Annotated in this window: 43 protein-coding genes (2 of these 43 cut by a window edge); 28 read left to right on the forward strand and 15 right to left on the reverse strand. The window is 53.2% G+C overall.

The genetic code is table 11. The features are described from left to right. Positions 1-660, forward strand: partial view of an alpha/beta hydrolase gene (locus LX66_RS12185; protein WP_145713636.1) — the 3' portion only. The gene continues 189 nt to the left of window position 1, outside the view; 660 of the gene's 849 nt are visible here — the last part of the coding sequence; its start codon lies beyond the left edge, outside the window; its stop codon occupies positions 658-660. 155 nt (positions 661-815) lie between these two features. On the opposite strand, the gene LX66_RS12190 is transcribed toward LX66_RS12185, so the two are convergent. From LX66_RS12190 to LX66_RS12220, 7 genes are all read right to left on the reverse strand, one after another. Continuing rightward, the gene (locus LX66_RS12190) at positions 816-2,432 is read right to left on the reverse strand and encodes a RagB/SusD family nutrient uptake outer membrane protein (RefSeq protein ID WP_145713639.1); all 1,617 of its coding nucleotides are present in this window, start codon (positions 2,430-2,432) and stop codon (positions 816-818) included. 25 nt (positions 2,433-2,457) lie between these two features. Beyond that, entirely contained in the window at positions 2,458-5,562 is a 3,105-nt protein-coding gene (locus LX66_RS12195) for a SusC/RagA family TonB-linked outer membrane protein (protein WP_145713642.1), read from the reverse strand. Between the two features lie 188 nt (positions 5,563-5,750). After that, positions 5,751-7,334 (reverse strand): SusD/RagB family nutrient-binding outer membrane lipoprotein, encoded by a 1,584-nt coding sequence (locus LX66_RS12200; RefSeq protein ID WP_145713644.1) that lies wholly within the window; start codon positions 7,332-7,334, stop codon positions 5,751-5,753. A gap of 51 nt (positions 7,335-7,385) precedes the next feature. Further along, entirely contained in the window at positions 7,386-10,895 is a 3,510-nt protein-coding gene (locus LX66_RS12205) for a SusC/RagA family TonB-linked outer membrane protein (protein WP_145713647.1), read from the reverse strand. 26 nt (positions 10,896-10,921) lie between these two features. Then, the gene (locus LX66_RS12210; protein WP_145713650.1) at positions 10,922-11,938 is read right to left on the reverse strand and encodes a FecR family protein; all 1,017 of its coding nucleotides are present in this window, start codon (positions 11,936-11,938) and stop codon (positions 10,922-10,924) included. A 49-nt stretch (positions 11,939-11,987) separates the two neighbouring features. After that, a complete protein-coding gene (locus LX66_RS12215) occupies positions 11,988-12,539 on the reverse strand; it encodes an RNA polymerase sigma factor (protein ID WP_158642617.1) in 552 nt (183 codons plus the stop codon). 107 nt (positions 12,540-12,646) lie between these two features. Beyond that, on the reverse strand, positions 12,647-13,522 hold the full coding sequence (locus tag LX66_RS12220; protein ID WP_145713655.1) for an AraC family transcriptional regulator: 876 nt from the start codon (positions 13,520-13,522) through the stop codon (positions 12,647-12,649). A 614-nt stretch (positions 13,523-14,136) separates the two neighbouring features. On the opposite strand from LX66_RS12220, the gene LX66_RS12225 reads away from it, so the two are divergent. The 5 genes from LX66_RS12225 to LX66_RS12245 all read left to right on the forward strand — a co-directional run bounded on the left by LX66_RS12225 (position 14,137) and on the right by LX66_RS12245 (position 24,575). Next, a complete protein-coding gene (locus LX66_RS12225; protein WP_145713658.1) occupies positions 14,137-15,174 on the forward strand; it encodes a LacI family DNA-binding transcriptional regulator in 1,038 nt (345 codons plus the stop codon). Between the two features lie 655 nt (positions 15,175-15,829). Then, the gene (locus tag LX66_RS12230) at positions 15,830-19,132 is read left to right on the forward strand and encodes a SusC/RagA family TonB-linked outer membrane protein (RefSeq protein ID WP_145713662.1); all 3,303 of its coding nucleotides are present in this window, start codon (positions 15,830-15,832) and stop codon (positions 19,130-19,132) included. 25 nt (positions 19,133-19,157) lie between these two features. Beyond that, positions 19,158-20,738 (forward strand): SusD/RagB family nutrient-binding outer membrane lipoprotein, encoded by a 1,581-nt coding sequence (locus LX66_RS12235; protein ID WP_145713666.1) that lies wholly within the window; start codon positions 19,158-19,160, stop codon positions 20,736-20,738. A gap of 108 nt (positions 20,739-20,846) precedes the next feature. Continuing rightward, positions 20,847-23,069 carry a GH92 family glycosyl hydrolase gene (locus tag LX66_RS12240; RefSeq protein ID WP_145713669.1) on the forward strand — a complete coding sequence of 741 codons (2,223 nt, stop codon included), beginning with the start codon at positions 20,847-20,849 and terminating at the stop codon, positions 23,067-23,069. A gap of 99 nt (positions 23,070-23,168) precedes the next feature. Further along, positions 23,169-24,575, forward strand: a complete 1,407-nt coding sequence (locus LX66_RS12245) for a sialate O-acetylesterase (RefSeq protein WP_145713672.1) — start codon at positions 23,169-23,171, stop codon at positions 24,573-24,575. A 62-nt stretch (positions 24,576-24,637) separates the two neighbouring features. On the opposite strand, the gene LX66_RS12250 is transcribed toward LX66_RS12245, so the two are convergent. From LX66_RS12250 to mutS, 3 genes are all read right to left on the reverse strand, one after another. After that, positions 24,638-25,036: a hypothetical protein gene (locus tag LX66_RS12250; RefSeq protein WP_145713675.1), complete on the reverse strand. Its 399-nt coding sequence runs from the start codon at positions 25,034-25,036 to the stop codon at positions 24,638-24,640. A gap of 192 nt (positions 25,037-25,228) precedes the next feature. Then, positions 25,229-25,582, reverse strand: a complete 354-nt coding sequence (locus tag LX66_RS12255) for a hypothetical protein (protein WP_145713678.1) — start codon at positions 25,580-25,582, stop codon at positions 25,229-25,231. A gap of 121 nt (positions 25,583-25,703) precedes the next feature. Beyond that, positions 25,704-28,313, reverse strand: a complete 2,610-nt coding sequence (gene mutS / locus LX66_RS12260; RefSeq protein ID WP_145713679.1) for a DNA mismatch repair protein MutS — start codon at positions 28,311-28,313, stop codon at positions 25,704-25,706. A 189-nt stretch (positions 28,314-28,502) separates the two neighbouring features. Between mutS and LX66_RS12265 the strand changes: the two genes are divergently transcribed. The 9 genes from LX66_RS12265 to LX66_RS12305 all read left to right on the forward strand — a co-directional run bounded on the left by LX66_RS12265 (position 28,503) and on the right by LX66_RS12305 (position 34,615). Further along, positions 28,503-29,036, forward strand: a complete 534-nt coding sequence (locus LX66_RS12265) for an RNA methyltransferase (protein ID WP_145713682.1) — start codon at positions 28,503-28,505, stop codon at positions 29,034-29,036. Next, on the forward strand, positions 29,033-29,899 hold the full coding sequence (locus LX66_RS12270; RefSeq protein ID WP_145713685.1) for a UbiA-like polyprenyltransferase: 867 nt from the start codon (positions 29,033-29,035) through the stop codon (positions 29,897-29,899). Before LX66_RS12265 ends, LX66_RS12270 begins: the two co-directional genes overlap by 4 nt. A 5-nt stretch (positions 29,900-29,904) precedes the next feature. Then, complete coding sequence (ruvX, locus tag LX66_RS12275; protein WP_145713687.1) at positions 29,905-30,315, forward strand: Holliday junction resolvase RuvX; 411 nt, start codon at positions 29,905-29,907, stop codon at positions 30,313-30,315. Positions 30,316-30,518: 203 nt separating this feature from the next. Then, on the forward strand, positions 30,519-31,097 hold the full coding sequence (gene def, locus LX66_RS12280; RefSeq protein WP_145713690.1) for a peptide deformylase: 579 nt from the start codon (positions 30,519-30,521) through the stop codon (positions 31,095-31,097). A gap of 69 nt (positions 31,098-31,166) precedes the next feature. Then, positions 31,167-31,724 (forward strand): RNA polymerase sigma factor, encoded by a 558-nt coding sequence (locus LX66_RS12285; protein ID WP_244620384.1) that lies wholly within the window; start codon positions 31,167-31,169, stop codon positions 31,722-31,724. An 11-nt stretch (positions 31,725-31,735) separates the two neighbouring features. Beyond that, positions 31,736-32,584: an anti-sigma factor gene (locus tag LX66_RS12290; RefSeq protein WP_145713693.1), complete on the forward strand. Its 849-nt coding sequence runs from the start codon at positions 31,736-31,738 to the stop codon at positions 32,582-32,584. Positions 32,585-32,823: 239 nt separating this feature from the next. Beyond that, complete coding sequence (locus LX66_RS12295) at positions 32,824-33,375, forward strand: RNA polymerase sigma factor (protein ID WP_145713696.1); 552 nt, start codon at positions 32,824-32,826, stop codon at positions 33,373-33,375. Positions 33,376-33,379: 4 nt separating this feature from the next. After that, the gene (locus LX66_RS12300) at positions 33,380-33,625 is read left to right on the forward strand and encodes a hypothetical protein (protein WP_145713698.1); all 246 of its coding nucleotides are present in this window, start codon (positions 33,380-33,382) and stop codon (positions 33,623-33,625) included. A 54-nt stretch (positions 33,626-33,679) separates the two neighbouring features. Continuing rightward, positions 33,680-34,615, forward strand: a complete 936-nt coding sequence (locus tag LX66_RS12305) for a hypothetical protein (protein WP_145713701.1) — start codon at positions 33,680-33,682, stop codon at positions 34,613-34,615. Here the strand turns inward: LX66_RS12305 and LX66_RS12310 are convergent. Further along, positions 34,612-36,183 carry a T9SS type B sorting domain-containing protein gene (locus tag LX66_RS12310; protein ID WP_158642618.1) on the reverse strand — a complete coding sequence of 524 codons (1,572 nt, stop codon included), beginning with the start codon at positions 36,181-36,183 and terminating at the stop codon, positions 34,612-34,614. The genes LX66_RS12305 and LX66_RS12310 overlap by 4 nt on opposite strands. A gap of 495 nt (positions 36,184-36,678) precedes the next feature. Between LX66_RS12310 and LX66_RS12315 the strand changes: the two genes are divergently transcribed. After that, positions 36,679-38,007 (forward strand): M48 family metalloprotease, encoded by a 1,329-nt coding sequence (locus tag LX66_RS12315; RefSeq protein WP_158642619.1) that lies wholly within the window; start codon positions 36,679-36,681, stop codon positions 38,005-38,007. Between the two features lie 29 nt (positions 38,008-38,036). Then, positions 38,037-39,599: a DUF6770 family protein gene (locus tag LX66_RS12320; RefSeq protein ID WP_145713710.1), complete on the forward strand. Its 1,563-nt coding sequence runs from the start codon at positions 38,037-38,039 to the stop codon at positions 39,597-39,599. A 116-nt stretch (positions 39,600-39,715) separates the two neighbouring features. On the opposite strand, the gene LX66_RS12325 is transcribed toward LX66_RS12320, so the two are convergent. Further along, complete coding sequence (locus tag LX66_RS12325) at positions 39,716-40,780, reverse strand: RluA family pseudouridine synthase (RefSeq protein WP_145713713.1); 1,065 nt, start codon at positions 40,778-40,780, stop codon at positions 39,716-39,718. A gap of 207 nt (positions 40,781-40,987) precedes the next feature. Here LX66_RS12325 and lipB point away from each other — a divergent pair, with 207 nt between their 5' ends. Further along, positions 40,988-41,725: a lipoyl(octanoyl) transferase LipB gene (gene lipB / locus LX66_RS12330; RefSeq protein ID WP_145713716.1), complete on the forward strand. Its 738-nt coding sequence runs from the start codon at positions 40,988-40,990 to the stop codon at positions 41,723-41,725. A gap of 42 nt (positions 41,726-41,767) precedes the next feature. On the opposite strand, the gene LX66_RS12335 is transcribed toward lipB, so the two are convergent. The 3 genes from LX66_RS12335 to LX66_RS12345 form a co-directional block, all read right to left on the reverse strand. Beyond that, the gene (locus LX66_RS12335; RefSeq protein WP_145713719.1) at positions 41,768-42,478 is read right to left on the reverse strand and encodes a hypothetical protein; all 711 of its coding nucleotides are present in this window, start codon (positions 42,476-42,478) and stop codon (positions 41,768-41,770) included. 126 nt (positions 42,479-42,604) lie between these two features. Continuing rightward, a complete protein-coding gene (locus LX66_RS12340) occupies positions 42,605-43,543 on the reverse strand; it encodes a 1-aminocyclopropane-1-carboxylate deaminase/D-cysteine desulfhydrase (protein ID WP_145713722.1) in 939 nt (312 codons plus the stop codon). Next, on the reverse strand, positions 43,527-45,788 hold the full coding sequence (locus LX66_RS12345) for a family 20 glycosylhydrolase (protein ID WP_145713725.1): 2,262 nt from the start codon (positions 45,786-45,788) through the stop codon (positions 43,527-43,529). Before LX66_RS12345 ends, LX66_RS12340 begins: the two co-directional genes overlap by 17 nt. Positions 45,789-46,121: 333 nt before the next feature. On the opposite strand from LX66_RS12345, the gene LX66_RS12350 reads away from it, so the two are divergent. From LX66_RS12350 to LX66_RS12395, 10 genes are all read left to right on the forward strand, one after another. Then, positions 46,122-47,024, forward strand: a complete 903-nt coding sequence (locus LX66_RS12350; RefSeq protein WP_145713728.1) for a sugar phosphate nucleotidyltransferase — start codon at positions 46,122-46,124, stop codon at positions 47,022-47,024. Then, on the forward strand, positions 47,015-48,106 hold the full coding sequence (locus LX66_RS12355; RefSeq protein WP_145713730.1) for a phosphotransferase enzyme family protein: 1,092 nt from the start codon (positions 47,015-47,017) through the stop codon (positions 48,104-48,106). The genes LX66_RS12350 and LX66_RS12355 overlap by 10 nt, the downstream gene beginning before the upstream one ends. A 407-nt stretch (positions 48,107-48,513) precedes the next feature. Beyond that, positions 48,514-49,410 (forward strand): branched-chain amino acid transaminase, encoded by an 897-nt coding sequence (locus LX66_RS12360; protein WP_145713732.1) that lies wholly within the window; start codon positions 48,514-48,516, stop codon positions 49,408-49,410. Positions 49,411-49,752: 342 nt separating this feature from the next. Then, complete coding sequence (gene ilvD, locus LX66_RS12365; RefSeq protein WP_145713735.1) at positions 49,753-51,432, forward strand: dihydroxy-acid dehydratase; 1,680 nt, start codon at positions 49,753-49,755, stop codon at positions 51,430-51,432. Then, positions 51,398-53,158, forward strand: coding sequence for a biosynthetic-type acetolactate synthase large subunit (gene ilvB, locus LX66_RS12370; protein WP_317130571.1), 1,761 nt, complete (start codon positions 51,398-51,400; stop codon positions 53,156-53,158). Before ilvD ends, ilvB begins: the two co-directional genes overlap by 35 nt. A 48-nt stretch (positions 53,159-53,206) precedes the next feature. Beyond that, complete coding sequence (ilvN, locus tag LX66_RS12375) at positions 53,207-53,755, forward strand: acetolactate synthase small subunit (protein ID WP_145713738.1); 549 nt, start codon at positions 53,207-53,209, stop codon at positions 53,753-53,755. Between the two features lie 49 nt (positions 53,756-53,804). Further along, entirely contained in the window at positions 53,805-54,848 is a 1,044-nt protein-coding gene (ilvC, locus tag LX66_RS12380) for a ketol-acid reductoisomerase (protein ID WP_145713740.1), read from the forward strand. Between the two features lie 144 nt (positions 54,849-54,992). Continuing rightward, on the forward strand, positions 54,993-56,249 hold the full coding sequence (gene ilvA / locus LX66_RS12385; RefSeq protein WP_145713743.1) for a threonine ammonia-lyase IlvA: 1,257 nt from the start codon (positions 54,993-54,995) through the stop codon (positions 56,247-56,249). A gap of 206 nt (positions 56,250-56,455) precedes the next feature. Further along, positions 56,456-57,400, forward strand: a complete 945-nt coding sequence (locus tag LX66_RS12390; protein ID WP_145713746.1) for an NADP-dependent oxidoreductase — start codon at positions 56,456-56,458, stop codon at positions 57,398-57,400. Positions 57,401-57,554: 154 nt separating this feature from the next. Continuing rightward, a protein-coding gene (locus LX66_RS12395; protein WP_145713748.1) for an NAD(P)/FAD-dependent oxidoreductase crosses the window boundary here: on the forward strand, positions 57,555-57,671 show its 5' portion. Its footprint extends 1,023 nt past the window's final position; 117 of the gene's 1,140 nt are visible here — the first part of the coding sequence; it begins with the start codon at positions 57,555-57,557; its stop codon lies off the right edge, out of view.

Here is a 57,671-nt window from a genome sequence, read left to right on the forward strand (position 1 = left end):
GGCTACAGCGGCAATTATGCAGACTGGACCCGGAAAGTACCCGGCCTGGCCGGCCTCGCGGATACCTATCAATGCCTGGTGGTATGCCCTGACGGTGGTTTCAGCAGTTGGTATTTTGACAGCCCGGTAGACAGCAGCATGAAATTTGAAACCTATGTGGGAACCGAGATACCTGCTTATATTGACAGCCACTACCGCACCCGCGCGGAAAGAAAATACCGGGCCATTACAGGCCTGAGCATGGGCGGGCATGGCGCGATGTTCCTGGCTATGCGCCACCAGCAAACATTCGGCGCTGCGGGCAGCATGAGCGGTGGCGTGGATATCCGCCCCTTCCCGAAGAACTGGGACCTGGCGCAACGCTTAGGTGAGCCGGCTTCCCATTATGATAACTGGAATGATTATACGGCTATTAACCAGGCCTACCGCCTGAAAAACGGCGTCCTGTCTTTGATCATTGACTGCGGGGTAAAGGACTTTTTTATTGACGTAAACCGCCACCTGCATCAGCAGTTGCTGCAGCAGGGAATAGAGCATGACTATATTGAACGGCCCGGGGAGCATAACTGGGATTACTGGTCCAATGCTGTGCAGTACCAGCTATTGTTTTTTCACCGGTACTTCGAAAGTAGGAAGGAGGAAGTAAGAGGTAAGAAGTAAGTTGTGGCGTTGCCTAATTGTCATCCATCCAACATCTTACTTCCTACTTCTTACTTCTTACCTCTTACTTCCTTCTTCCTGTTAAAAAAGTGCCGCCGGTGGGAACACCAGCGGCTTTTTCAAACGTGTGAAATGTAGATAGAGAGTATAGTGGCTTATGGCTTATCCCACCACAGTCTCGTACCTCCGTTATCAGGCCCGCCTAATAACTGAATAGCTTTTTGTACTTCCGCCTGGTTGGCCGTGTACTCTGCCTGCGGGAAGTTGATCCTTCTGATCTGTACGGAAGTGCTGATCTCGCCGTTGCTCAGGTTGTTCACCACGGGGAACAGCTTCGGATAGCCGGTGCGGCGGAACTCGGACCAGGCTTCCTGTCCTTCCGGGAATATAGCGATCCACTTTTGTGTAATGATGCGTTCCAGCTTTACGTCAAAGGAGGCGGCATCGTCCCAGCGGATCGTAATGGATGAAAGCGCCGGGGAGTTGTTGCCGGCATTTTTTGGATCTGTATAATCTGCCGGCGTGCTGGTAGCGTCATTGATATATTCTGTAGCCCTGTCTGCCACGCCCCATTGGGACAGGGAGGTGCTGATGCCTTTTTCATACAGCTCCTGTGCTGTACCGCCCGGGTTGCTCCAGTTGCGGAGCGCGGCTTCCGCCCGCAGGAAGAATACTTCCGCTGCCGTCATTAGCTGCAGGGGCGTAGCGTCTGCAAAGGTTTTGGTGTTCTTGTAGGCCAGGGTGGAAAAACCGCTGTAGCCCGGTTTGGCGGTAACATTGCTGCCTATACGGATGCCTTTATACTGGCCGGGATAATCAGATGCAGGGTCAAAGAACTTGCCGGTGCGCGGGTCGTCGTAGCCCACCAGGTAAGATTCCATGGAAGCGTTCATGCTGATATCGCTCCAGCCATCCTTATTGGTAATGGTGTACAGGGGATGCTTGATGCCGTAGCCGGATACCATTACATTGTCCGTATTCAATTCCAGCAGCCCGCCTTCATCTGCCAGCGCTTTTTCACCTTCCGCTTTCGCGGTCACCGGGTCTGCTTCCACGATGCGCATCGCCAGGCGCAGGCGCAGCGAGTTGGCAAACTTCACCCATTGCCGGTAGTCGCCGCCGTAGATCATGTCGAACTTGGCGAAAGGCGTAGCGCCGGGCTTTTCCGTCATGTAGGTCTTCAGGTTGGTAACGGCGGTGTCCAGCTCTTTGAAGAAGCGTTTGTAGATGCTCTCCTGGTCGTCATAGCCAACGGTGGTGCCGCCCTGCCCGTACTGGCTGTACGGAATGGGACCGTAAATATCCGTTACCCGGTGCATGGCTTCCACTTTCAGGATGAGGGCCACGCCCCAGAAATCCGGCGCTACCGTTTGCGCTCCCCTTCTCTTCACTTCAAAAATGGGAGCCATGACGCGGTTATAGGCCAGGCTGAAGGGGAAACCGTTCCAGCCGTCCACCAATGCATAGGTAAAGTTGTTGACGTTTCCCTGGAAAGGATTGGGCGACATCATATAACCGGAATACACATCGCCGATCAGGTTTTGCTGCAACTGGTATTCCCATACCGTATTGTTATAGTTATAGTAGATAGCGGATTGTATCTGCGGGTAAAAGCCGCCTATGAAGTTGAAGTCCGGCTTTAGCTGGTCTTCTGTAAGCCCGGTAGGATCGGTGTTGTAATCCTCGAAATTCTTGGTGCAGGCGCCTGCTCCCAGCAGTGTAGCCAGGGCCGCTACCGCCAGTGCTTTATATTGATAGCTGATCTTGTTCATCTTCCTTGTTTTTAGATTGAATTACTTAAAAGGTCACGTTCAGGTTCAGGCCAAAGCTGCGGGTGGCAGGCAGGCTGAACACATCCACCCCGGAAAGCCCGTTGCCGGTAGACATGGTCACTTCCGGATCATAAGGCGCATCCCGGTGGAAGTAAACCAGGTTACGGCCGATCAGCGAGAGGCGCAGGTTCTTCACAAAGCTGTTCTTCAGCACGGAAGCGGGCAGGGAATAGCCCAGGGAAACTTCACGCAGCCTTACGGTAGTGGCGCTGTAAATGTATTCACCACTCACGCCGGCGCGGCCGCCGATGGTTTTGTACCAGCTCTTGGCGTCTGCTTTGGATACCGGCTCCTTGGTATCTTCCGTTACGCCGTTAATATCCACACCGCCATTGGCGCGGGCATTGCCGCTGGCTTCAGATACGCCGTACTGGTCCAGCATGGCTTGCGTGAGCGAGAGCACCTGTCCGCCGAACTTGCCGTCTACCAGGAAGTTCACAGAAAAATCCCTGATATTGAAGCTGTTGTTCCAGCCCAGTTGCCATTTGGGATTGGGATTGCCGATCCATTGCTGGGTAGCGCTTACCTTGGGTGTGCCATTGGTCCCTATTATTACGCGGCCCTGCTCGTCACGCTCCAGCACGGTGCCGTAAATGTCGCCGTAGGAGCCGCCTGCCTTGATCAGGGAGGTGTAGGAGTTGGAGCCCGGGTCGGTAAGGATGAACTGGTCTATATTGGGCGCCAGTTCCTTTACCTCGTTATTGTTCATGGAATAGTTAACAGTGGTATTCCATTTAAAGAATTTGGACTGCACCAGGTTGTAGCCCAGCATCACTTCTATACCGGAGTTCTGGATGTCGCCGGCATTGATATAGCGGAAGCTGTAGCCGGTGCCCGGCGGTACCGCTATCTGGAAGTACTGGTTGGTAGTGTTGGTCTTGTAATAAGTAAGGTCAAAGCTCAGTTGGTTATCCAGGAAGCGCCATTCCGTACCTATTTCCAGCGATTTGGTCTTTTCCGGTTTCAGGTCCGTGAAAGGCTGGATGGTATTGAAATCAAACGTACCGCCGGAAGTGCCCAGCTTGTTCACCGGGTGCGTTACATAGATCGGCACGGAGTTGCCCACTACGGAGTAGGAGCCTCTCAGCTTGGCATAGCTTACCGGTTCCGGCAAATGGAACAGGTCGTGCAGGATAAAGGACAGACCTGCAGAAGGATAGAAGTAAGAACCGTTGGGCGTGAAGCTCAGGTTGGACGACCAGTCATTGCGCCCGGTGAGGTCCAGGAATACCAGGTCTTTATAGGAAAGGCTGGCGTTGCCGAACACCGCCTGCAACTGCTGGCGCCTGGCCGGTTCCGTATTGAACTGGCTGCCCGGCGTCATATTCTGCAGCACAAAGAAATTGGCTACATACAGGCTGCCGTTGTAGGAGTCTGCACGCAGACCCTTGGTGCGGGTATCGGTAATGCTGGAGCCCAGCAGGAGGTTCAGCTTAAAGTCATTGAAAGAGCGGTTCATGTTCAGGATCACGTCACCATAGAACTGGGTGGTGGTGAGGTTGTTCATGATGTAGCGGCCATTGGGACCTGCCAGTACGCCCTGCGTGCCGGCATAGATCTGCGCGTCGTAGGTATCGTTGGTACGGTCCATATTACCGCGGGCCTGTATATTCAGCCAGTCGTTGAACTCGTAGCGGGCGGAGGCGCTGAACAGCGTCCTGGTGCGCTCTGTCTGGCTGGTATTCCGGTTTACGATCCAGTATGGATTCTGCTGCACGTCCTCGTTAAAGGGCCAGTTCTGCAGGTTGATCTGCCTTACGTCATTGAACACTTCATAATTGTCCTTGTACGGTTGCAGGTCCATGCCCCTGGGGAACAGGTACAGGCCGGTGAGCGGGTTAAAATACAAGCCGGTTACCGGCGCGTTGTTTATTTTCTGTATGATCACGTTGGCGCTGCCATCCAGCTTCAGCCTGCCATCCAGGAAGCTGGCGCTTTCCCGGAAAGTGATGTTATGGCGGCGCAGGTCGTTACCGGGCATCACGCCTTCTGAGCGGGTGTTGGCGTAGGAGAAATAGGTCTGCATTTTTTCCGTGCCGCCGGACAGGCCGATGGAATTGATCCAGGTGTTGCCGGTGCGGAAAAAGTCGTCCAGGTTATCTTTAGCGCCGTTAATGGAAGGCCCCCAGCTATTGGTGGCTGCATCGGGGTCCTGCCCGTATGCGTCCTGGAACTTGGGTTTAATGGCTACCTTATCCATCATGAAGCTGCTGGAAAAATCCACTTTGGTAGCGCCGGCTTTTCCTTTTTTGGTGGTGATCAGGATCACGCCATTGGCCGCCTGGCTGCCGTACAGGGCGGAAGCGGAGGCGCCTTTCAATACGGAAATGCTTTCAATATCTTCCGGGTTCAGGTTAGAGATACCATCGCCCCCGTCGCGGCCGGGCGCATAGCTGATATTGCCATCGCCGCCCCAGGTGCTGTTGGGCTGCTGCACGGTGAAATTGGTCATAGGGATACCATCAATAACGTACAGCGGCTGGTTGCTGCCCTGTGCGGATTTGTTACCGCGCAGGATCACCTTTACGGAGCCGCCCGCGCCGCCGCTGCTGCGGTTGATGTTCACGCCGGCCACTTTACCGTTCAGGGAGTTCATCAGGTTGGGGTCTTTGGCGGTAGTGAGCTCTTCGCCGCCTATTCTCTGCTGGGAGTAGGTGAGTGCTTTCGGCGCCTTTTTAACACCGAGCGCGGTTACTACCAGTTCATTCAGTCCCCTTACATTGCCCTGCAGGGTTACGCTCATGGTGCTGCTGTTGCCTACAGTGACTTCTGTGGCTACAAAACCGATGGAGCTGAACACCAGCACGTCGCCAGGGTTGGCGCTGATCTTAAACACGCCATCGCCGTTGGTTTGCGTGCCCTTGCTGGTGCCTTTTACCTGTACGGTCACACCCGGCAAAGGCGTTCCCTGGGCGTCACGCACGGTTCCTGTTATTTCCTGCTCCACGGCAATGTGAGCAAATGCCGGAGCGGCTGCAACGGCATGCATACGCGCATCCGCCGCCAGTGCGAGGCAGAGTACAATGCTGGCTGGTCTGCATGTCCATGTAAGACGTGATCTTCTGTTCATATGAATTTTTGGTTGAATTGTTCATAATCGGGCAATAGTTCCCCCCTCAGCGCAAGCGCTGTTTTTTGTCGTTCATAACTTTAATCACTAGTGTTGTTGCTTGTGCACGGTCTGATCCCCGTGGGATACAGGATAGAGGTCGTGCAAGGAGAGGAGAGGTACTATCGTACTGGATAAGTTTTTTGATCTTATTCCCTGTCCCACCATAAGCGGGTGCCGCCATTGTCTGGTCCGCCCAGCGCCTGCAGGGCTCTGGCTACTCCCTGCGGATTAGTGGCGTATTCCAACTGGCAGAAATTGATGCGCCGGATAAATTGCTCCGTGGATATCTTCCCGTTGCTGTAGTTCAGCACCACGGGAAACAGTTTTGGATAGCCGGTGCGGCGGAACTCGGCCCAGGCTTCTTCCCCTTCGGGGAACATGGCGATCCATTTCTGCGTAATGATGCGCTCCAGCTTTTGCGCCGGCGTGGCGCCGGGGTCCCAGCGTATCGTGATGTTGCTCAGGTAGGGGCTGCCGGCAGGCACATTGTTGTCGGCATTCTTCGGGTCCGTATAAGGCCGGGCGGTATAAGTATTGTTGCTGGCGTAGGCGGCATATTTGTCTTCCAGTTGGTACTGCGCAAAGGAAGCCCGGATGCCTTCGTTATAATTGCTGCCTGCATCACCGGCGCCTTCCCAGCCATACAGCGCCGCTTCTGCTTTCAGGAACCAGGTTTCGGCTGCCGTCATCAACTGTATCTTGCCTTGCTCCAACTGCCGGAGCGACAGCTTGGAAAAGCCGTTGTAGGTATCCCGGCTGGTAATGTTGATACCATTACGGATACCATTATACGAAGAGTCACGGCTGTCGGAATACAGGAAATAATAAGGCAGCCGCGGATCGTGATAGCCGGTCATAATGGACTCCATGGGCGCGCCCATGCGGATATCGTTCCACTTGTAGCAGATCACGAACAGCGGGTGGGCCACGGGGCTGATATTGATGTTGAAATTGTCGGCCGGGCCGGAAAGCAGTCCCAGCGGGTGTTGCAGGGCGGCCTCGCCTTCAGTTCGCGCTTTGGCAGGATCTACTTTTGAAATGCGGATGGCCAGGCGCAGGCGCAGGGAGTTGGCAAATTTCACCCATTGCGCGTAATCTCCGCCATAGGCCAGGTCAAAGGCGGTGAAGTTCCGCTGCGGGCGGGAAGCGTACAGCGTCAGCGTATCAATGGCTTCGGAAAGGTCCCGGAAAAATGCGTTGTAGGCTTCCTGCTGGCTGTCGTAATCAATGCTGCCATCGGGATTGATAATGCCGTACTTCGTATAGATCACCGGCCCGTATACATCGCTTACCCGGTGCATGGCCACTACGCGTAGCAGTTGCGCCCAGGCATAGAAATCGGAGTAGCGCCCTTTTGATTTTTCCTGCACAAACCTGCAGTTGGGCATTACATTGCCGTAGGCCACGGTCCATATATGGTTGTTCCAGTTGTCCAGCAGGTCGTAGGTAGTATTGTTGCGGTTGGATTCAAAAGGCGTGGGCGTCATCATGTAGCCGGAGTAAACATCCCCGACGAGGTTTTGCTGCACCTGTGCGGTAGCGGGGTCATTGCTCACCATGATGTTGAGCATGGTTTGCACCAGCGGCTCGCCCAGCAGTTTGAGGTCGGGCTTCAGCTCGTCCTCGTGGAAATCATAGGGGTTCTTGTTGATGTCCTCAAAGCTTTTGGTGCAGGCGCCCAGCAGCGCTGCATACAGGAATAATGCGGTAATGGTCACACGTTTGGTCATATCAGCGATATTTAGTCAGCAGACCGGCCAGGTTTTTAAAACCTAACAGGTCTAAAACCCCACTCTCAGGTTGACGCCCATGCTGCGCACGGCGGGCTGTCCGAAAACGTCTATGCCCTGCAGGCCGTTGCCGGAGCTCATGGATACTTCCGGGTCAAAAGGCGCATGCAGGGTAAAGAAGCAAAGGTTCCTGGCTGTAAGCCCGGCCTGCATTTGCCGTATCCATTTGGAACGGACAGGTATCTGACAGCTAAGGGACAGCTCGCGCAGGCGTATGTTGGTAGCATCATACATATACATTTCACCGATGCCTGCACGGCCGCCGATGGTCGTGTAATATTGCTGTGCATCATATTTCCCGGTAAAAGGCCTGCCATCCTCGTATACGGCATTCAGCGCCACGCCGCCGTTATCCCTGGCCCGGGCGCTGGTTTCGCTTACGCCGTACTCGTCCTGTATGGCCTGCGTAATGCTCATCACTTTGCCGCCGAACTTTCCATCTACCAGGAAGCTCAGCGTAAAGCCTTTGTAGTTCAGCATATTGTTCCAGCCCAGCGTAAAGCGCGGGTTGGGATTGCCGATGTTCTTCAGCACGTCCTTGTTGGTTTTCAGGTGCCCGTCCCCGTCAATCACATACTGCCCTTTTTCGTTCCGGTACAGCTCCTTGTTGCTGTAAATGTCGCCCCAGGAGCCGCCTTCCTTGATGAAGGAGCCGTACATATTGGTCAGGAAATCCGTCAGGATGAAATAATTGTCCGGTCCTGCGCCCGGTATGCCGGGATTGCTCAGTTGGATGACCTCGTTTTTGTTGAAGGCATAGTTGAGAACGGACTGCCATTTGAAATGCTTGTTACGTACAGGCACCAGCGTGATAGCCGCCTCCAGGCCCGTATTCTGGATATTGCCCAGGTTCAGGTAATAGAACAGGAAGCCGCTGCCGCTGGGGGCCGGCACCTCCATGTACTGCTGGTAATTATTGTTCTTGTACCAGGTCAGGTCCAGGTTGATGCGGTTATCCAGCAGGCGTATTTCCGTACCGGCTTCCAGGGAGCGGTTGTCCTCCGGTTTCAGGTACACGCCGGGATAGGGGGAGCGGGTGTTAAACGAAATGCGGGTTACCCCGGCTACGGTTTGCAGGGTGAAGCGCGCCGGCCGGGATACATAAGGTGCTATGTCGTTACCTACTTTGGCGTAGGAAACGCGCAGCCTGGCAAAGTCCACGAAAGCCGGCAGTTGCACCATATCGCTCAGCAGGGCGGTGAGCCCGGTGGAATAATAGAAATAACCTTTACCATTGATCGGCGTATAGGCAAAGGTGCTGGACCAGTCATTGCGGCCGGTCAGGTCCAGGAACAGGTAGTCCCGGAAACCTAACTGGGCGCTGGCAAAAACGGCCTGCAGTTGTTTTTTTTCAATATACTGCTGTGCATCCAGGGCATTGCTGGAAATATCCGCCACGGAAAAATGATTGGCGACGCTCAGCCCCGGGTTCGCGTTGGGATTGGTGCTGATGAGCGTGCGGTCATGCGCCCGCACGTCCATTATGCTGGAGCCCAGGGTGGCCGCCAGTTGCAGCCGGCTGTCCAGTTTTTTTACGGCGCTTAGTATCAGGTCGCCGTATAACTGGGTATTGGTTTCTTTTTCCAGGGTGTAGCGCCCGTTGGGCGGCGACAGCACGGTTTGCGTACCGGCATAGGCTTTCAGCTCATACTGGTCGTAGGAGCGGTCAAAGCTGCCCCTGGCCTGCACGTACAGCCAGTCGTTCAACTGGTATTTCATGGAAAGGGAGCCCATGCTGCGCGTGCGGTTCTCTTCCCGCAGGCTCCTGTACAGCAGCCAGTAGGGGTTCTGCTGGTCGTCCTGCCCGGTCCATTCCTTGTCGTGGCGGATGTTCCACCAGTTTTGCAGCGGCAGCCCGCGGGCAGGGTCCGCGTACTCATAATTTTTATAGTCGTTAAAGTCCAGTCCTCTCGGGAAGTTATACAAACCGGTCAGCGGGTTGAAGTACAGGCCGCTGGCCGGGCGGTTCAGGGCTTTTTGCAGCAGGAAGGTCACATTGCCGTCCAGCAGCAGGCGGTTGTCCAGCAGGCGCAGGGAGCCGCGGTAATTAAAGGTATGCCGGTCCAGCCTGGTATTGGGCAGTATGCCTTTATTGTTGGTATTGGAATAGGAAAAGTAGGAGGGCGCTTTGTCTATCCCGCCGCTGAAAGATACGGAGTTGGTAAAGGTAACGCCGGTATTGAAGAAGGGCCGCACATGATCCGGGGCCTGCACGGGAGCGCCCCAGCTTTCCGCGGCGCCGGGCTGCGGCTGTCCTTTGTCATCCGTATAGGGGCGGATAGTTTGCCCGTAGCGATACTGCAGTTTGGGCAGCAGCATGGGCGTGGAGATAGTCAGGTCGGAGGAGACGTTGATATGTCCTTTACCGGGCTGGCCCTTTTTGGTGGTGATCACGATCACGCCGTTGGCGGCCTGGCTGCCATAGAGGGCGGCGGCGGATGCGCCTTTGAGCACGCTGATGGTCTCAATATCGTCCGGGTTCAGGTTGGCGATGCCGTCCCCGCCATCGCGCCCGCTGTTGCCTACAATGTCGGACGATTCTCCCCAGATGTTGGCCGGTTGTGAGGGCGTGTAGTTGGCCATGGGCACGCCGTCAATAATGTACAGGGGCTGGTTTTCGCGGGTGGATTTGTTACCTCTTAATATTACCCGGGCAGATCCACCCGGGCCGGATGCGCTGCGGAAAATATTCACCCCGGCGATCCTGCCGGAAAGACTGTTGATCACGTTGGCGTCCTTTACGCGGGTCAGGTCCTCGTTGTTCACCTGCTGGGTAGAGTAGGAGAGCTCCCGGGTTTTCTTGGAGATGCCCAGGGCGGTGACCACGAATTCATCCAGCCCTTTAATGCTTTCTTCGAGGGTAATGTTGATCTCTTCCTGGTCGCCCACCATCACTTCCTTGTGCAGGTGGCCTACAGAGCGGAACAGCAGGATATCCCCTGCTGCGGCCCTGACCAGGAATGCGCCGTCGGCATCGGCCTGCGTGCCGCGGGTGCTGTTCCTGACCAGTATGGTGGCCCCGGCCAGCGGGCGGCCGTGCGGGTCCCGCACCTGTCCGTATATTTCCTTTTCGGGCAGCGCGCCGTTTACCAGTTCCACGTTGGCAGCCGGGCTGCCCGTTTCCCCCGGCCCTACGATCACTTTATCTTCCTTCAATACGAATTTGAGCCCGGTTTGTTCCGCCAGCATGTCCAGCACTTCTTCCACCGGGGTTTTATTGCAGTGCAGGGTGATTTTCCTTTTCAGGCGCTGGCTCAGGTCCGCCTTGTCATAGTGAAAGCGCAGCCCGGTTTGTGCGGCAATTTCCGTCATCACGGCTTCCAGTGGCCGCTGCTTTACCTGTATGCTTACCAGGATGGGGAGTTGGGTGTGATGGTCCTGGAGCTGGTATGCAGGCGGGAAGGCGGCCCTTACAGGCAGGGACATGCCTGCCGCCGGCAGCAGCATGAATGGCAGGCCGGCAGTCATACTTACAAACAGGAAGTATGATTTGACTGTCATTGTTTTTTAATTAGCTACACAGCTTTTCAATGGCTGTTTCTCAGCGTAATTGTGTCCTTGCTGATCTTGTAGGAAAGGGATTTGGCAAGGCATATGGTCTCTATCACATCCTGCAGGCTTTCTTCCTGGAAGAAGCCTGTGTACTTCCACTCTTTTTTATCGCTTTGGTTGATAATGGTAACACCGTACCGGTTCTCTATCTCTGTTATTACTTCATTGTATGACGCGTCTTTAAATACCAGGTAGCCTTGTTTCCAGCCGGCAATTTCTTCCGGGCTGGCAAAGGAGGATTTTTCCAGCCGGAGGGACTGCAGGTCGTAATGCACCTGCTCGTTGGGCTGCAGGATAAGGGCCTGGCCGCTGCTGCCGTTGCGGGCGCGGTCTACCTGCACTTTGCCGCTCAGCAGGGCCACGGTGATCCTGTGCTCATGGGCATAATCGCGGATATTGAAGGAAGTGCCCAGGGCCGTGGTGCGCAGGTCGCCGGCATGCACGGTAAAGGCGCTGCTTGGATCGGGGGCCACGGTAAAGAAGGCTTCCCCTTCTTCCAGGTACACGTTGCGGCTACCGGCCGGGAACTGCTGTGGGTACCGTATGCGGGAAGATGCGTTGACCACGATGGTGCTGCCGTCGGACAGCACGATCCGTTCGTTGGCGCCTTTGGCGGTTTGCAGGGTAACCATGCCGCCGGCAATGTGACGGCTGCTTTTGGGCGATGTATGGGCCACCGGGGCCGTATCCGGGGAGCCGGCGGGAGATTGCTTTATATAATTGAACAGCCAGGCGCCGGCCAGCAGCAGTATGCTGGCGGCCGCGGCCACGTAATACCAGGGGCGCAGGCGCCTTTGGCGGGGCACTTGTATCTTTTCATGGATGCTTTGCTTTACTGCTTCCAACTCCAGGGAAAGAGCGTCGTCATTTTCAACGGTGGAGGGATGCCGGTTAACGCCTTCAAACCATTGTTCAATGATCTTTGATTCCTCCGCTGTGCATTGTCCCTGTGTATAGCGTTCCAGTACCTTTTTAATATGTTCTGTATCCACCGTTTCTTGTTTAAGGTTTATTAGTAGTCGTACAACCCTTGCGCTGGTACTATCCGTTACCGGTTTCCGTATGGGAGCGCAGTATCTTCAGCGCCTTGGTGATCTGGTTCTTGACCGTCTGCTGCGACAGTCCCAGGCGTTGCGCGATCTGCTCAATGGTTTGATGCTCAAGCCGGCTGAGCATAAATATTTCTTTCATACGTTCCGGCAGGTGGTTGATGGCCTCCAGTATCTCCTGGTTCCTGGCCTTGTAATCAACATGGTCCGTTATATTTTCCGGTTGTGTGTCAAAGTGTTCTATCAGTTGCTGCAGGTATTTGCGGTAAGAGCTGTTCTTGCGGTAGATGTCTATGATCTTGTGCCGCGCGCCCTGGTACAGGTAGGAGCGCAGGGAGTCGCTGATCTGGAGCTGCTTTCTTTTTTCCCAGAGGGAAACGAAGAGGTCCTGCAGCACATCCTTGCTGATCTCGCCCATTTCCAGCTTGCTGAAGATGTACAGGTACAAGGGCTTGCTGTAACGGTCGTAAATGGCGTTGAAAGCCGCCACGTTATCGGCCCGCAGTAAGGCAAGCAATTGTTGATCTGGATAGTTGCTGTACACGGCTATAAATTTAATTAATAATTAATAATTAAGCATTAATAATCGAAACGGCCGTGTTTCGCGTAACGGTCGTGTTACGGGTGTTATTAATTGTTAATTATTAATTATTAACTCTCTTTCAGCCGTAGCTCGTTCTTGTACTCCTTGGGTGTTTTGCCAACTATTTCCTTGAAGAAGCGGTTAAAGTTCGAGAGGTTCTTGAAGCCGCAGGAGTAGGCAATTTCGGCAATGGACCAGTCTTCTTCCGTCAGCCGCTTGCAGGCGTGCCCGATGCGCACTTCGTTGAGGAACTGTACAAAGGACTTTTTGGTGCGGTTCTTAAAGAAGCGGCAGAAGGACTGGGGAGAGAGGTTGGTGATGCTGGCTACATCCTGCAGGGATATTTCCCGGGAAAAGTTATTCATTACGTACTTGAACACCTCGTCTATTTTGTGGTTGTCTTTTGCGTTAAAGGCGTGCGAATAGCCGGTGCTGGCCAGGAAGTAGTAGTCTTTGGTTTCGGAAAGCGTTTTCAGGATGCGCAGCAGGGAAATGATCCGGTCCAGCCCTTCCTTCCTGGGCAGGGCCAGTATTTCCTCCTTCAGTTGGCTGTGGGTGGCGCCGGTGACCTTCATGCCCCGCTGTGCGCGGTGAAACAGCTCCGTAAGGGCTTTGGTTTCCGGCAGCCCGTAGAATTTGTCCCCGAAAATATCCCTGGGAAAATAGATCACCACGGAGCGGGCCTTGAGCTGCTCCAGTCCTTTATAATAGTCCTCGTCGTTATACCATACATGCGGGATGTTGGGCCCCAGGAACACCATGTCTCCTACATCAAAGCTTTCGATGCTGTCACCCACGATCCTTTTTCCATGGCTTTCTGTTACGTATACCAGCTCGCATTCCGGGTGGAAGTGGAAGGGCGTATTGAAATACGGATCACAACGTTCTATGATCGTGATCTGGTTGTCTGCAAAGGCGCCAACTTTAATAAGGATGGGTTTCATCTGTTAATGTTTGTCTTTATCAGCAACCTGGCGGAACGGATGATCCCCGGCATTCCTATGCCCTGTGGTTGGAAAACTGTCATGCTCGGTTTCATGCGTCAATTAATTTTTTCAGCGGTCTTATGGAACCTCGCATTAAATGGCCCCCGTGTGGAAAAACTATCATGCTCGGTTTCATGCGTCAATTATTACGTTTTTACTGTCCTGAAGGAATTCCGGGCGCCTCATGCGATCCGGCAGCCAATATCCCCTGTTTGCGGTATAAAGATGGCAGGATGGTCGTTTCGCACAGCGTAGGTTGCCTCCTTTTTCCCGCCCCCCGCGGGAATCTTTCCTATGAATGATGCCAATTTATTAATTTTTGGTTAAAAAAATATCATTTCCTGTAATTTAGCTATTGATGTGCCTATTGTATTTTTGACAAGTAATTTTGTATTTTACACTGGGCTAAATCGATTGAGCGTGTTATACCTGCGCTTGAGATGAGTTTCCAACGCACCCGATTATAAGCACAAACTAATACAGACAGATGAAACCGAGCAGGATAAACATCTCTCATACAAGGGCATGTAAATGCGAGGTTCCATGAGATCGCTAACAAAAGTTATTTACGAATGAAAGGAATCTCTATAAAAGATATCGCCAGGCAGGCGGGTGTGTCTCCTACCACAGTTTCTTTTGTACTTAATGGTAAGGCGAAGGAGAAGCGGATCAGCGACCAGGTGAGCAAGAAAATACTTAAAATAGCCAACAAGCTTAAATACAAACCCAACCAACTGGCACGGGGGCTGCGCACCGGTAAGACGAAAACACTGGGGTTGATCGTGGAGGATATTGCCAATAACTTTTTCGCCAATGTAGCCAAGGTGGTGGAAGATGAAGCGGACAAGCACGGGTACAAGGTATTGTATGGCAGTACGGAAGACAACAGTGACAAGGCGCGCGGACTGCTGGAAGTGCTGAAGTACCGGCAGGTGGACGGCTATATCATTACGCCTGCCAAGAATATGGAGAAGGAGATAGAGCTGCTGAAAATGGTGCGCAAGCCGGTGGTGCTCATGGACCGCTACCTGCCGAATGTGGATTCCCATTACGTGGTGGTGGACAATTTCCAGGGCGCTTTTGCCGCTACCTCCCACCTGGTGGAGCAGGGCTACAAGAAGATAGGCATTATTACCACCACTTCAGACCAGGTGCAGATGAAGCAGCGCCTGGATGGTTTTGTGGCGGCCCTGAAAAAGCATGGTATTCCCTTTAACAAGAATGTGGTAAAGCGTCTGCCCTTTGAAATGGACCGCGCAGCGCATACCCAGGAGATCATCAGGTACCTGAGAACAACCAAAGTGGATGCAGTATTTTTTGCCACCAACTACCTGGGAATTTACGGTATAGAAAGCATCCGTTCCATGGGGCTTCGTATAGGCCCGGACGTAGGAATGGTGAGCTTTGATGATCATGACCTGTTCCGCCTGCACAGCCCTTCCATTACCTGCGTATCCCAACCGATAGAAGAAATAGGCCGGCAGATCGTGAACCTGCTGATGAAAGAGCTGAATCATGCTTCCAGCACATCGCAGCACCTGGTGTTGTCTCCCACGCTGGAAGTGCGGCAGTCAACCCAGAAAACCGTTCAGGCGGAGCTGCCCGCGTAATCCCCTGCGCTTTCCCGGAAAATACATCATGGAACTATTCCTTTGCCTGTGCTAAATACCTTGTTTTATTTTAGCACGGGCTGATCCTGTTTTAACTATTTTATTGAAAATGACGGGATAAGCTTGTAAATTATAAAAACTTTATCTATGTTTGAAATTGAATAAGTGACTGGATAATAATCAATGAACAATGATTGTGTTTCTTTTGTCATAAGTATGAAAGAATATCGTGTGCGAATGGGCGGTAGTTTGGCTGAGCATTCCCGGGCCCCGGAAAAAGGGACAGCGTTTTGAGATATTATAATAATTTTTACTATTTTGCAATAAATTACTATATTACATCATATTACGTTTGTTTTTACTAAAATCTCTATACGACGAACTTCCGCAATAGCTGCCGGTAATGCAGCCACGGCGGGGATTTCCTTTTGAAAACCTAATGAAAACCTATGAACATGCAAAACCTTTACATGACACATGCCACCTGAGCCGGCCCTGCACTGCCTGAGGCAGTAAGCCGTGTTTATTTATTTCCTTATACCTGGTATCGCATTGCCGGCCGTATCTCCTTACCGCGCGGGATGCTGATAACTATGCCAATCGCACAGTAATTGACCGCTTTTAACACTATAGTATTAATCTAAAAAAGAGTAAAATGAAAAGATCGCTCCTCGTATGCGCGGTACTTTTCCTTTGGTGCACCAATATTGTATTAGCACAGGAAAAGAAAACCATAGCCGGTATCGTGCAGGATGAAAAGGGTAACCCGCTGGTGGGTGTGAGTGTACAGGAAAAAGGCACTTCCAATGGTACACTCTCCGACCAGAACGGGGCTTTTAAATTGAGTGCCGACCCGGAGGGCACGCTCATTTTCACCTATGTTGGTTACTTAAGGCAGGAAGTGCCCCTGAACGGCCGGGTGTCGCTGGCCATCAGGATGGCGCCGGACAGCAAGGGCCTGAATGAAATTGTGGTGACTGCCATGGGTATCAAGAAGGAACGCCGTAAGCTGGGTTATGCGCTCGCTACCGTATCCGGTGACGAACTGGTGAAGGCCGCGCCTACCAACTTCGCTTCTGCATTGTATGGCAGGGCCGCCGGCGTGAGGATCCAAACAACTCCCGGTGGTGCTACCAGCGCTGCAACGATCCAGATCAGGGGTATCAACTCCATCACCCAGGATAACCAGCCGCTGATCGTACTGGATGGTGTGCCTATCCGGAAGGACATTGTGAATACCGGTAGCTATGATTCTGATACCCGCCTGCGGGGCAACAGCCTGCTGGATATCAACCCGGACAATATCCAGGATATCAGTATCCTGAAAGGCGCCGCTGCTACGGCACTTTACGGTTCAGACGGCGCGAACGGGGTAGTAGTGATCACCTCTAAAGCCGGCAGCAAAAAGAGACAGGGTATAGGCGTTGATTTCAATTATTCCTATGGTATTGAGCAGGTAGGGATTGTACCTGAATACCAGACGGAATATGGTCCTGGTTATGACCGAGCTACTAACATAGGGCTTTACGGTTCTCCTGACGGATGGGTGGACATGGGCGACCTGAATGGTGACGGCAGGGCGGACGTTAGACCTTCCTTCAGGGCTTATGGCCAGTTTGGCCGCAAGTTTGATGGCAGTGACATCTATTACTGGGATGGCTCTACCCGTAAATATGTAGGGCATAAAGATAACTGGAAGGATTTCTACCAGAATGGCTACAGCTCAATTGCCAACATTGCATTGTCTGGCGCTACCGATAAATCGGACTACCGTATATCTTATGTTCGCAATGATTATAAAGGCGTACAGATTGGCGGTAAGCAGCAGAAAAACACCTTCAACCTGAATGCCACTTATAAAGTCAACTCCAGGCTCAGCACAGACATCACGGTTACTTATGTAAATGAAAAAGTACATAACCGGCCGGAACAGATACACAACCTGACAGCAGCCTTTAATGGTATGTTCAGTGCTGCGGACTACATGGATGTGTACTTTGATAAATATAAAACTACCAAAGACTATAAATATGTGCCCTATAACCAGAGCCAAAGGGATCCTGATGAAGCGTTAAAATACGATATCAGGGCTTATAACTTCATGGATTTCCTCTGGAAACAACTGATGAACAGCTATGATGAGTACTCTAACCGTGTGATCACCAGCGCTACCCTGAACTACGAGATTATAAACGGGCTGCGCTTCCGTGGGAGGGTAGGGAACGACTTTACCGGTTATACGGCGGAAACCAAGGAACATACGGAGTATCCGCTGTCCTTTGGCGAGACCGGCAAGTATATCACAGATAATAACCAGTACAGCATTATCTATAGCGATCTGTTGCTGGCCTATACCAAGAAGTTTTCCCCCCGTTTTACATTGAATGCCAGCGTAGGTTACCAGGCGCGCAGGCATGAGAACCGCTACAGTCATGTGAGCACGGAAGGAGGTTTAACGCAGGAAAACTGGTTCAGTACTAATGCATCCAAAAATGCGTTGTCCGCAAGGTCTCCCCGCAGCTACTACCTGCAGGACGGTCTCTTTGGCATATTAGGGCTGGAATACCGGAACATGCTGTTCCTGGAAGGTACCATCCGCAGGGAAAGAGTATCTACCTTGTTCCCGGAGAATAATATTTATTACTATCCCAGCGTGAGCGCTTCCTTTGAGCTGAGCAGGGCGATGGAATTGCCCAGGGCTTTCGACTATGTGAAGCTGCGTGCGGGTTATGGTGGTGTGGCCAGCCCGGCAGAAGCTTATACCGCCAACGTAGTGTATACAGGCGCCACTGTGAATTCCGTGCCTTACCTGTATCCCAGCAGCTCTTATGGCAATAATGCCCTGGATCCGCAATTGAAATATGAAACAGAAGCCGGCCTGGAAGTGAAGATGCTCGAGGGCAGGTTTGGACTGGACGTATCTTACTACACGAATATTACCAAAGGCCAGATACTTCCGCTGACCTTATCTCCCAGCACCGGCGCCAACTCCATATGGACCAACGTAGGGGATATGCAGAACTATGGTGTGGAAGTAGCCCTGAACGGCGTGCCCTACACGAGCCGGAATTTTGAGTGGAACGTGCGTGGTACTTTAGGCTATAACAGGAACAAAGTAAAAAGCCTGATGGATGGCCTGGAAGAGCTGCAACTGACCGATGTTGACAACGGTGCGCTGAGGATCGTTGCGAAACCGGGCAGCAATGCAGGGGATATTATGGTGTATAGGCGCAAGACAAACGAGGAAGGTAAGTATATCGTTAACAGCAGCGGATACTATGATATCGATGTAACCAAACAGGAAAAAGTAGGTAATATTCAGCCTGACCTGGTGGGCGGTATCGGCAATACCCTGCGCTATAAGAACTGGAGCCTGGACTTTTTAGTGGATTTCCGCTGGGGCGGACAAATGGTGTCTGCTACCAATTACCTGGCCAGGGGCGCTGGTTTATTGACCAACTCCCTGCAGGGCCGTGACCAGGCGCATGGTGGTATCACTTACTATGAAGATGGTACCGGCGCCAAGATACCTTTAGCACCGGGTGCTTCTGCTCCGGGAGGCGCTACTGTTTATCACGATGGTATTATCATAGACGGTGTGGACGCTACGGGAAAACAGAACGACATCATACTGGAAGCAGCAGATTATTATTTGACTACCTACTCCTGGGGGCCTACACCCAATTCTTCTTACGAGGATGCAGTGTTTGACAACAATTTCATTAAGCTGCGCGAGGTGGCTCTGAATTATTCCATACCTGTAAGGCTTGCCAACAAAATGAAAGTACAGAAGCTGACCGTAGGTCTTTTTGGACGGAACCTCCTGTACCTCTACAAAACCATAGAGAACGTAGATCCTGAAGCAGGGATGGGTACCAGCTTTGTAAGGCAAGGTATAGGTGGTGGCACCATGGCCGCTTCCCGCACCATAGGCGCCAACCTGAGACTGAGCTTTTAATTGATCAAGCTTTAAACTGAAAAAAATGAAGAAAAATATTCTTATCATATCAATGCTGGCGCTCGTAGCAGCAGGTTCCTTTACCGCTTGCAAGAAGTCGCAGTTTGATGAAAAATATTATGACCCGGAGAAGACGACGGTGGGCACCATTGACGGATTGTATACAGGCTTGTTTAAGAACAGGCGCGTGTTTCCCAACTACCGGCATATGTTTACCTTCCTCGGTGAAATAACCGGCCGTTATACCCAAAGCATCGGCTTCGTGAATGACAATAAAATGTATGAGCCGAACCCGGATTACGTGGAAGACCGCTGGAGCGATTTTTATACCGCTCCGGGAAGCGACTGGACAGCACCGCTTTCCATTTTCCGTGAAATGGAGAAGATCCATGAAGGGCTTGGGAATGAAGAGGAAAAAGAAGGCTATTTACTGTTCATGGAAACCGCCCGTATTTTCGTATACGACCAGGCTGCCCAGCAGGTGGATATCTGGGGAGATATTCCCTTCTCTACCGCGGGTCAGCTCAACTACACAGGAGAGCTTACCCTGGCAACATTTGATGAAGGCGCGGCTGTATACGATTTTATACTTACAGATCTGAAGCGCATCAGCAACTGGCTGGCTACCGTGCAGCCAAGTCAGTTCTATATGAACAAACTGGCTAAACAGGATATACTGCTGAAAGGCGACCTGCTGAAGTGGCGCAGGTATGCCAACTCCCTGATGCTTCGCCTGGCTATGCGCATATCTTATGTGCAGGAAAGCAGGGCACAAACGCTGGTGCAGGAGATACTGGGCAATCCCACCCTGTACCCGCTGATAGATGTGATTACTGATAACGTGCAGATCACGGCTGCTGCGCCCAACCTGCTGACAACGGATATGAATGCCGCCTGGACGGAATTTAACCACAACCTGGCCCCTGGCTATATGGTGGATTCACTGATGGAGCCTGCCGGTGATCCCCGGTTAAGGGTGTTCTACGAATTGAATACAGGCGGACAATACCAGGGAGTACCTACTTCCTGGAACACTACCCAGCAGGAAAATGCAATAGGTGCTGGCCTTATTTCCCGCCTGGATACGGTTACTTTCTTAAGGAACGAGTATTTCCCGGGTATTGTGATCACGGCTGCCGAAGTAAGCTTCCTGAAAGCAGAAGCTTACCAGCGTTGGGGGGGCGGAACTGCCAGAACAGCCTACGAAACAGGTATCCGTCAGTCTATTGCTTACTATTTCCAGATACATAACCTTAGCCAGTACAATGGCACCAAGGAAACGCCTTACACGGAAGCGGAGATCACGCTTTTGCTGGCCAATCCGCTGGTAGCCTACAATCCTGCTGATGAGGAAGGTAGCCTGAACAAGATAGCCCTGCAGAAATGGGTGGATTTCGGTCCGATGCTGGCCCCGCAGGCCTGGGCAGAAATGAGGCGCAGCGGTTATCCGAAGCTGAGCGTACCGGTAGATGGAGGTTCTACGCTTGTTCCCACGCCGCCGGCCAGGTTACTGTATCCTTCTACGGAGCGTAACTTGAATGCCAAGAATTACGAAGCAGTGGCAGCCAAGGACCTTTATACTACGAAGGTTTTCTGGGTGAGATAAGCTTTACCCTATACCAGCATAAAATGCCAAAAAGAGACCCGTCACGGCCCTGCCGTGGCGGGTCTCTTTTTGTTGCCCTGATTATTATGTATTTTGGGCATTTACGTTATGAAGAAATGCCTCCTCATACTCCTGGCCTTTGGCTGGTCCGGCATGCTGCACGCCCAAACCGGCAGCCTGCTCCCGTTGGTACAGCCCCTAACCGGCACTGCCAACAGCACCACCGCCGCCGCGCTGAAACATGGCGCCGGCACCGAACGGCTGGCCAACACCATACCGGCTGTGGGCGTACCTTTCGGTATGACCCAGTGGACGCCGCAAACCCGTACTTCGGAACAGAAATGCCTGGCGCCCTATTATTACAAGGATACCCTGCTGAGCGGTTTCCGGGGCAGTCATTGGCTCAGCGGCTCCTGCACCCAGGATTACGGTAGTGTAACTATAATGCCCCTCACCGGCCATCTGCGCACACGGGTGGCGGATTTTGCAACCACCTTCTCCCACCGGCAGGAAACCGCCGCCCCGGATTACTACCGCGTGCAACTGACGCAATATGGCATTACAGCGGAAATGACAGCCCTGGCTCGCAGCAGCCTGTTGCAGTTTACCCTGCAGCGGGCAGACAGCTTTTACCTGCTGGTAATGCCTAATAGCGACCAGCAGCAGGGCTTTGTGCAAATAGACGCTCAACGGCAGGAGATCAGCGGTTACAATCCTGCCCACCGCATTTACCAGGGCTGGGGACAGCCGGCGGGCTTCAGCGGGTATTTTGTAGTGCAGGTGGAACGGCCCTTCAGCGTAAAAGGTACGTTCAGTAACGGAGACGTATATACTACGGACAGCCTGGGCAATCGTTCCCGGCTGGGCGCCTATATTGGCTTTAAGGCAGCAGCCGGTGAGCGGGTGCGTATCCGTGTCGGCACTTCCTTTACCAGCATAGCAGCGGCCCGCAGGAACCTGCAGGCGGAGATCAATACCTGGGAACTGGCTGTCGTGCGGCGGCAATGCGCCCGTACCTGGGAAAGCGCCCTGGGAAAAATTAAGGTGGCGGGAGACAGCACGCAACAGCGTATTTTTTATACCGCCCTGTACCACAGCCTGCAGCATCCCCGGACGTTCAATGATGCAGACGGGGCCTATCCCCGCTTTGCACAACAGTACCGGCAGGCCAGGCTGGGATCCGGGAATTACTACGACGATTTTTCCATGTGGGATATATACCGTGCGCAATTGCCCCTGCTGGAAATACTGGACCCGCAGCGTGTAAATGACATGGTGCGCTCCCTGGTCCGGAAAGGACAGGATGGCGGTTGGCTGCCCATTTTCCCCTGCTGGAACAGTTATACCGGCGCCATGATAGGCGATCATGCTACCGCCTTCATTGCATCTGCCTGGCAAAAAGGCATCCGGCAGTACGATGCGGAAGCCGCTTATGCACTGATGCGCCGAAACGCATTTGAAACGCCCGCCCGCGCTGCCTATGTGGACGGGAAGGGGCGCCGCGCCCTGGCATCATACCTGCGGTATGGCTATATCCCCCTGGAGGACAGTGTGCCGGATGCTTTTCATAAAAAGGAACAGGTGTCCCGCACACTGGAATATGCTTACGACGATTATGCCCTGGCCCTGATGGCCAAAGCCCTGGGCAAGCAGGCGGACCACAAGCTATTGCTGCAGCGTTCCCGGAATTACCGGCACGTGTTTGATACCGCCACCGGGTTTGTGCGGGGGCGATATGCTAACGGTGGCTGGTATACGCCGTTTGACCCGGATAAAAAAATGCCCTTCATCACGGAAGGTACGCCACGCCAGTATACATTTTATGTACCGCACGACATACCGGGCCTGGCCGCGCTGATGGGCGGCCAGGCCGGCCTGGAAACCGCGCTGGACAGTCTTTTCGCAAAAGGTGAATACTGGCACGGCAACGAACCCGGTCACCAGGTGCCTTTCCTGTACAACTATACGGCCGCGCCCTGGAAAACCCAGCGGGAAGTGCGCCGTATCCTGCAGGAAGAATATGCGGATGGCCCGGGCGGGTTGAGCGGTAATGACGATGCCGGCCAGATGTCCGCCTGGTATGTATTTGCCGCGATGGGAATGTACCCGGTAGACCCGGTATCCGGCGCGTACGCGCTTTGCGTGCCGCTCTTTGACCAGGTAACCCTGCAACTTCCGGATCATAAAAAGGTAAGCATACAGGTGCACCGGCCCAACCCGGCAGCCGCTTATATTGATCACGTAACCTGGAACGGCAGCCGCCTGGGCTCCCTGTTTATTGCACACCGGCAACTGGCGCCGGGCGGCCGTTTGGAGATATGGCTGAAATAAATTAATAATTAGTAATGAAGAATTAATAATTTTCACAGCGTAAGTGTTGTTACCCGGCACTCGTCTCTTAATTATTCATTATTAATTACTAATTCCACTATGAGGCAAAGACTTTTCTGTTTCGCACTACTTTTTGTATTCCTAAGCACTGCTGCTACCGCTAATGTCACCCTGCCTGCTATTATCGGCAGCAATATGGTACTGCAGCGGCAGTCGGAGGTGGTGCTGTGGGGCAAGGCCACCCATAATGCCCGTGTAACGGTGACCACCTCCTGGAATAAACGGGAGTATACCGTAAAAGCAGGCGCCGACGGCGCCTGGAAAGTAAAAGTGCAAACCCCCGCAGCAGGCGGTCCTTATGAGATCACTATTTCCGACGGTACGGCTATTACCCTGCGCAACATCCTGATCGGGGAAGTATGGATATGTTCCGGCCAGTCCAATATGGAGATGCCGGTAAAAGGATTCAGGAACCAGCCCATCCTACATTCCACAGATATCCTGATGGAGGCGGACAACCCGCAGGTACGCCTGTTTCACGTAAAGCGCAGAATATCGAGGGTACCGCAGTTCACCTGCGAGGGCTCCTGGGAAGTGTCTGATGCAGAAAGTGTGAGCACCTTCAGCGCTGTGGGCTACCAGTTTGCAAAGATGCTGCAGGAAAAGCTGCAGGTGCCCGTGGGGGTTATCGAAACATCCTGGGGCGGTACCGTAATAGAAGCCTGGATGAATGAAAAGAGCCTGCAGCCCTTTGCTGGTGAGATAAAGATACCTGCGGTGACAGATACCCTGAAACTGCATCAAAACGATCCTACGGGCTTGTACAACGGGATGGTGGCGCCGCTTATTGGCTACGGTATCCGGGGCACGATCTGGTACCAGGGAGAAAGCAACCGTACCCGTCCTGCACAGTACCGGCGGCTGATGCCCGCCATGGTAAACGCCTGGAGAAGCGTGTGGGACTGCGGGGAATTTCCTTTTTACTATGTGCAGATAGCCCCGTATGAATACGCGGGCGATCATGAACTGGGCGGCAAAATTCGTGAAGCACAGCTCAAGGCGCTGGAGGAAATCCCGAATGCAGGTATGGCGGTGACGATGGACGTAGGAGAGGAGAAGTGCATTCACCCGGCAGACAAGACCATCGTCAGCAAGCGCCTGCTGTATTGGGCCCTGGCCAGGACCTACGGTATGAAAGGCATTCCGCATGAAGGGCCGGTATATAAGTCTATGAAAGTATCCGCAGATACAGTGAACCTGTCATTTGATCATGCAGCCAACGGGCTGACCACCTTTGGCAAGCCGCTGACGGATTTTGAAGTAGCGGGTGCAGACAAGGTATTTCATCCTGCACATGCCTGGATCACCCGTGGCGGCGTAGCGGTGAAAAGCGAAGAGGTGGAAGAACCGGTGGCTGTGCGTTATGCGTTTAAGGATTGGGTGGTAGGCAATTTGTTTAATACAGAAGGATTGCCGGCTTCGTCATTCAGGACGGATGAGTGGTGATTTTGTATTACTCAAATAAAGAACCTCCGGTATCGCCGGAGGTTCTTTATTTAGACGCTAAGTTAGACTCCGGGAATGAAATTGACTGTGTATGTTGTGGCATCAGCGCGAAAACGTAGTTCCACCGCTGTGATGTTTAACTCGGCATACATACCGGTACCCATGCCGCCACATCCATAATAATATTCACCGTTTATTACACTGTTTAGTTCAAAAGGATAAGGGCCGCCTACCTGCTCCCCTGTATTGGGGGCATAAAATGTGATATAATATGGTGCTGGGCCGCTGCTGCTGGTGATCGAATAATCTAATAAACTACCACCGGCAGTAGTCTGACCCGTGATAGGGAAACTCGGATACGCTCCTTTTTTGATTGTAACGGAATGCTTAGAAGCCGGCGCAAAACTGGACAAAGAAAAAGACAGGCACAATAACAGTGCAATGGGAAACAACCTTTTCATAGTAAATGGTTATTGAATTGAGGGTTTAAAAAATAAAATGTCGTATCTAAAATAAGATGTTTTGGGGATATAAGCTCTGCTAAACTTTGCTAATGTTAAAGGCTATACGTTAACTTAATACAGCAACGAATGAAGCCCGGGTAAGCAGCCTTTGCTACCGCCCCGGGCTTCCTTTATAGTATATAACTGCCATTAGTACGGACCGATAAAATCAACCACATACCCCGGCTCAAAGGAGGCCACATGGAATATCACATTGGAAATTCCGGTAGCGCTTTGCATACCGGTAGCATAAAAATCAGTACTGGGGCTTCCCTGTGTAAAAATGTAGGACCCGCCTACCTGGTTGCCCTGGTAATAGAACCGGATAGAGTAAGGCGTGCTTCCGCTGCCGCTTACTTCGTAGGTCAGCAGACCCTGCATACCATAAGTAGTGCCCGTAGCAGGCCAGGAAATAGCAAAGGCGGCTGGCTTGTTTACAGGTACCGGGTGTTGCGGCGGTGCAAAGCTGGACATTGCAAATGAGAGGCACAGTAACAGTGCCATAGGGAGTAGTTTTTTCATAGTATGCATGTTAAGGGTTAAAGAATGGTATTAAATATAATACAATTATTAGGAATAGTTATAAAGTTAATATTCCTTAACATGATAAATTCGCGGGCATTCGCTACTTCAGCAGCTCCTTGATCTCGTTCAGCTTCAGCAGGGCTTCCACGGGTGTAAGCCGGTTAATGTCCACATGCTCCAGCTTGTCCCGTATCTCTTTAAAAGTATCGCTGTGGGCGTCAAAGATGCTGAGCTGCATTTTGGCTGGTGCGGAAACGATCTGCCTGATGCCTTCCTGCAGCGGTGCATCAATATGTTTTTCCTCCAGGTGGGCCAGCACCTCATTGGCGCGCTCCACCAGGGCGGGTGGCATGCCGGCCATCTTCGCCACATGGATGCCGAAGCTGTGACGGCTGCCACCGGGCGCCAGCTTGCGCAGGAACACCACTTTGTTGCCCGCCTCCATATTGGTGATATGGAAGTTCTTTACCCGGCTGTGCTTGTTCTCCAGCTCATTCAGCTCATGGTAGTGGGTGGCAAAGAGGGTCTTGGGCCGGTGGGGCGTCATGTCATGCAAATATTCCACGATGCTCCAGGCAATGGAAATACCATCATAGGTGCTGGTGCCGCGCCCTATTTCATCCAGTATCACCAGGCTGCGCGGGGTGATGTTATTGATAATGCTGGCGGTTTCGTTCATTTCTACCATGAAGGTGGACTCGCCGCCGCTGAGGTTATCGGAAGCGCCTACACGCGTAAATATTTTGTCCGTGAGCCCGATGGTGGCGCTGGCGGCAGGCACAAAGCTGCCCATGTGCGCCATCAGGGTGATCAGCGCGGTTTGCCGCAGCAGGGCGGATTTACCGCTCATGTTAGGCCCGGTAAGGATAATGATCTGCTGTTGCTCGCGGTCCAGCAGGATATCGTTGGCTACATAAGCCTCCCCGGGGGGCAGGCCGCGTTCTATTACCGGGTGCCGGCCCTCCTTGATGTCCAGTTGGTACCCGTCCGTAAGCTGCGGGCGGCGGTATTTGTATTGCAGGGCGTTGGCGGCAAAGCAAAGCAGGCAGTCCATGCGGGCCATGGCCTGTGCATTCTGCTGCACCGGTACAATGTAATCCTGCAGCGTCAGCAGCAGTTCGTCAAACAGCTTTACTTCCAGCGCCAGTATCTTTTCTTCCGCACCGGTGATCTGCTCTTCATACTCCTTCAGCTCCGGGGTGATGTACCGTTCCGCATTGGCCAGGGTTTGCTTGCGTATCCAGGCGGCCGGCACCTTGCTGCGGTGCGCATTGGTCACTTCCAGGTAGTAGCCGAACACGTTGTTGAATGCTACTTTCAGGGAAGGAATGCCGGTGGCTTCAGATTCCTTTTGCTGTATCTGCAGCAGGTATTCCTTGCCGGAGCTGGCTATCTGGCGCAGCTTGTCCAGCTCGGGATGCACGCCGTCGCGGATAGCGCCGCCCTTTGCTACCAGTATGGGCGGGGTATCGGTGATCTGCTCCAGGATGCGGTCCAGTATGGCGGGACAGGCGTCCAGTTGCTGGTGCAGTTGCTGCAGGTAGGCATTGTCCGTACCGGACAGCAGTTGCCGGATGGCCTGCACCTGCTGCAGCGCTTTGGCCAGTTGCATCACCTCGCGGGGATTGATCTTTTTGAGCGGTATCTTGGATACCAGGCGTTCCAGGTCGCCGGCCTGTTTCAGGTGTTGCTGCAGGGCTTTGGACAGGTCTGTTTCCCGGATGAAGTATTCCACTACATCCAGCCGTTCGTTGATACGGGCAATATCGCGCAGCGGGAATACCAGCCAGCGTTTCAGCAGGCGGGCGCCCATAGGGCTTACAGTGGTGTCCAGCACCCCCAGCAGGGTGAGCCCGTTTTCCACGCTGCTGTTCAGCAGCTCCAGGTTGCGCACGGTAAAGCGGTCCATCCAAAGGAAATCGTCCTGGTCTATGCGCTGCATGCCGGTAATATGCTGCAGGTGCGGGTGCTCGGTATCTTTCAGGTAATGCAGGGTGGCCGCCGCCGCAATGTGCGCTTCCTGCATGTCTTCCACGCCAAACCCTTTGAGGGAATGCGTGCTGAACTGCTTCAGCAGGGTTTCCTGCGCATACTGCGTGGTAAAGATCCATTCCTCCAGCGTGTAGGTATAGAAGCGCGGGCCGAAGGTTTGCCGGAAATGCTTCTGCTGCGGCTTGGCGAATATCACTTCCGCCGGCTTGAAGCTTTGCAGCAGCTTGTCGATGTACTCCGTATCGCCCTGCGCTACAAACAGCTCGCCGGTAGAAATGTCCAGGAAGGCCACGCCGGTAAGGGCAGCGCCAAAGTGTACGGCTGCCAGGAAGTTGTTGCTGGCGTTTTCCAGCAGCTTATCATTAATGGCCACGCCGGGCGTCACCATTTCAGTGACCCCGCGCTTTACAATGCCTTTTACGGTCTTGGGATCTTCCAACTGGTCGCATACGGCCACGCGGTGGCCGGCCTTTACCAGCTTATGGAGATAGGTATCCAGCGAATGGTGGGGAAACCCGGCCAGGTCCACGTAGGAGGCGGAGCCATTGGCCCTTTTGGTCAATACAATGCCCAGTACGCGGGCAGCGATCACCGCATCTTCATTGAATGTTTCGTAAAAATCACCTACCCGGAAAAGCAGCACGGCATCGGGATACTTTGCCTTGATGGCATTGTGCTGTTGCATTAACGGGGTTTCTTCCGATTTGCTTTTAGCCATACCTGCAAATGTAAATTCCAAATCCCAAATTCCAAATTCCAAAAAAGGAGCAAAATTCCAAATCCCAAAATCCAAATCCCAAAATCGGGTGCAATGGCCTAAGATATAGGAACGCTGTCATTTACTTTGATGTTTGCCGCCACTTTGGTACTTGGTATTTGGTATTTGGAATTTAGTAGTTTTGCCCTCATGCGCAAACTAACTACCAACGAGTTGGGCCGTAAAACCATCCACCAGTTCAGGCAGGCGGACAAAACGCCCCTGGTGCTGGTGCTGGACAATGTAAGGAGCATGCACAATGTAGGCGCCGTGTTCCGCACGGCAGACGCTTTCCTGCTGCAGGGCATTGTCCTGTGCGGGTATACGCCTACGCCCCCGCACCGCGATATCCATAAAACAGCACTGGGCGCTACGGAAACCGTGAGCTGGCAATACAGCGCCACCACGCAGGAGGCCGTACAGCAATTGCAGGAAGCCGGTTATACCGTAATGGCTATAGAGCAGGCCGAGCAAAGCATTATGCTGGATGCTTATACGCCGCCGGTAGACCGGCCGCTGGCACTGGTGTTCGGCAACGAAGTAACTGGCGTAGACGCAGGCGTGATGCAGCAGGTAGACGGCTGCATAGAGATCCCCCAGAGCGGGATGAAGCACTCCCTCAACATCTCCGTGAGCGCCGGTATCGTGGTTTGGGATATATTTGTGAAAATGAAAAAAGGATGATCAGCACTGTCAATAAATATCTTTCGCTCGTAAAGTTCAGTCACACCATTTTTGCCATGCCCTTTGCCATGACCGGGTTTTTTATGGCTACGGTAAAGGAGGGGCATCCCTTCCGCTGGCAGTTGTTCCTGCTGGTGGTGCTGTGCATGGTGTTTGCCCGCAGCGCTGCCATGGCCTTTAACCGCTGGCTGGATGCGGAGATAGACAAGCGCAACCCCCGTACCGCACAAAGGGAGATCCCTGCCGGCGTGATCGCCGCCAGCAATGCGCTGTACTTTGTGATCGCCAATGCCGCCTTGTTCATGCTGTGTACCTGGTTTATCAACCGCCTGTGCTTCTTCCTGTCGCCGGTGGCGCTGCTGGTAGTGCTGGGCTATAGCTATACAAAGCGCTTTACAGCCCTGTGCCACCTGGTGCTGGGCCTCGGGCTGTCGCTGGCGCCTATCGGCGCTTTCCTGTCGGTGACCGGTTACTTTGCCCTGCTGCCGGTGCTGGTGTCTGTGCTGGTGCTGTGCTGGGTATCCGGCTTTGACATTATCTATTCGCTGCAGGACGAGGAGTTTGACCGCTCCCAGTCCCTGAATTCCATACCCGCCTGGCTGGGCAAGCCGGGCGCCCTGCGCTGCTCCGAGATATTGCATGTAATAGCGGGATTGCTGGTGATCGCTATCGGCATACAGGGGCATTTTCACTGGCTGTACTGGATCGGGGCCGGCGTATTCATGATCATGCTGGTATCCCAGCACCTGCTGGTGAAGCCGCATGACCTGAGCCGGGTAAACCTGGCCTTTATGACCACCAACGGCGTTGCCAGCGTAGTGTATGCCATATTTGCAATAGCGGATATGTTGGTGGCATTATAATACATATGGGACGCATATTATCTATAGATTACGGTAAAAAAAGAACGGGCCTGGCCGTAACAGACCCCCTGCAGCTAATAGCCAGCGGCCTCACCACCGTGCCTACGCACAACCTGGTGCCCTTCCTGAAGCAATATATGGCGCAGGAAACGGTATCGGAGATCATCATCGGCGAGCCACGCAACCTGGATGGCAGCGCCACGGATGCCACGGCGCTGGTAACGGAGTGTGTCCGCATCCTGCACAAGCATTTCCCCGGTATACCTGTGAAAAAGATAGACGAGCGCTTTACCTCCAAAATCGCGTCCCGCTCTATGCTGGACAGCGGCCTGAAGAAAAAGGACCGGCAGAATAAGGCCCTGGTGGATGAAATAAGCGCCACCGTGCTGCTACAGGGCTACCTGCAGAACAGGTGAAAATTCCAAAATCCAAATCCCAATATCCAAATTCCAAAATTGAACACGAGCCCTCTGAGCTATCGGCAAACTGCTTTTGCATGGAGGCCTGGCCATTTGTTTGGAATTTGGATATTGGGATTTGGAATTTGGAATTTGCACTGATTTGGAATTTTTTAGATTCGTACCTTTGCATTTATTTTTTCAGAAAAACAGTTATTTAAATGATATTACCCATAGTAGCTTACGGGCATCCGGTGTTGAGAAAGGTTTGTGAAGACATTACTCCTGACTATCCGAATTTGCAGCAGTTCATTGCCAATATGTGGGAAACCATGTATGGCTCCAGCGGGGTGGGACTGGCCGCCCCGCAGGTGAACAAGCCGATCCGCCTTTTTGTGGTGGACAGCGAGCAGATCATCAATAATATGGATGAGGAGGAAAGGGCGGAATATCCCGGCGATCATGGAGTAAAGCAGGTCTTTATCAATGCTCACAAAGTAGAGGAGGACGGGGACGAGTGGCCTTACAATGAAGGCTGCCTGAGCATTCCCAGGATCCGGGAAGACGTGTACCGCCCCGAAAAGATCCGCCTGCGCTACCTGGACGAAAATTTCCACCCCCACGAAAGAACCTTCCACGGCATCACCGCAAGGGTTATTTTCCACGAATATGATCATACAGAAGGCAAACTGTTCATTGATTACCTGAAGCCACTTAAACGCAGGATGCTGAAAGGAAAATTAGAAGATATCTCCAAAGGCAAGATAGGCACGGATTACAAGATGATATTCCATAAATAAAATAGAAGAAAATTTTGTAATGTAAAAAAAAGCTTCTATTTTGGCCCCTGTTAATACTTAACTATCCTAGTGGCTGATTTGAGACCCTCTCTTACATATACTGAAGCTGAACTGGTACAGGGCCTGAAGGCCCGTGACGAGAAAATATTCAGCTATGTATATGACCATTATTCCCCGGCTTTATACGGCGTGGCCCTCAAGGTGGTGAATGACGAGAACGCGGCAGTAGACTTGTTGCAGGATATCTTTTTAAAGATATGGCGCGGCATTGATCGCTATGATGAGGAAAAGGGACGCCTGTTTACCTGGATGCTGAATATTGCTCGCAATACGGCTATTGACACCCTTCGCTCGCGGGCACACAAGCTGGGGCTGAAGATGCAGGAGATCGGCAACGGCCATTACCGGCAGGAGCAGCTCACCGTGCAGCAGTCTGTTGACCACCTCGGTCTGGGCAAAGTGCTGGACCAACTGAACAAGGAACAGCGGGTGATCATTGACCTGGCTTATTACCGGGGCTGTACGCAGGAGGAGATCGCAAAGCTGCTGGACATTCCGCTGGGGACGGTTAAGACCAGGATGCGAAACGCAATTATTCAATTAAGGAATATTCTAAAACAGGTGTAATCAAGGTGGATGTGCAACGCTACATATCGTCCGGAATTATAGAAAGTTACGTGGTAGGGCTCGTTTCCGAACAGGAAGCCAGGGAGGTGGAGAGCGCCATTGCGGAATACCCTGAGATCAGGGAAGCGGTAGAGGCCTGCCGGCAGGATATGGAGCGGTACGTGGAGCTGTACGCGGTATCCCCGCCAAAGGACATCCGCAGCCGTATACTGGATGCCATTGAAAACGAATCTTCCCCGGAAGGTGAGGAGCTGCTGCCCGAGGAGCTGCGGGAGCCCGGAGAGGCCGCGGCAGACAGGCCTGCCAGGCCGGCATTCAAATTGACGCCTTTGCGCGTGTGGCAGATAGTGGCTTTATTAGCGGTGGCAGGCATGCTGATCAGCATCTTATTCAATAACCGGTACGCGGGGCAGTTAGAGGCGCAGCAGGTGGAGTACGCTTCCCTGCAGGCAAACCAGGCTGCCCTGAAGGAGGAGTACCAGGCAGCAATGGCGAAGCTGGACGATGTGACCGGGGAACTGAATGTGCTGAAAGACCCCGACATCAAATGGACCCGGCTATACGGTACCGGCAAGCATGCCGGTCAACTGGCCACCGTTGGCTGGAACCCGGAATCCAAAGAAGTGTACCTGCGGGCGCTGTCCCTGCCGGAGCCCGGCCCCGGCCAGCAGTACCAGCTCTGGGCCCTTTACCGGGGCAAACCGGTAGACGCCGGCGTATTTGAAATGGGAAAACAGCAGCACGCCCTGCAGAAAATGAAGCCGGTAACGGCCGTACAGGTATTTATCATCACCCTCGAGAAAAAAGGCGGCAGCGCCACCCCCGCGCTGGACCAGCTATTTGTAGCCGGCCGCCCCTGAACCAGTTAGTAATTAATAGTTAATAATTAATAGTTGCTGGATACAAGTGCCTTACAGGCACATGTGTGTAACGAATATTATTAATTCTTAATTATTCATTATTAATTAATTTCCCTATCTTTCGCACTCATTTCTGTTCTAACCTGTTCATAACTTTTGCCTCCTTTAGAGAACGGACCATGCCTATGCTACAATGGTAGGCGGACGCTTTGCCTAAAAACCTAACCCATATATTTATTGTGGAATCGGACTTCACATACACGGAAGCAGAGTTGGTGCAGGGGCTGAAAGCCAGGAACCAGCGGGTGTTCAGCTATTTATACGACCATTATTCGCCGGCGCTTTACGGCGTGGCGCTGAAAATATTGAATGATGAGAATGCGGCAGGGGATACCCTGCAGGAGGTGTTCCTGAAGATATGGCGCAATATAGACCGCTATAACGAGGAAAAAGGACGCCTCTTTACCTGGATGCTCAATATTGCGCGCAATACCGCCATCGATATGCTACGGTCCAAATCGCACAGGCTGGAACAAAAAATCCAAGATGTGGGCGACGACGTACATTTATATACAGGTCATCTAACCGTTTACCAGTCTACTGACCATCTTGGACTTTCCAAAGTCCTTGAAAAGCTGAATAAGGAACAGCGCATCATTATCGACCTGGCGTATTATAAAGGGTGTACACAAGAGGAGATCGCGACGATACTGAATATTCCTTTAGGTACCGTTAAAACAAGAACGAGACTGGCTATGATCAGATTAAGAAATCTTTTAAAAGCGTTATAAACCCGTGAACGTACAACGTTTCCTATCATCCGGTATTATCGAGCTATATGTAGCAGGTATGGCCTCCGTGCAGGAAGCACAGGAGCTGGAAGCAGCTATGGCGCAGTTTCCCGACCTGGCCCGGGAGGTAGAAGCCTGCCGAAGGGATATGGAACAGTACGTTCGCTTGCAGGCCATTACCCCACCGCCCGATATCAAGGAGCACCTGCTGCGCATGGTGGCGGACGAAACCACGAAATACACCGATTGACCCGCTCAAAGGCACACCTGCACATCCGCACATTATTTTTATTATTTTGCGCAAATGCGAGATATCCGAATCGTTGTGGCCGGTTTACTGGTAACCGGGCTGTTACACTTTCATACAACCTATGCCCAGGATACTGCTCAATATAACGGCATGACCGTGAACCTGGATGAAGTGGTAGTGAATGCCAAGCGTATAGGCTTTGACGTAAACAGTTTCATAAGAAGGGTGGAAGAAGACACCACCTTCTACCGTGCTTTTAAGAACCTTCGCCTCCTGGGCTTTACCGCGGATAACGACATCCGGGTGTTCGGTAAAAAAGGAGACGTAAAAGCCTCCCTCAAAAGCGAGACCCGGCAAACCATGAACGGCCGCTGCCGCACCATGGAGGTGCTGCAGGAAAAGACCACCGGCGACTTCTACACCTCCAAAGGCAAATACAACTATTATACGGCGGAATTATACGCCAACCTGTTCTTTACCAACGGCACGGTGTGCGTGGACGAGAACGGTGATTCGCCGGAGCGCTCCGGCGGCAGCCTGGAAAAGCATAAGGCCCAGCTCAAGCAACTGATCTTTAACCCCGGCAAGCCCGTAAAAGGCGTGCCCATTGTGGGCCATAAAGTGGCGATCTTTGACCGGGATGTGATGCGCTTTTATGATTTTGCCATAACCTCCGAGGATTACCTGGGTATTCCCTGTTACGTATTTGCCGCTACGGCTAAAAAAGACCTGGGCAGGATAGACCAGGGGGAAATAGTGATCAATGAACTGACCACCTACTTTAACAAGGATAATTTCGAGATCGTAGGGCGCCGCTACTCCCTGTCCTACAAAACCTGGCTGTTTGATTTCAATGTGCGCATGAACGTGGAAATGACCAAAAAGAACGACCTGCTCATACCTGCGCTGGTTACCTATGACGGTACCTGGGATGTGCCTTTCAAGAAAAGGGAGACCGCGAAATTTATAGCAAAGTTCAGGCTGGATTAATACACTACCGTTACCGTTCCCGTTTTCTTCACCAGCGCTTCCGGCGCGTTCATATTCCGGTATTCCATTACCCATACATAGGTGCCTACGTTCATGGGCACGTTCCGCTGGCGGCCGGTCCAGGCTACGGCCGGGTCTGAGCTGTAAAATATGCGGGCGCCCCAGCGGTCGTAGATACTGAGCTTGAAATCCGATAACTGGCAGCGGTAAATAGGCCGGAAATAATCATTGCGGCCATCGCCGTTGGGGCTGAAGGCCGTGGGCAGGTATACCTGGCAGTCGCAATCTTTCAGCAGCACGCTTACGGAATCAATGGCCTGTCCGCAGGCATTATTGGCTACTACTGCATAGTAGCCCGGCTCGGTTACGGCATAGATGGGCACCATGGTGCTGTCCTGCCATTTGTAGTCGCTGCCGGCGCCCACCGGGTGCAGCATCAGCCGTTCCCCACGGCACAGCACCGTGTCCGGGCCCAGGTTTACCCGCAGGGTATCGTCATATTGTACATGGATGGTATCGGAGGAAACGCAGCGCCCTATCTGTGCCCGCACATAATAATATCCCGGTTCCCGCACATAGTAGGTAGCCTGGTCGGAGCTGTCCTGCCAGAGATAGGTGCCCGTGCCGAAATCGGCTGTCAGCACCAGGAACTCGCCCTTGCAGATGGTGGTGTCATTGCCCAGGTCTACCCCGCGCAGGCGGTTGTAGTCTACGCGGATGCTGTCCAGCACCTCGCACTCGCGGTCCACTTCAATGAACACCCAGAGGTCCACCGGGCTGCTCACCGTTACGGAAGGGTTCCGGGAGCCGGTGCTCCACTCGTAGCGGGTAGCGCCGGAGATCTGCGGCGTAATGGTGATGGACTCGCCTGGGCACAGCAGGGTATCCGGCCCCAGTGAAAAGGGATGCTCACGGCCACCGAAATTGATGGTCACGGTATCCCGGTAAATGCCGCAGCCCTGGGCGTCCACTTCCACGCTGTAGGTGCCGCTGGTGGTCACCACGTAGGTGGAGGCGTTGGCGCCCGTAATAGGCGCAAAGTCGCGGTACCACTGGTAGTTGCCGTCCTGCGAGGTAGCGTCCAGGCGTATGGCTTCATTGATGCACAGCAGGTGGTCGTTGCCCAACTCTATTTCCGGGATGGGCGTAAAGTATACGTTCACGGAGTCCGGCACCAGGCAGCCGTTGATCTTCACTTTGTAGGTGCTGGTGGTATCCGCCACGATGCTGGAGCCAATGGAGTCCGGGCGCTGCCACTCATAGGTGGCCCCCGGTATCACGGGTGCGCTCAGGGTAATGGTTTGCCCTTCGCACAGCGTGGTGTCTATCGGTTCGGGAAAGTTATAGGCCACCGGTGTTACGATCGTAATGTTCTGCTGGGTGGTGTCCGCTACGCCTGCGCGGTATGCGATCAGCGTTACGGTATAGGTGCCGATGCTGGCATACAGGTGCTCCGGCTCCATATCGGCAGACGTGTTCAGCGCGCCGGAACCCGGATCGCCAAAATCCCACTGCACAGAATCGATACCCATATCATCGGTGATGGTGAAGGGGATATCTGTATTCACGCAGGTGCTGGAAAAGGTGAATGGCGTTAACCACACCTTCCGGGAGGAGGCATATGCATGGCAAGATGCAATCAGTTGGATGCAAAGGACAGAAACGGCAAGTATTAGCCGTGTTGATGTAAGCAAATAGCAGCGGCTTCTCATGTGGGACATGGGTGATGGCACTAAATTAATAGAAATATAGATATATAGATTATTTTTTTCATAAAAAGAACCTTCTTAATAGGCTAATCAATTCATTATCATTAACATCGGATTAGCGAAAAAAATATATCGGTAATCTATCTTCGCGGGCAGAGAGAAAGTTTGCAACAATGCAGCGGTCAACAGCCGCACAAGGTAGCCCATCCAGGCTGCCTTTGTTTTTTTAAGCAATTTTGCTTTTCTTGCACCCGCTTTATATTAGCAAAATTCCCTATGCCGTCCCCTTATACCGGCCTAACGACTACCTTGTTACGCCCGCTTCTGTTCCTTGCGCTCCTGGTCTATGCAAATATGCCCGCCGGATCCGCGCAGTCATTGGCCTTCAGCCCTGCCGCCGAAGATCCCGCCCTGCTGCAATCGCTGCTCACAGAACATGAACAGCATTACAAGGCCGGTATCACCCGCCTGCCTGCCGCGTATAAAAAAGATTATGCCGCTATTTACCAGCAGCGCTGGGATCATATCAAAACCGTATTTGACAAAAAGGAGATCTATACGGAGCAAACCGCGCAGCAGTACCTGGATGCATTGGTGGCCGCTGTTGTAAAGGCCAATCCCGTGCTGCAGGACAGCGCCTTTCACTGTTATTTTTCCCGCTCCGGCGTTCCCAACGCCAGCTACCTGGGCGAGGGGCTGATCCTTTTTAATATGGGCCTGTTCTGCAAGCTGGAAAATGAAAGCCAGGCAGCCTTCGTGATCTGCCATGAAATAGCGCACTACTTTTTACAGCACAGCGAGCATAGTATTGAAAAGTATGTATCCACCCTTAACTCCGAAGCCGTGCAAAAAGAGCTGCGCCGCATCAAGCGCTCCGAGTATGGCAAGCGCGCGCTGGTGGACAAGCTGGTAAAAGGCCTCACTTTCGGCAGCCGCCGGCATAGCCGGGATCATGAAGCCCAGGCAGACTCCATGGCAGTGGAGCTGATGCGGCATACCCCTTTTGATATAACAGGTGCGCTTACGGCGCTGGGCATCCTGGACCGTATTGATACCGATACCCTGAATACCGCCGCCTGCCTGGCGCAGCTCTTCCATGCAAAGGAATATCCTTTCCGGGAAAAATGGATCGCACGGGAGGAAGGTCTCCTGGGCGGGCATGCGCACCTGGAGCGCGACAGCGTGCTGGAAGATTCCCTGAAGACCCACCCGGACTGCAGGTTGCGCATACAACTGCTGGAGCCGGTGGTGAACCGCTATCAAACAAGCGGCCGGTCCGCCAACCCGGTGGATGGGAATAAATTCGCTGCGCTGCGCCATACTTTTGCCTACGAGATCGTGGAGTATGCCTATGTTTCGGACAACTACACCCGTAGCCTGTACCACACCATCGCCTTGCTGCAGCAGCACCCGGAAGACCCTTACCTGGTGACCCAGGCAGGCCGCATACTGAACGGCTGCTATGCCGCCCAGAAAGCACACACGCTGGGCAAGCGCATAGAGCTGCCATCGCCCGGGTTCTCTCCCGGTTACAACCTTTTATTGCAGTTCATACAGAACCTGTACCCGGAGGATTTTGCCGCCATCAGCTATTATTACCTGCACCGGCATGTGGACCGGCTGAGCGGTTACCCCGCATTCACCAAAGCATATAACACCAGTTTTCACGAGATAAAACAATAACAAACAATCCCTATCAAACCTTTGCAATCATGATCAAACAACTCATCGCGGCAGCCCTCCTGTTCTGTACCCTGGGGCTGCACGCGCAGAACAAGCTCAGCGTCGAGAATGTGTATGCCGCCTACCTGCGCAACAGCGGCACCATTATGGAGAACAACCAGATAAAGGGTTACTTCTTCCTGTACCAGAGCGACAAGGTGAACCGTAGCACCAACGAGTACACCCTGCAGATACTGGACGAGAACCTGAACAAGGTAAAGGACATCAAGTTCCAGGACTCCAGGAAACTGAGCCTGCTGGAAGCCGCCTATAACGGCAGCAGCCTGTCCTTCCTTTTCAAGAACGAGGACAACAAGACGCTGGACATGAAAGTGTACGGCATTGACGGCAAGTTGAAATACACCTACAGCCGGGAGTACACCAAAAAAACCGATGCCCTGATGAAACGGTACGAGACCATGCATACGGACGAAGGCACCAACCAGAATGTGTTTGACCTGGGTGAGCAGGGCTACGTATCCGTACTGCCCCTGCGGGATGGCAGAACCTACACCTACGAGGTGGACTATTTTTCTTCTGCCTCCAAAAGACAATGGACCTATATCCCCTCAGATGATGAGGAGCGTTTTGCCAATGCCGAGTACCTGGGTAGCACAGACAGCCTGATCATACTGGAAGTGATGAAACGCAACAAGCTGATGAGCGGCAAGACCACTTCGCACCTGGTGGGGATCAACTTTGTTACCAAAAAGAAAGTGTTTGACCTGGACTGGGAGGACGACAAATTTCTGCTGATGCCCTCCAACATCGTTACCATAAAGGGCAGCGACAAAATGCTGGTAATGGGCAGCTACTTTAATAAAGGCGACAACGTGGCGAAAGATCACAGCAAAGGGCTGGCCATCTATGAAATGGACGGCCAGGGCCAGGTGCTGAACAAAACCTACAATTCCTGGGCGCTGGATTTTGGCCGGCACCTGCCTTCCACTACCAAGGGTAAAATAGACAAGGTGGGCTTCCTGTACATCCATAAAATGATACAGGCGCCCGGCGGTAAAATGTTTGCCGTTGGAGAAGGCTATAAAAGAAAGGCCAGTGCAGGCGGTATTGCATTGACGGCGCTTAACGCGGCAGCCGGCGGATATAATGGCGCCGTTGGCGTAACCAAGATCGTTACCACGGACCTGGTGGTAATGGAGTTCAACGACAAGTACAAACTGGCTAACGCCACCATTTATGAAAAGCGGGACAGCGATGCAGAGATATCCGGCATGAGCGACTACTACAGCCAGCATATGATCGCTATGTACCTGAAAGGCGTTGGTGCATTTGACTACGAGTTTACCACCGGCGATGCGGACAACAGCAATTTTACCATCTGCTACAGCGATTGGGTAAAGGGCGCCGATTACAAGGGCAAGACCTTTAATACCCTGCGTTACAATGGCACCAGGTTCATGCAGGACAAGATAGAGCTGAAATCAAAGGCCAGCAAAATGCAGGTGTTTCCTGCCAAAGCCGGCTCCGTGATGATCCTGGAATATTTTAAAAAGGATAAGCGCCTGGACCTGCGGCTGGAAAAGCTGGGGTAATTAATGTGCGGATGTGCAGATATGCAAATGTGCAGATGAATTGACTCGAATATCAAATTAGTCAATTCATACGCTGCATTTTCATCTGCACATTTGCACATCCGCATATTTGCACATCATTCCATCGGCCGTGCGCTTACATACCTCCTCCATTTTTCCAGCACCTGGCTGAAATCTTCCGGCAGGGGGCTTTCAAACTGCATGGGCTTACGGGTGCGGGGGTGTATGAAGCCCAGCGTTTGCGCATGCAGCGCATGGCGGGGCATGATCTCGAAGCAATTGTCTATGAACTGTTTGTACTTGGCGAACACGGTGCCTTTCACAATACGGTTGCCGCCATAGGTATCGTCATTGAACAGGGGATGGCCCGTGTGCTGCATATGCACCCTGATCTGGTGCGTGCGGCCGGTTTCCAGGCGGCAGGCGATCAGCGTTACATAATTGAAGCGTTCCAGCACCTCGTAATGGGTAATGGCCTCTTTGCCGTATTCCCCGTCGGGGTAGGCGTCCATGATCTTGCGGAAGCGCTGGTGCCGGCCTACATGGGCTACGATGGTGCCTTCATTTTCTTCAATATCGCCCCATACCAGCGCCAGGTAACGGCGCTGCACGGTGTGGTCAAAGAACTGTTTGGCCAGGTCGTTCATGGCTTTGTCTGATTTGGCCACTACCAGCAGCCCGCTGGTATTCTTGTCAATGCGGTGCACCAGCCCGAAACGGGGGATCTCCGGCGTTACCGCGCGGGTATGCTCATCGCCCAGGTACCAGGCCAGGCCGTTTACCAGGGTGCCGCTATAGTTGCCGCAGCCCGGGTGCACTACCATGCCGGCCGGTTTGTTGACCACCATTACATCATCGTCCTCGTACACAATATTGAGGGTCAGCTCTTCCGGCACCACTTCCGTGCTTTCCGGGCTTTTGCTGGAATATACCACGATCCGGTTGCCCGGTTTTACCTTGTAATTGGATTTCACGGGCTTCTCGTCCACCAGCACCAGGCCGCCATCGCAGGCCTGCTGTATCTTGTTGCGGGTAGCGCCTTCCACCCGGTTCATCAGGAATTTATCGATGCGCAAAGGCTCCTGGCCTTTGTCCACTACAATGTTTACCCGCTCGTACAGCTCTTCACTGCCTTCACCATTGTCCAGCTCATCTTCCAGTTCCAGCAATTCTTCCGCCATAATTTGGTACAAATTTTTGGCAAAGGTAGATAAATTAGCAGTAGGCACGTAGCCGTTGGCTTTTAGTCCCGGAGCGGATGCTAAGCGTCAATTTAGCTATCTTTGCACAATATTATTAAAGCGTGAAACCGAGCATGGTAGACATTTTTTACATAAGGACATGTTATGCGAGGTTCCACGAGGCCGTTAAAAGACAAATGTTAACGAGTGAAACAACAGATCAATGTAGCAGACCTGGGACTGGTGGACTACCAGCAAGCCTGGGATTACCAGGAACAGTTGCTGCAGCAGAACGTGCGTATAAAACTGGATGCGGCCCGCTCCGCGGCCAGCGGCGCCGGCGCTACTACCCACCATTTGCTTTTTTGTGAGCATCCGCCGGTATATACCCTGGGTAAAAGCGGGCGCATGGAAAACCTGCTGATCAATGAGCAGCAACTGAAAGAGAGGGCCATCAGCTTTGTGCCTACCAACCGGGGAGGAGATATCACTTTTCACGGGCCGGGCCAGGTAGTAGGCTACCCGATACTAGACCTGGAATACTTTTTTACAGACCTGGGCCGCTACCTCCGCTCACTGGAGGAAGTGGTGATCCGCACACTGGCGGACTATTGCATTGGCGCCGGCCGCTCCGCCGGGGAAACCGGCGTATGGCTGGACCCGGACGATCCTGCCCGGGCGCGCAAGATATGTGCCATGGGCGTGCGCTGCAGCCGCTGGGTCACCATGCACGGCTTTGCCCTGAACGTAAATACCGATCTCAGTTATTTTAACAATATCATTCCCTGCGGTATTGCCGACAAGCAGGTGGCCTCCATGCACGCAGAGCTGGGACGCCCGCTGCCGCCGGGGGAAGTAAAGGCTGCGCTGCAGGCGCATTTTGCGGAAGTATTTGCAGCCGACCTGGTTCCTGTTCCGCGCGCCGCCAGTGCAGCAGGTTACTGACAAATTGCTATTTCATAAGGGCAATTTGCTGTCCGGAACCCCTCAGCTCCTATAGTTCAATGGGATAAAGAAGCTCCATTTCTCCTTCAGCTTACCACCTTCATAGAGCTCAAAATTAAACCAGCCGGAGTGCAGGAAAATGGCCTTTTCCAGTATCAGGAAAGGTTCCTTCACCTTATTGATCTCGAACAGGAAAGCCCCGTCCGGCTCAAAGAATTTAATGGAGTAGTTTTTTTGCGGAGCATCGGGCAGGTTGATGTTCACATTCCCGTCTGCCGTGGTATACACCGTGTTGGAAGGATGCCAGGCCACTTTTTCGGGCGTCTTTTCTGTGCCTTTCAGGTCCGCCAGGTCGGACATTTCCAGTTTGCGGGTAGCCAGGATGGTGCTGTCCGGCGTTGCCAGCACGGTTTTACTGTACATATAACGGCCGTTGTCGAACAGGATGAAGAGGCGGTAGTAGTTATTGCCCGGCAGGGGCTTGTTGTCCAGGTACACGTTCCTGGTCTGGGTGGGGTAGGAAGCATACGCGATGGTGCCGAAATTCAGCACGCTGTCCAGTGAGCGCTGTATCCCTATCTGCTTTACATTGGTAAACCCGGAAAGCCATTCCAACTGGATCTTCCCGGTCTTGATAAGCGCCATGAAATCGGGCAGTACCGGGGGAGTGTACTGCTGTGACTGAGCTTTGGCCGACAGTGTAAAAATCAGGAATAGCCATACAACAAAAGATAAACGCGCGATCTGCTTCATACAAGGCTCAAAATTAAAATTCCAAATTCCAAATCCCAAAAATTCCAAATGGGGAAATCCCAAATTCCAAATTCCAAATCCCAAAATTGGTGAATGGCCCCGCATCAACAGCAGTCTGCCCATCGTTCAGGGCATATGTGGTCCATTTTGGGATTTGGAATTTGGGATTTGGAATTTTAAAACGCCCGGCGGCAGGGAAAGATTGCCCTGGAGCCCGCCGGTATGTACCAGCAGTATGCGGCTGCCGGCCGGGAAATAGCCCTGCTGTGCCAGTTGCTCTACGCCGTATACCATTTTGCCGGTATAGATAATATCCAGCGGGATATGCGTGTCCGTATAAAATTGATTGATGCATGCAATGAGCGCAGGCGTTACGCGGGCATAGCCGCCCAGGTGAAAATCATGCAGCAGCCGCCAGCGGGGGTGCACCGGGGCTTCCAGCATGGCCGCTACTTCCTCCTGCAGGTAGCCGGCCCCTTTCAGCACTACCACGCCCAGCACTTCCTGCTGCGGCCCGGCGCTGTTTACCAGGCCGGCCAGCGTAGTGCCGGTGCCTACGGCGCAGGCGATGTGGGTAAACCGATCATCAGCCGCCAGCGGTAATATTTCCCGGCATCCCCGCACGCCGGCGGCGTTGTGGCCGCCCTCCGGGATGATGTAGCTGTTGGGGAAGCGCTGCTCCCAGTCTGTCGTATCCTTTTCCCGGTAGGCTTCCCGGCTGATGAAGCACAGCTCCATGCCCTGCTGCCGTGCCTGCTGCAGGGTATGGCCCGGCGCCGGCGGGGCCTCGCCCCGGATAATGCCGGTACAGGACAGGCCGGCCATGCGGCAGGCTAAGGCGGTGGCGGCTATATGGTTGGACCAGGCGCCGCCAAAGGTCACGATATGCGTTTTGCCCGCCGCCTCCGCCGTTTCCAGGTTATATTTCAGCTTGAACCATTTGTTGCCGGAAATGTCCGGGTGCAGCCGGTCCAAACGCAGCATGGCTGCCTCCACACCGGGAGGCAGCCATGCTGGTTGAATAGTTTGCAGGGTGATATGGGAAGGATCAATTGAAAAGCGCATTCCGCAAATTTACGTTCCCTGTCTTTGTCCGCACCGTTACGCCCAGTTCAGCGCCGCCGCCGGCATTGAAATATAGCAGCTTCACCTGGTGAAATCCTTTACGCAGGGGCAGGATAGCGGTTTTTTCCAGCGGGGCGTGCTCCCCGTCGTTGTCCAGGGCCAGCTCGCCATCCACGTACAGCACGGCGCCGTCGTCGCATTTCAGGCTGAACTCGTAAATGTCGTCAGCATCCGCCTTGAAATAGCCTTCATAGGCCACGCTGAATTTATCCTTCGGCAGGAAGGGCCGGATGTTGAAGTATGGCATTACGCCGCTGCTGTCTGCCATTCCGCTGATCTGTTTAGCCTGTTTGAAGGCCCGGTGATAAGCGGAAAAGCGCGCGCCCTTGTTTGCCGGGCTGGCATTGGCTGCTGCCTGGTAATCCCGGCGCTGGTAAGTAGCGCTGTATACGGCGCTTTTGCGGCCGGAGGGCGTTACCACGATGCATTTCAGCACTACCGGCTCTTTGCGGAGGGCCAGGCGGATGTTGCCATTGTAGCGCTGGCTGCTTTCCGTGGGCTCGCTGCCATCGGTGGTATAATAGATGGCTGCGTCCTGCACCAGGGGCTGAAGGCTAACGGCGGTATGTGATTCCGTGGTGACATCGTTCTCCAGCCCGGCGGGCTCCGGTATGCGGAAGGGAACGCCTTTTTTGTCCAGGTAGGCGAGCTGTGCGGGCAGGCGCTCCAGGAAATCTGCGTAGTGCTTCTTATCTGCGCCGGACCAGGTGATCTCGGCCACGGCCAGTGCGCGGGGCCAGGTCATATAGTCCACCATTTGCGGGCTAGGCATATATTCCGTCCAGATATTGCCCTGTACGCCTTTGATATATTTTTGCTCCGCCTGCGTGAGGGAGGGCGGCAGCGGCTCATAATTATACACGGTTTGCAGGGGCAGGAAGCCGCCTATGTTCAGGGGCTCGCTGGCCGGGTTGCCCTGGTAATAGTCCAGGTACAGGTAGGTGTTGGGTGTCATGATCACATCATGCTGCTGCTGTGCCGCTGCAATGCCGCCTGCTTCGCCGCGCCAGCTCATCACGGTAGCATTGGGCGCCAGGCCGCCTTCCAGTATTTCGTCCCAGCCGATGATGCTGCGTCCCTTGCTGTTCAGGAATTTCTCCATGCGCTGTATAAAATAGCTTTGCAGCGCGTGCTCGTCCTTCAGCCCCAGCGCCTTCATGCGGGCCTGGCATTTGGGGCAGGCCTTCCAGCGGTCTTTGGGGCATTCGTCGCCGCCAATGTGGATGTACTTGCCGGGAAACAGGTCCATTACTTCAGTCAGTACATTTTCCAGGAAAGTATACACGGAATCGTTGCCGGCGCAGTATACTTCTTTGTGCACGCCCCATTTGGTGGCCACTTCGTAAGGGCCGCCGGTGCAGCCCAGGTTGGGATAGGCTGCTAGCGCGGCTTCGGAGTGCCCGGGCATTTCTATTTCAGGCACAACAGTAATATGCCGGTCTGCCGCGTATTGTACGATATCCCGTACTTCGTCCTGCGTATAATAGCCGCCGTGCGGCTTACCGTCATAGGTGTTGCTGCGGCCGGCATGGCCTACTACGGTCTCCTTGCGGGTAGACGCTATTTCCTGCAGGCGGGGATAGCGCTTTATTTCTATGCGCCAGCCCTGGTCCTCCGTCAGGTGCCAGTGAAAGCGGTTGAACTTGTAATGCGCCATCAGGTCTATGAACTGCTTTACATAGGAAGCCGGGAAGAAGTAGCGGCCGCAGTCCAGCATCAGGCCCCGGTAGGCGAAGCGGGGCGCGTCTGTAATTTTTACGGCGGGCACTGTAAGCTGGTCGCCCTCGCCGCGGATCAGTTGCTGCAGGGTTTGCAGGCCGTAGAAGAGGCCGGCGCCGTTACCGCGCAGTTGTATCATTTTATCCGTCACCCACAGGCTGTAACCTTCTTCCGGCATGTGGCTGTCCGTCACCACGGTAATGGCGCCGCTGCCGGCCATGGTTTTGGCCTGGTGCGGGGAAAGGGTGATACCGTTGTTGGATTGCAGGAAAGTGTTCAGCAGGTCCGCTACTTTTTTGGACGCTGCATCCTTGTACAGGAGCAGGGTTTGCTTTTGTATCCGGAAGCTGCCGGGCAGCTCCTGTACGGAAGCTGGCTTGGGAATAATACTGATTGCCGGTTGCTGCTGTGCCGCTGCTAGCAGGCATAACAGCAACCCTAATGATGACACTAAGAATTTTTTCATGTTTATGATTGTGATTATGTATTGTGGCCGTGTATAATACTACGTTACAGGTTGATTTTGTACCCATTAACGTGCCCGCTGGCGCCTGAAATATGGTTTAATATTCAATTTTACTGGAAAAAGAGCGTGTGAAAATACTTTTAATGATTAAATTTAGCGCCGATATTTTTGCTTAAAGATTTGAAAATTAAAGTCTGATCGCAAGCGTAATTCCATTGAACCTTTAAAAAACAAAAAAAATATACGAATGAAACCGAGCATGATACATTTTCTCATACAGGGGCATGTTAGTGCGAGGTTCCATGAGATCTCTAAAAACTAAAATATTTACGAATGAAACCTACTTTATTGATTCTGGCGGCAGGAATGGCAAGCCGATACGGCAGCTTAAAGCAGATACAACAGTTTGGTCCCAGCGGTGAAACCATCGTTGATTATTCTATTTTTGATGCTATACGCGCCGGATTCGGTAAGATTGTATTCATCATCCGCAAAGATTTCGAAAAAGACTTTAAAGACATTTTTGAGCCCAAGCTGAAAGGCCGGGTGGCCACAGATTATGTATTCCAGGAAATGAGCGCCTTTACCAACGGGCATGAAGTGCCGGCAGACCGCTCCAAGCCCTGGGGTACCGCGCATGCCGTACTTTGCGCTAAAGACGCTATCAACGAGCCTTTTGCGGTGATCAACGCAGACGACTTCTATGGCCGTGACGCTTTTGAAAAAGCCGCCGCTTTCCTCAACAACCAGTGCAAGCCCGATGTATACGCCGTGGTAGGCTACGAGCTGGGTAAAACCACCAGCGAGCATGGCTCCGTTTCCCGCGGGGTATGCGCGGCGGATGCCAACGGTAACCTGACGGCTATCAATGAACGGACTAAAATATACCTGGATAACGGCCAGATCGTATACGAGGAAGCCGACGGCTCCAAGCACCCGCTGTCGCCCGATACGCCGGTATCCATGAACTTCTGGGGCTTCCACCCCTCCGTGTTCCAACTGAGCGAAGAGCAGTTCAAGGCCTTCCTGGACAAGAACATCGGCAATCCCAAATCGGAGTTCTTCATCCCGATCGTGGTGGACCATTTCATCCAGCACAAGCTGGGCGTGGTAAACGTAATACCCACCAGCTCCCAATGGTTTGGTGTTACCTATAAAGAAGACGCGCCCGGCGTACAGGCCAGCCTGAATGCCCTGGTGCAGCAAGGGGAATATCCTGGGAATTTATGGAAATAAAACCGCATCAACGTATCCTGCAGGCATTTGGCATAGACGCCGCCCATACGGATATCAGGAAATTCGGTAGCGGTCATATCAACAATACTTTTTTGCTGCAGCGGCAGGATGGCAGCAGGTATGTGCTGCAACGCATCAATGCCGCGGTGTTCAGGGAGCCGGAGGTCATTGCCCGCAACCAGCGGATGGCCGCCGACTACCTGGCGCAGCATCATCCCGGCTACCTGTTCATTACACCTGTGCCTACCGTGGAAGGGGAGGAGCTTTTTGTACTGGAAGATGAGTACTGGCGCATGATCCCTTTCATTGAACATTCCGTAACGGTAGACCAGGCGGACAATCCCACCCAGGCCTACGAGGCCGCCCTGCAGTTTGGCCGGCTGGCCCGCTACCTGGACGGGATCAACCTGCAGCCTTTCCGGCCCACTATTCCCAACTTCCATAACCTTACCCTGCGCTACAGCGCCTTCCAGGAAGCCATCCGCAACGCCCGGGAAGACCGCCGGCGCCATGCGGAAACGCTGACGGCCCGCTTCCTGCAGTTTTCAGACATTGCCGTTACCTACGAGCGCCTGAAAACCGCCCCGCTCTTCAAGGACCGGCTCATGCACCACGATACCAAGATCAATAACGTGCTGCTGCACAAGGATACCTACAAAGGCCTCTGCGTGTGCGACCTGGATACCCTGATGCCCGGCAAGATCATTTCCGACCTGGGCGATATGGTGCGCACCTATGTATGCCCCGTATCCGAGGAGGAGCGCGATTTCAGCCTGATCGGCATCCGGGACGAGTATTACGAAGCGCTGATGGACGGCTACCTGTCTGAAACCGGCAGCACGCTTACCAAAGTGGAGCGGGAGCAATTGTTCTTTGCCGGCAAGTTCATGATCTATATGCAGGGCATCCGCTTCCTGACGGATTACCTGAAGGGGGACGTGTATTACCCGGTAAAATACCCGGAGCATAACTACAACCGGGCCATGAACCAACTGGTGCTGCTGGAGCGCCTCGTGGAAAAGGAAGACCATCTGCAGGCCATTATACGCAAATGCCTGGGCCCCGGGGGGAATGATATATAATGATATTTTATTTTAATTAGAATTTATCTAAACCAAACGGTAAAATTTTCAATATTTTCAAAAACTGATTTTTTGGTTGCGAAATATCGAAATTTTTTGTTGTTATTGGTTTTTCGTGTATTCACTAATACATTTGTAGTCGCAACAAAAAAAGAGAAAAAGGGAAAAATATGACCTCCATGTGGTTAAACAAAAACAATAACAAGCTCCATCATGTAGTAGCGCAGCTCAACTGGGCTATTACACTGGTCGTGGTTGTCGTTGTCATTATTAGCCGCCATTATGGAGGATAGGTAAACGTGTACAATCACTAAAGATATGGATCGCCTTCCTCCGCAAGAGGAAGGCGGTTTTTTTTAGAGGCGGTTCGCTTTTTAAAACAGGTGCTTTTTTAATTATTCAATCATATGTACAGCTACTACAACGAGAACACCATCCTTTACCTCAATGGTGAGTATCTCAAAGCAACAGAAGCTAAAACAGATCTGTATGGTCAGTCCCTGCATTATGGCTACGCAGTATTTGAAGGCATCCGCGCCTATAAAACGGAGAAGGGGGAGATCAGGATCTTCAAGGCCAGGGAGCATTTTGACCGGCTCCGGCGTTCCTGCGAGCTGATACACATCCCCTACAAATTCGACAACGAAGCGCTGATCAGCGCCGCATACAAGGTGCTGGAGCTGAACAACCTGGAAGAGGCCTATATCCGCCCCCTGGTGTTTTGTCCCCCCAACATGACCCTGAAAGCTGCCAGCGAAGCGCATATCCTCATCTGTGCATGGGAGTGGGGCGCTTACCTGGGCGAGCAACTGTTGCGTGTGATGACCTCCTCCTTCCAACGCCCCAATCCTAACGCATTCAGGATCGAATCCAAATCCGCCGGCTTGTACGTCAACTCCATCATGGCCTCGCAGGAAGCCAAGCAAAACGGGTACGACGAAGCGCTGCTGCTGGATATGCGCGGCTATGTGGCGGAAGGCCCCGGGGCTAACCTGTTCTATGAGAAGCACGGTAAGCTGTACACACCGCCCCCGGGCCATATCCTGCCGGGCATTACCCGGGCTACGGTTATAGAGCTGTGCCATGAGCTGGGTATTCCCCTGGAAGAGAAATTATTTACCCTGGAGGAGCTGCGGCAGGCCGAAAGCGTGTTCTACTGCGGTACCGCAGCAGAAGTGATCGGGTGGGAATCACTGGACGGCCAGTCCTTCAGCAAGCCCTGGGCGGAATCCCTGGGCAAGGTGCTGCAGCAGGCCTATAAAGCCCGCGTGCTGGAAAGGGAGTTTAAACGTAAAGTGGCATAGGTGAAATTCCAGATCCCAAAAGCCAAATTCCAAATGGTGGGATAGGTCTTTGCACAATTAGCAGTTTGCCGATAGCTCAGGGGATGTGTGCCCTGTTTGGAATTTGGGATTTGGGATTTGGAATTTACAGTTGGAAACTGGAATTTGGAATTTACGATTCCCGGTGCAGTAAAGGGTTTGAGCCATAAAAGCAAGGATTTGAATACCGTGTATCCTTCAATTGTTGGTTTGGCCCCTGCCAATGATACTGACTATTTTGTAGCCTGATAAAACCGCCCCCGGGCGGCGCAAGGCACTTGTTTTCTAATACCGCCGCTGGCGGATGGTAATTTTTAACCGGCAATGGAATTGAACAAATACAGCAAAACGATCACACAGGACCCTACGCAACCGGCCGCACAGGCCATGCTGTACGGGATAGGACTGACAGAAGAGGACCTGAAAAAAGCCCAGGTGGGCGTTGTGAGCATGGGCTACGACGGCAACACCTGCAATATGCACCTCAACGACCTGGCAAAGGAAGTAAAGCAGGGCGTATGGGCCAATGACCTGGTAGGACTGACCTTTCACACCATTGGGGTCAGCGATGGCATCAGCAATGGTACAGAAGGCATGCGTTACTCGCTGGTCAGCCGCGACCTGATCGCCGATTCCATTGAAACGGTTTGCGGAGCGCAGTATTACGACGCCCTGATCACCGTACCGGGCTGCGACAAGAACATGCCCGGCTCCCTGATGGCCATGGGACGCCTGAACCGCCCGGCCATCATGGTATACGGCGGCACTATTGCTCCCGGAAAGTACAAAGGGCAGGACCTGAACATCATATCCGCCTTCGAGGCCCTGGGCCAGAAACTGGCCGGGCAGCTCGATGAAGCTGATTTTAAAGGCATTGTGCAGCATTCCTGCCCCGGCGCAGGCGCCTGCGGCGGCATGTATACCGCCAACACCATGTCCAGCGCGGCAGAAGCTCTGGGTATGAGCCTTCCCTACAGCTCCTCCAACCCGGCGCTGAGCAAGGAAAAGCACGAAGAGTGCCTGGCTGCGGGCAAGTATATACGCCTGCTGCTGGAAAAGGACATCAAGCCCCGCGACATTATGACCTTTGAGGCGTTTGAGAACGCCATCACCGTGATCATGGCGCTGGGCGGCAGCACCAATGCCGTACTGCACTTGATAGCCATCGCCCGCTCCGTGGGCATTAACCTGACGCAGGACGATTTCCAGCGCATCAGCGACAAAACCCCGCTGATAGCCGACCTGAAGCCCAGCGGCAAATACCTGATGGAGGACCTGCACAACATTGGCGGCGTGCCCATGGTGATGAAGTACCTCTTAAAACAGGGACGCCTGCACGGCCACTGCATGACCGTAACAGGCAAAACCCTGGCAGAGAACCTGGAGACCGTGCCCGATATCGATTTCAGCAAACAAAATATCATCTACCCGCTGGATAAGCCCCTGAAAGCCAACGGGCATATCCAGATATTATACGGCAACCTGGCCGAAAAAGGCTCCGTAGCCAAGATCACCGGCAAGGAAGGAGAGCGCTTCCGTGGCCCGGCCCGGGTATTTGACGGGGAGTTTGAGCTGATAGCCGGTATCCAGAGCGGCCGCGTAAAGTCCGGCGATGTGGTGGTGATCCGCCAGGTAGGCCCCAAGGGCGCCCCCGGCATGCCGGAAATGCTGAAGCCTACCTCCGCTATCATGGGCGTAGGGCTGGGCAAGAACGTGGCGCTGATCACGGACGGCCGTTTTTCCGGCGGCACCCACGGCTTCGTGGTAGGGCATATTACGCCGGAAGCCTTTGAAGGCGGCACCATTGCCCTGGTAAAAGATGACGATATGATAGAGATAGATGCGGTGAATAACAAGATCAACGTGGAAGTAAGCGCGGAGGAGCTGGCCGCCCGCAGGGCGCAGTGGCAGCAGCCCGCTTTGAAAGCATCTAACGGAATATTATTTAAATACGCAAAACTTGTAAAAAATGCAACAGAAGGATGTGTTACCGATGAAGGCTAAACCGGTTGACGAGCCCACGCCCGTAGCCAGTGCGCCCCTGCAGCCCATTACCGGCGCTGAAGCGGTGATCCGCTCCCTTATTGCAGAAGGAGTGGAAACCATTTTCGGCTATCCCGGTGGTGCCATCATGCCCATTTATGATGCGCTGTACGATTTTCAGGACCAGGTGCATCATATACTGGTCCGGCACGAACAGGGCGCTACTCATGCAGCCCAGGGGTATGCCCGCACATCCGGTAAGGTCGGCGTGGTGTTTGCCACATCCGGCCCGGGCGCCACTAACCTGGTAACAGGGCTGGCCGATGCGCACATGGACTCTACCCCCATGGTATGCATCACCGGCCAGGTAGCCGCCGCGCTGCTGGGCACCGATGCCTTCCAGGAAACGGACGTGATCGGCATTACCATGCCCATTACCAAGTGGAACATCCAGGTAACACGCCCCGAAGATATTCCCGGCGCTATTGCCAAGGCTTTCTATATTGCCCGCAACGGCCGTCCCGGCCCTGTGCTGGTAGACATCACCAAGAACGCGCAGGTAGCCAAATGCGATTTTCAATACCAGAAATGTGAATACATCCGCAGCTACCGGCCGGTGCCCGCCCTGCAGGAAGACCAGGTGGAAGCGGCGGCAGCGCTGATCAACAGCGCTAAAAAGCCCTACATCCTGTGCGGGCACGGCGTATTGATCGCCAATGCGGAAAAAGAGCTGATAGCGCTGGCGGAAAAAGCGCAGATACCCATCGCCTCTACCTTGCTGGGCCTGTCTGCCGTACCGGTAGACCATCCCCTGTATGTGGGTTACCTGGGTATGCACGGCAACTACGCGCCCAACATCAAGACCAATGAATGTGATGTGCTGATAGCCGTGGGCATGCGCTTTGACGACCGTATAACCGGCGACGTGAGCACCTATGCCAGCCAGGCGAAAGTGCTGCATATAGAAATTGACGCGGCGGAGATCAACAAGATCATCAAGGCCGACGTGGCGGTGCATGCGGATGCCAAAGCTGCATTGCAGGCCCTGCTGCCGAAGATACAGCCGCAGCAGCATGATGAATGGCTGCAGGGCTTCAAGGAAGCCGACCGCATGGAAGAAGAAAAAGTGACCAGGCACGAGCTGTACCCCACGGAAGGCGGGCTGAAAATGGCGGAAGTGATACGCCTGATATCCGAAAAGACCGGCGGCCATGCCGTACTGGTAACGGATGTAGGCCAGCACCAGATGATCGCCTCCCGCTACTACCGCTTCCAGGACCCGAACACCAATATCACCTCCGGTGGCATGGGCACCATGGGCTTTGCCCTGCCGGCCGCCATGGGCGCCAAGGTGGGCACGCCGGAAAAGGAAGTGGTGGCCATCATCGGCGATGGTTGCTTCCAGATGACGCTGCAGGAGCTGGGCACTATCTACCAGTCTGAAATAGGCGTGAAGATCGTGATCCTCAACAATAATTTCCTGGGCATGGTGCGGCAGTGGCAGCAACTGTTCTTTGACAAGCGCTATTCCTCCACCGAGATGATCAACCCTGATTTTGTGCAGATCGCCAAAGGGTTTTACGTGCCCGGCAGAAAGGTAACGGACCGTGCGGAGATCAGCGCTGCTGTGGACGAAATGCTGCAGCACAAAGGCGCTTACCTGCTGGAAGTGGTGGTGGAAAAAGAGGACAACGTATTCCCGATGGTGCCGGCCGGCGCGCCGATCGCCAATATCAGGCTGGAGTAGCAGGGGCTTTGAGCAACGTAATTGATCATTTAATTCATTTGGAGCATTATGCAAAAAGAATATACAGTAACGGTATACACGGAAGACCGCATCGGTATCACCAACCGTATCACCGTTATTTTTACACGCCGGGGCATTAACATTACCAGCCTCACCACCGCTGAAACGGAGATACCGGGCGTATACAAGTTCATCATCACGGTAATGTCCGAAAGGGAAAAGCTGGAAAAAGTAGTAGGGCAGATAGAGAAGCTGATAGAGATACACCGCGCTTTTGTGCATGAAGAGGATGAAGTGGTGTACCAGGAACTGGCGCTGTACAAGATATCCACCAAATCACTGCATAACGGTAACATTGAAAAGCTGATACGCGATAACAACGCGCGCATCCTGACCATTACCGCCGATTATTTTGTGATAGAAAAAACCGGCCACCAGCAGGAGCTCATCGCCATGCTCAAAAAGCTGGAGCCTTACGGGCTGATCGAATATTCCAAAAGCGGCCGCGTAGCCATTGTGAAATGGAGCCGCCGTTTCCACGATCACCTGAAAGAGCTGGCCGCCAAAGAAGCGGATAATTTTAAAGCGATTAGCTAATACCTGATTTACCAACATACTAAACACACAAACAAACCACTAACAAAACATGGCAACCATCAATTTTGGCGGGGTACTGGAAGACGTAGTAACCAGAGAAGAATTCCCCATGGAAAAAGCGAGAGAAGTGTTGAAAAACGAAACGATCGCAATTATCGGTTACGGCGTGCAGGGCCCCGGCCAGGCATTGAACCTGAAAGACAATGGCTTTAATGTGATCGTCGGTCAACGTAAGAACTCCAAGACCTGGGACAAGGCCGTAGCAGACGGCTGGGTACCTGGCCAGACGCTGTTCGAGATCGAAGAAGCTGCACAGAAAGGCACTATTCTCCAGTTCCTGTTGTCTGATGCCGGCCAGATCGCACTGTGGCCTACATTGAAACAGTATCTTACACCTGGTAAGGCATTGTATTTTTCCCATGGTTTTGGTATTACCTACAAGGAGCAGACCGGCATCATTCCCCCTGCAGACGTGGATGTGATACTGGTAGCCCCCAAGGGTTCCGGTACTTCCCTGCGCAGGCTGTTCCTGGCCGGACAGGGGCTGAACTCCAGCTTCGCGGTGTTCCAGGACGCTACCGGCCGCGCACGTGAAAGAGTGATCGCGCTGGGCATCGGCGTAGGTTCCGGCTACCTGTTTGAAACAGATTTCAAGAAAGAAGTATACAGTGACCTGACCGGCGAGCGTGGCACACTGATGGGCGCCATCCAGGGTATTTTTGCTGCACAGTACGAAACCCTGCGCAAGAACGGTCACTCTCCTTCAGAAGCCTTCAACGAGACCGTAGAAGAGCTGACCCAGTCCCTGATGCCGCTGGTAGCGGAGAACGGTATGGACTGGATGTATGCCAACTGCTCTACCACGGCGCAACGTGGCGCGCTGGACTGGTGGAAGAAATTCAAGGAAGCCACCCAGCCCGTGTTTGAAGAGCTGTACGCCAGCGTAGCTGCCGGCAAGGAAGCAGAGCGTTCCATTGCCTCCAACAGCCAGGCGGACTACCGCGAGAAGCTGAATGAAGAACTGAAAGAGCTGCGTGAAAGCGAAATGTGGCAGGCCGGATCAGCCGTGCGCAAGCTGCGGCCCAACAACTAAGCGCGCAACGCTTGGTTAATTAATAATTAATAGTTAATAATTAATAATAAGCGGCACAAGTGCTTCAATGAAACACCGGCCTTACGATTATTAATTATTAACTATTAATTACAATAAATCTCCTGACAAGGTGAAATCTGAAATATGTCTGAAGTATTGAAAAGTGTAAATCCCCTCGATATACGGGAAGCAGCAGAGAAGCTGAAGCCGGTGGTGAACCGTACCCCGCTTACCTACAGCGCTACGCTTTCCCGCCGCTATGATTGTGATGTGTACCTGAAAAGGGAGGATATGCAGATTGTGCGCTCGTACAAGCTGCGGGGAGCTTACAACCTGGTCAGCAGCCTGGGAAAGGAGCAGCTCGCCAACGGCGTTACCTGCGCCAGCGCGGGCAACCATGCCCAGGGCTTTGCCTATGCCTGCCGGCAGATGGATATCCGCGGGGTGGTGTTCATGCCCATTATCACTCCCAAGCAGAAGGTGAACCAGGTGAAGATGTTTGGCGGAGACAACATCCAGATACAACTGGTAGGCGATACTTTTGACGATTGCGCGGAAGAAGCACAGGCATTTACCCGGGAGCACGGCATGACCTTCATCCCGCCCTTTGACAATCCCAAGATCATAGAAGGGCAGGGCACCGTGGCCGTGGAAATACTGGAAGACCAGCCGCACGTGGACTACCTCTTTGTGCCTGTTGGCGGCGGCGGACTGGCAGCCGGCGTAGGCACCTATTTTAAAACATACAGTCCCCAGACCACCATCATAGGCGTGGAGCCGGAAGGCGCGCCCTCCATGCTGCGCGCCCTGGAGAACGGATCGCCCGTAACCCTTGATGAAATAGACCGCTTCGTGGACGGCGCAGCCGTAAAAAGGGTAGGACAGCTCACTTTCGATATCTGCAAGGACGTGCTCAGCAAAATGCACCTGGTGGCGGAAGGTAAGGTATGCTCCACCATCCTGAAGCTTTATAACGAGGACGCCATCGTGGTAGAGCCGGCCGGCGCACTGTCCATTGCCGCGCTGGACGATTTTGCTGACCAGATAAAAGGTAAGCGCGTGGTTTGCGTGGTAAGCGGCAGCAACAATGATATAGACCGCATGCAGGAAATAAAAGAGCGCTCCCTGCTGTATGAAGGACTGAAGCATTATTTCATTATCCGTTTTGCGCAAAGACCCGGCGCATTAAGGGACCTGCTGAACAATGTACTGGGCCCCAATGACGATATTACCCGTTTTGAATACATCCAGAAACACAACAAGGAGACCGGCCCCGCGCTGGTAGGCATTGAGCTGAAGAACAGGGAGGACTACGATACCCTGATCGCCAACCTCGGCAAATATCATTTCCATTATACAGAGCTGAACAAGGACGATAATTTGTTCGGATATTTGGTGTAAATGCGGGTACAAAACCCGGGATGCGCAACGCACCGTGCATGGCACAGGAGCGTTCCCGTGTTTTGTATTTAGCAGGAAGCGTTTTCACATTCGGCATTTTGCATTAAGTTTGTTTTAACTATTTATTGATACGGAACAACGCCGTTCATGCGTTATCATCATTAAGCAGACAGAACAATCGAACAGTAATAAAAAATAACCGACCGATGGAAGCAGCTATATTACCCAGGTTTGGCGATGCCGACGCTTTTGAGATGGCAACAATTCCTATCCCCCGTCCCGCCGCAGGACAGCTTCTGGTGAAGGTGCAGGCAGCAGGGTTAAACCCCGTGGACTACAAGACCCGTATGGGTAAAGGGCAGGCCGCGCGGTTTACCTTACCGGCCATACTGGGCTGGGATATTGCCGGCCAGATAGCGGATGCGGGGCAGGGCGCCCACAAGTTCAAACCGGGCGACCGTATTTTCGGTATGAGCAATTTTCCCGGGCCCGCCAATGCCTATGCACAGTTTGCAGTAGTACAGGAAAACGAGTTTACCCTGGTGCCGGATAATGTGCCGGACGACATGGCCGGGGCTACCCCGCTGGCCGCCCTCACGGCCTGGGAGGCCCTGTATGACCATGCAGAGCTGAAGGCCGGCATGCGCGTGCTGATCCATGCGGCAGCCGGCGGCGTAGGCCACATTGCGGTACAACTGGCCAGGATCACGGAAACCTATGTGATTGGTACCGCCTCTGCGCAAAATCATCCCTACCTGAAGGAACTGGGCGCCAATGAGTGCATTGATTACCGGGAACAACGTTTTGAAACCGCCACGGCGCCCGTAGATGTGGTGCTGGATGGCATGGGTGGTGAAACAGCCCTCCGCTCGCTGGACATTATCAAGCCGGGCGGCGTGCTGGTATCCCTGCCTTCCATGTTCAAAGACGACCCGGACGTGCTGGCCAGGGCAAAGGAAAAAGGCGTGCGGGTGGTATGGATGAGCGTCAGGCCGGCGGGAGAGCGTATGGAGCAGATCGCCGCCCTGATGGCCGCTGGCAAGCTGAAAGTAAAAGTGGCCGCCAGCTTTCCCCTGAAAGAGGTGACCAAAGCGCACCAGTTGCTGGAGTCCCACCACGTGCAGGGAAAGGTGGTGTTACTACCTAATTAGAAAGTTCCAAATTCCAAATCCCAAATCCCAAACGGTAAGCAGGCTCTCAGAACAGCGCAACCGTTGCTGGTAGCTGGGGATTGCATCCAATTTGGAATTTGGGATTTGGCATTTTTTGGGATTTGGCATTTGGGATTTTTTGAAATTTCATCTCATGCTCAGTTATTGGGAGAAGCAAAGCTTCCTGCATTACGATTATATAGTGCTGGGCAGCGGCATTACCGGGCTTTCTACCGCCATCAGCATCCGGCAGCGCCGGCCCGGCGCCCGT

The organism is Chitinophaga japonensis (assembly GCF_007830125.1).
Classification (GTDB): domain Bacteria; phylum Bacteroidota; class Bacteroidia; order Chitinophagales; family Chitinophagaceae; genus Chitinophaga; species Chitinophaga japonensis.

Excerpts from the sequence above, each read along its gene's own strand:
- LX66_RS12190 (WP_145713639.1), bottom strand. The coding sequence starts at position 2,432 with ATGAACAAGATCAGCTATCAATATAAAGCACTGGCGGTAGCGGCCCTG.
- LX66_RS12195 (WP_145713642.1), bottom strand. The coding sequence starts at position 5,562 with ATGAACAGAAGATCACGTCTTACATGGACATGCAGACCAGCCAGCATT.
- LX66_RS12200 (WP_145713644.1), bottom strand. The coding sequence starts at position 7,334 with ATGACCAAACGTGTGACCATTACCGCATTATTCCTGTATGCAGCGCTG.
- LX66_RS12205 (WP_145713647.1), bottom strand. The coding sequence starts at position 10,895 with ATGACAGTCAAATCATACTTCCTGTTTGTAAGTATGACTGCCGGCCTG.
- LX66_RS12220 (WP_145713655.1), bottom strand. The coding sequence starts at position 13,522 with ATGAAACCCATCCTTATTAAAGTTGGCGCCTTTGCAGACAACCAGATC.
- LX66_RS12225 (WP_145713658.1), top strand. The coding sequence starts at position 14,137 with ATGAAAGGAATCTCTATAAAAGATATCGCCAGGCAGGCGGGTGTGTCT.
- LX66_RS12230 (WP_145713662.1), top strand. The coding sequence starts at position 15,830 with ATGAAAAGATCGCTCCTCGTATGCGCGGTACTTTTCCTTTGGTGCACC.
- LX66_RS12235 (WP_145713666.1), top strand. The coding sequence starts at position 19,158 with ATGAAGAAAAATATTCTTATCATATCAATGCTGGCGCTCGTAGCAGCA.
- LX66_RS12240 (WP_145713669.1), top strand. The coding sequence starts at position 20,847 with ATGAAGAAATGCCTCCTCATACTCCTGGCCTTTGGCTGGTCCGGCATG.
- LX66_RS12245 (WP_145713672.1), top strand. The coding sequence starts at position 23,169 with ATGAGGCAAAGACTTTTCTGTTTCGCACTACTTTTTGTATTCCTAAGC.
- LX66_RS12250 (WP_145713675.1), bottom strand. The coding sequence starts at position 25,036 with ATGAAAAGGTTGTTTCCCATTGCACTGTTATTGTGCCTGTCTTTTTCT.
- LX66_RS12255 (WP_145713678.1), bottom strand. The coding sequence starts at position 25,582 with ATGGCACTGTTACTGTGCCTCTCATTTGCAATGTCCAGCTTTGCACCG.
- mutS (WP_145713679.1), bottom strand. The coding sequence starts at position 28,313 with ATGGCTAAAAGCAAATCGGAAGAAACCCCGTTAATGCAACAGCACAAT.
- LX66_RS12265 (WP_145713682.1), top strand. The coding sequence starts at position 28,503 with ATGCGCAAACTAACTACCAACGAGTTGGGCCGTAAAACCATCCACCAG.
- LX66_RS12270 (WP_145713685.1), top strand. The coding sequence starts at position 29,033 with ATGATCAGCACTGTCAATAAATATCTTTCGCTCGTAAAGTTCAGTCAC.
- ruvX (WP_145713687.1), top strand. The coding sequence starts at position 29,905 with ATGGGACGCATATTATCTATAGATTACGGTAAAAAAAGAACGGGCCTG.
- def (WP_145713690.1), top strand. The coding sequence starts at position 30,519 with ATGATATTACCCATAGTAGCTTACGGGCATCCGGTGTTGAGAAAGGTT.
- LX66_RS12305 (WP_145713701.1), top strand. The coding sequence starts at position 33,680 with ATGCGAGATATCCGAATCGTTGTGGCCGGTTTACTGGTAACCGGGCTG.
- LX66_RS12315 (WP_158642619.1), top strand. The coding sequence starts at position 36,679 with ATGCCCGCCGGATCCGCGCAGTCATTGGCCTTCAGCCCTGCCGCCGAA.
- LX66_RS12320 (WP_145713710.1), top strand. The coding sequence starts at position 38,037 with ATGATCAAACAACTCATCGCGGCAGCCCTCCTGTTCTGTACCCTGGGG.
- LX66_RS12325 (WP_145713713.1), bottom strand. The coding sequence starts at position 40,780 with ATGGCGGAAGAATTGCTGGAACTGGAAGATGAGCTGGACAATGGTGAA.
- LX66_RS12335 (WP_145713719.1), bottom strand. The coding sequence starts at position 42,478 with ATGAAGCAGATCGCGCGTTTATCTTTTGTTGTATGGCTATTCCTGATT.
- LX66_RS12340 (WP_145713722.1), bottom strand. The coding sequence starts at position 43,543 with ATGCGCTTTTCAATTGATCCTTCCCATATCACCCTGCAAACTATTCAA.
- LX66_RS12345 (WP_145713725.1), bottom strand. The coding sequence starts at position 45,788 with ATGAAAAAATTCTTAGTGTCATCATTAGGGTTGCTGTTATGCCTGCTA.
- LX66_RS12350 (WP_145713728.1), top strand. The coding sequence starts at position 46,122 with ATGAAACCTACTTTATTGATTCTGGCGGCAGGAATGGCAAGCCGATAC.
- LX66_RS12355 (WP_145713730.1), top strand. The coding sequence starts at position 47,015 with ATGGAAATAAAACCGCATCAACGTATCCTGCAGGCATTTGGCATAGAC.
- LX66_RS12360 (WP_145713732.1), top strand. The coding sequence starts at position 48,514 with ATGTACAGCTACTACAACGAGAACACCATCCTTTACCTCAATGGTGAG.
- ilvD (WP_145713735.1), top strand. The coding sequence starts at position 49,753 with ATGGAATTGAACAAATACAGCAAAACGATCACACAGGACCCTACGCAA.
- ilvB (WP_317130571.1), top strand. The coding sequence starts at position 51,398 with ATGCAACAGAAGGATGTGTTACCGATGAAGGCTAAACCGGTTGACGAG.
- ilvN (WP_145713738.1), top strand. The coding sequence starts at position 53,207 with ATGCAAAAAGAATATACAGTAACGGTATACACGGAAGACCGCATCGGT.
- ilvC (WP_145713740.1), top strand. The coding sequence starts at position 53,805 with ATGGCAACCATCAATTTTGGCGGGGTACTGGAAGACGTAGTAACCAGA.
- ilvA (WP_145713743.1), top strand. The coding sequence starts at position 54,993 with ATGTCTGAAGTATTGAAAAGTGTAAATCCCCTCGATATACGGGAAGCA.
- LX66_RS12390 (WP_145713746.1), top strand. The coding sequence starts at position 56,456 with ATGGAAGCAGCTATATTACCCAGGTTTGGCGATGCCGACGCTTTTGAG.